The organism is Desulfotomaculum sp. (assembly GCF_982386235.1).
Map to the genome: position 1 here is coordinate 1 of NZ_CEVWQM010000004.1, position 57671 is coordinate 57671.

Genomic DNA, 57671 nt, shown 5'->3' on the forward strand with positions numbered 1-57671 from the left:
TCCTTGGATGGGCCAAGCTACAGACTGGAAAACAGAAAAACCATATTTGGGAATTAATGGGGATGGGTTTTGTCCTAAAATTTGACTTGGGTGGTACAAAAAATATTAGCGTTTTTGGTACATTTGCTATTGACGTTTACACCTTTCCATTATTAATAAGGAAAACAATATTAAAAATCAAATTGACCATATTGTTATTGGACCTAATGGTATATTCAATTTAGAAACAAAATGTTGGTCAGGCACTCTTATAATTGATAAAGCTGAAAACTGGACACGAATAAAGCACGGTGAAACAAAGCAGGAAGAAAACCCTGAGGCACAGATTCAAAGGCACAGAGAAGCAATAGAAAATGTGTTAGGTTCCAAGGAACTTCCAATAGTTGATGTTTTAGTTATTTCGTATAACGACAAAAGGAAAAACCGAAACCTTAGACAGAAAAAAACTAATATTACTATTCAGGGAGAAAAGAATAGTAAAGTTCATATTATTAAAGCTGAACAGATATCATATTTTATTGAAGATTATCAATCCTTAAAGAAGTTAAGTAATAAAGAAATAAATAATATTGCCAGGACATTAAATAGGAATAAAACAAGGGAAAATAAATTTAGTAAATTGACTTTAACTAAATAGATATTTAGTGGATTTGAACAAATCAAGTCACTTTTTCGTACATATTTGCTACTGCACAAAAGTTAGAGGCTTACTTGATAAAGTTGCCCCAGTCATAGCATGGTTAACATAATATCTAAACATTTGAAACAAGCAACGGGTGAGGCTGACTGTTACGGCATCCGTGAATCCTCGGTACTATTAAGCCCAACAAGACGGGTTAGTTTGGCCTTACGGCAATTTCATCTTACCATGACCAGCGAACATACATACATACATACATACATACCTTCCAAGATTCAGTCAATATCCTTTGTTAGCTAACAAACGTACCATAGATAAAATCTCTTTAAAGCTAAAACCAGCACAGCTTCTGGTCAGATGAGTGAAAAGGCCCCAGAGGAATACACTAATGTACTAAAACCCCAGCCCATGGGCCAAAATCTACTTATAGGTAAAAGTCCCAGATAAACCCAAAGCTAAGGGCACAAAAGCTACAGCCAATTTCAAACCTGAACCTCAACCCAACAGGGCCAGCGATAGCGTGTAATTGACCGATGCACGATGGATTAGCAGACACTGGCTAAGATAAACATCACCAAGAATGAAATCCAAGCTCCCATTAAATCCTGGCAGCAGGTCAATGAAGGCCCGTTCATCTATGTGTAGAGAGGCACCCCCATCGCGTTTTGATGGTCTAAGTTAACATAACATATATTATCGGAACCAATAAATTAAAAACTGTACCGTGCTTTTTCTGCAAGTTTTTGTTAGGTTTTGATCTAAAGCTGTAATCATACTTAGTTTTATTCCTGACCCATGATATACTATCATTATATATTTCACCTATCTATCTTAAATCAAGTAACACTAGGCCTACCAACACCTTTTGTCCAGGTGGTATATACTAATTTCTTGATTGGAGGGGTATAGATGAAAGTAACGGATAGTGGCAGTTATTCTCAAATTTCTCAAAATGACGATACTTCACCGCCCTCCCCCCCTCCCGAGTTCGGAGATGGTATGGCTTGGGTATCGGGTGGTAAAATATTTGTCAGAAATCCCGCCGAGGGAGCTAAAAAGGCGACGCTAACCCCGTGCAAGGAAATTCAAATCTATATTAATGGTCTTCCGATGACTAGTCGTATTGAAGTTTGTCAGGAAGATGTCATTGAGGTAAAGCCTCTATCGCACACCACTCAAGGACATATCAAAATTCTTATATCACCTGACAAAATGTCGGCCTTTTTAGATATTAAAAAAGCATGCATTAGTAGTTACCAACTAGTTGATTGCCCCCCTACTAATAATTTGTTACTGGTGGCTGAAGAAAAGAAGGATTTTGTTTTTAACGAAACCTATGAAACACTAATTGATATCCTGAAAAAGAATAACGTAACATATGGTATCAATTCAATAGCAATTAGATCAATAATCAAAAACCAGCCTGAGGGTATGTTATTAGTTGCTAAAGGCCTGCAACCAGGAGTTACACTGGATGATTCTATAGAGCCTATTTACGAGAAAAGAAAAATTACAGACAACCAAGATCTAGCTGAAACCATTGATTTTAAAGAACTATACAATATTCCTTCTGTGACTACAGGGGATGTTCTAGTTAGAAAGATGCCTGGCAAGGAAGGCTCACCTGGGATTACTGTAACCAATACTGCATGTAAGGCAAAGGCACCTAAAGTAATTTCCTTACTTAGTGGATTAGGCGTAAAAATCACCGATAATGGTCTAGAAGCTATTGCAACCTCGAATGGGCTGCCACATGTAAAATTAGCCAATACAAAATGTATCATCTCTATTGATCCTATTTTAAATTTACCTAGTGATGTTAATCTTGAAACAGGCAATATTCGATTTAATGGTCATGTAAGCATCAAAGGTTCAGTGGAAAATGAGATGAACGTAAGCGCCAGTGGTAACATTACTATTGCCAAAATAGTCACGGGATGCCAGATAACAGCTGGTGGCGATGTTACAATTAAAGGTAATATCGTAAACTCCGATATTACCGGTGGTGGCTTTATAGTTATATGTAATACCATTAAACCCCTTCTGTATGAATTATTAGAAGCCATGGAAGATCTTTTTATTTTAGCAAATTTAATGCTTGAGAAGCTAGAAACAAAAAAACTGATTATATTTGGTTGTATTTTAATGTCACTTATCGAAAAACGTTTTCCGAACTTTTATAATCTCATTGATAGGATAACTCATACGTTTAAAGAAGTAGATTTAAAACTTCTAGGAACATATGGGGAAATTTTGCAAAAAGCAGTGGCTAAACTAACCGGTATAAATATACTACAATTCCATACTGCCAGTGAATACCAATCTTTACTAACAAGCCTTACTAACTTCTCATATTATATTGAATCATTGTTAACGAGTCATAGTGTAGTAAATATCAATATTGCCCTTAATTCAGTAATTAAGAGTTCCGGCAATGTGATAGTTTCCAGTGGTTGTTTCAATACCCATATCATAGCCAAAGGCAGTGTAACAGTTAACGGGATTGTTCGAGGTGGAATAATCCAAGCCCAGGATAACGTATTCATTAAACAAATTGGTTCTGAGAGGGGTACAAAGTCGATCGTAATGGTAGCCGAAGGCAAGAGAATAAAAATTAATCAAGCCTTTGATGGTGTTACTGTACAAATAGGAAATTGTAGTCGAACCATTGATAGGCCCATGCAAAACCTTTTAATTGCGCCTGATGAAGATGGCTTTTTGCAGTTTTTTAATTTTTAGACTCGGTCCGATCACAAAAAAAACCACCTTTAGTAAGGTGGTTTGTCTGTTAATATGTTTATTATTCAAGAATCCCCAAAGAATTGATATAACACAAATATTCCTAATGTTATGGGAACTAAAACTAGTATACTATTATAACTCCAGCAATGTACAATACAATAAAATGACATAAACAGCAAAATACAGGGAAGAACACCTTTTAAATAGCCTAAAAAATCTTGCAAGACGGGATTGGTTAGTTTAATTGTACCCACCCCCTTGTTCCATGTTGTGAATATTTTAACATATTTTTGTATGGATACAAGGGTTTCTTCACTACATTATTAATTTTGACTTATAATTTTGTCACCATATTATTTGATGATAAAGACGGAACTAGCTATTTCTTTTAAAACTCTCTCCTTTACTTTACTTGATGTATTGCCTGGGGATTTTGGTTTAGTCCCTAGAATTAAAAGATCATACTTTCCTTTTTTAAATTCCTCGACAATTTCTAACTGTGGTTTCCCCTCCCTTAAACGCCACTGAAAAGTTAACCCTGTGGCTTCCGCCCGATCTTTAAATTCATTATAAATGTTATCTTGTCGTTCTTTAGCCATATTGTATATATAGTCGATAAACTGATCTTTCGTTATGGCACTGGCCAACTGATCAACATAACCATAATGGCTTAAACCTGTTTCTGCCACATGAAGTACAGTAATTTCCGCTTTAAAAAAATTACATAGTTCCAATACTCTTTCTAAAAACTCCCTATTTTCATCGCCATGAACCGCCAGAAGGATATTTTTAAACATTGTTTGTCCTCCTAAGTATCCTTAGTAAGATATTATGGCAGGATAGAAACCTAATTATGATTAGGTCCCTACCCTGCCATTCATTTGAAAACTTATGCCATTATCTTTGCCACGATTAACATTATTATCCCCAAACCAATTACCATATAGTCTTGCTTTCTAACTTTAAGGTCTGCAGCCCTTGATTCTTGCATAGCAGCAGCATTATCCTTATCAGCCACTCAGCAACACCTCCACTTATTTTAAATTATTATTTTTTTATAAAGGTAACAGATACATAACAACGATCAGGGCTACAATAGCTTTAATTGCACCAACGATAAAGCCTAAAATGATACCATCCTTACCAGCGGCCTTCATATCGGAAAATCTGGTTGTTAGACCAATGCTGGCAAAACCTAAAGCAAAGCACCAATTCATAATTTCGCCGGCCATTTTTACTTCTTCTTTGCTGAAAAGACCTGCTGTGTTAGCAAGTACAGCAATTATAAAAGCTAAGATAAAGACAGGGAATTTGTCTAAGACAAATTGAGTCTTATTGATATTGCTGGAAGCAGCTCTGTCGTTTTTCAGCACCATCATGACTATATAAAGTACTACGAAAGGAAGCAATACTACACGACCCATGTTATAGATACCAGCCATTAATCCTGCATCCGGACCATAGGCCATACCAGCAGCCAATACCTGTGCCGAGTTAACAATACCTACACCAACCCAAGCACCAAATTGGTTCTCAGTTAAACCAATTGCTTTACCTATTGCAGGGAAGGTAAACAAAGCAATCAAACCAAAAATCAAGATCGTTGCAATGGTATAGGCCATTTCCTGACCCTTTGCTTTTACCGCGGGACCGGTGGCCACTGTGGCAGAAACACCGCAAATGGAAAATCCAGCTGCCAAACATCCTGCCAAAGGATCTGTCATTTCAAACCGTTTACGCAGCCAAAAGCTTAAACCTACGGTTGCAAACAAGGTAACCGTAATAAAGATCATACTAATACTACCAACTTTTACCAATGATGCCAAAGTATATTTAGTACCCATAATTACAATACCTGTTTTAGTTAAAATAGTAGAGTATTTCAGACCTGGTTCTAGTACCGAAGGTACCCCTATGGTATTACGAATTAACATACCGAAAAGAATAGCTAATAGGATATGGTTTAAAAGTGTGGCTTCAAAAAAAGCCTTATGATTTGCTTTTAGGTAACCTTCTCCCCACATTGCGGCAACTGCAAGTAAAGCAACCAGTATTAAACCGGGAATTGCTTTCGCAAATTGAGCACCTAGACTTTTACTTTGCGCTTGGCTGATTTGAGTTTGTGCCAAGTCAATACACCTCCGTCACAATTTTTTTAATATTTTGAAGATGGCCTATAAATTTTTCTGGATTTATGCCTCCCTTCAATAAATGTAATGTAATTGAAAAACTAATTGGTTAATACACCGATACTTGAGGTTCCGATGTATATAGATGTTGATTCGTGAGATTACCCAAGTTTCTAATTAAAAAGATATTGTCCTGATAACTTCCATTTACTAATATTTGATCATATTTATTAATTTCAAATGTCCCATTGAATTTAGGACCAACATATTTTTTGAATTTACATTGTATTATAGATGCATCTTCACTTTCTATTTCAATGTCACCATCAATACAACCTATGTCCCCATCATTGTGTTTTTGCCATGCAATATTAATAACCTTGCCGTTAAGTGTTTTATTGTTTGGAACAATGGATTCTCTTAGTATTTTATTTATTCTTCCGACATTTAGCATTAATTTAGGTAACAACAATATAACCAAAGGTGTTATGCATATAATGAGTATTACTATCCAACCATACCACTTAACAAGTTTTTCTTTCTTTTGATATATGCTTTGGTTTATGTTTACCACAACATAACCTCCCCGTTTTTGTTTTGAAGATTACATTGTTACAAATATTACTTACTTATTTGATAATCTTTGGCTTTCTTTTTTGATTAACTAAATCATAATTTCTTTTTGCTTTTCGGTCAACGCATTCAATCTACATTGAAAAATAGAGATCACCCTCTTGACACTTTTGTGTCAAGAGGGTGATCATTTTTATGTCATTCCTATTTCAAATTTTATGTCATCAGCATGACAACCTTAATATGCGGATGGTTTAGCTGTTTCCTGCATAATATTTAAAAGGGTTTTAGAAATTACCTGTCGAATTTTAAGAAATGAAAAATGAAAAAGTGGTGTGGCTATGACAGTTAACAAATGGCTTTTGAAAATATTTATAACCCTATTGATATTAACCCTTGTAACCTCGATATTTTTATTTATAAAATTTATGAACACCTATGAACAGGTAGATAAAATGAGGTCTTTCCAAAAGCAGCTTGCAGATCTTGACGATTTATCATCAAATATAAATAATATGACCTCCAATTTACAGGATTATATTATCTTAGGAGAACAAGAGTTTTTAGAAAATTATTACTTGCAGAGCTCCGCCATTGTAAAAAAACAAACAGAATTATATAATTCTCCAACTTTATCACAAAACCAAGATGTCTTACAATTAATTGAATTAAGCAAGTCCTTTATGTCCTTTGCTTCTTTAGAGGTTATACCCATAATACAATCCAAAGATACTTCCCGGGAAAATATTGAATATTTATATAATAGGAATAAGGAATTAACCTACGAACTCATGTACAAGCTGAATATCATTAAAAATGAGAATGCTGCACAAATAACGAATTACTCTCAGATAACCATCTTAAATATTGATAATAAAATCAAATTGTTACTTTTTATCTTATTATCTACCCTTTTTTTACTTCCTTATATGGCGTATCTACTATTCAAACCACTATTAGCAAAATGCGTATACATCAGTGAATTAGCAGAGTACTCGGATGATGCTGTTATGTTTATTGATAGTAACGGGGATGTAAAGTATGTAAACAAATCCTGCCAAGATTTATTTGGCTTACTTCCCGAAAATGTAATAGGGAAAAATATACAACTTTTTCCAGAATTTTTCCCGCGTTTACAAAATGCTATCCAACCCTTGTTTCACTCCGTAATACACCAAAAAGAAATTTTAAAAAATAAAGTGACCTATAAAGATGATGGTAGGTCCATTGATTTAACTGTCGACTATATTCCGACAAAGCTATTTAATCGTTTTATCGGGTCAATAATGGTATCAAGGATTGCTAATAATCAAAAGGATAAGCCCTTGCTTCTGGATACACTAGAGAAAGAACGCAAGAGAATTTCCATCGAGATTCACGACTGGATAGCCCGTTATATGTCAACGATTATCCACTCTCTGGACTATAATCTTCGTTTGCATAAAAATGGGGATTTAAAGGGAGAACCATTGTTGCAAAGTCTGAGTGACCTAAGAAGCCATTGTCAAAATGCTGCCATTGAAATGCGTGGTATCATGAATGACATTCACCCCTATTTAATTGATAAGGTTGGCTTGATTTCTGCCTTGGAATCCTATATTACTACATTTGAAAAATTAAATAATATAAAGGTTTTTATTTTCTACCATGATAGATCCCTTAAACTAAAAAAGAAAGATGAAATAATCATCTATCGTATCATTCAGGAAGCACTAAGTAATATTGTTAAGCATGCTAGGGCCACTGAGGTTGATATTAATTTCACCAAAGAACATGATACCTTAAAAATTGAAATAATGGATAACGGCGGTAGTGAAGTTGACTTTGTAGCCGGCAAAGGACTATGGGGTATGAGGGAGCGAGCAAACCTTATGGGGGGTACGATTGTATTTGGTTATTGTGAAATAGGTTTTTGTGTTACCCTGAGTGTACCCATTATACCAGGAGGCCAGAACGATGAATAAAATTAAAGTCATGTTGGTAGAAGATCATAATGTATTCCGTGAAGGATTAAAAAAATTATTAGAACTGGAAGAAAATATTACTGTGGTGGCAGAAGCTGGTTCCTGCCAAGAAGCCATGTCCAAACTAGCTAGTGATATCGATGTAATTCTTATGGATATTGGCCTACCCGACGGGGATGGCTTAGACCTGGTTAATATCATCAAGAAACAGCATCCTAACATTAAGCATGTGGCTTTAACAACCTATGACGATCCAATTTTTATTAAAAAAGCGATGGAATGTGGTGTTCGGGGATTTGTACCAAAATACGCCTTCTTTGATGAGATAAAAGCAGCAATTTTAATGACCTATCGGGGTGGTTCCTATCTTTACCCTGGTCTGAATACGGATACCCTTCTAAATTTAGCCGATTCAGGTTTATCGGATAAAGATATTCAGCTTCTACAGCTGCTTACCAGTGGGAGAAGTCAAAAGGAAATTGCAACTGAACTTTTTATCAGCTTATCCACCTTTAGAAGAAGGCTAAGGGAAATTTTCTCTAAGCTAAATGTTCATTCAGTAGAGGAAGCCTTAACCGTTGCTGCTAGAAAAGGGATTATTAAGTAGCATTTAGGGAGAGCAATTATGAAAAATTCTTCTCAAAAGATTAAACCGATCTTCCCTACCCTGTTATCGGTCTTTTTAGTAGGCATTTTTATTATTTTTTCCCTGATGGAATTTCGCCACACCAACAAGATTTTAAATCAGTATGAGACAGGGATAAAAGAGGTTGCCATAAATAAAACAAATTTGTATTTTGATGACTTAAAGACAATAACGGTTAATGCTGCAAATAATTTTGAAAATAATAGCTCTATTCATAAACCTTTGGATTTAAAAACCCTTTTGACCCTTGACCGTCGCCTAACAAGCATATACCTTGTCCGAAATGATGGCAAAATAATAGATGCTACGGAGAAAGAATATAACCAAAAAATCATTAGGGAAATTGCTATCAAGACCTCCGAATTGCATTTGTTTGAGGTATTCGTTTCTGGCGTTTACAAAGGTACACGGGCAAACTATGACGCCATAAGTTTGGCCATCCCCTTAGGAAAAAAAGTAGCGTTTAAGGATCTTGTGATGGTTCTTGAATTTAGGATTGATCAATATAAAAATGATGTGACCCAAGAATTCTTAAATCCAAATTACAAAATAGCTATATTTGATCAATTCAACAAGACAGTTATCTGGCCCTTTGACCAAGTCTACCTGGAATCCCTTGACCTAAATGCAGAAACCTTCTTTGAAGGGAAAAATAAATATAATCTATCCTCAAATACTACCAAGGAAAATTGGCGAGTTATTGTTTTTTTTATGTCTACAAATTTTGAAATATATCGGGTTTTTACTATTTTATTTCTGGTGTTTGCTTTATATATTTGTCTTTATGAACTACTGGTGGAATTTTGGGGTGTTAATACGGCAAAAACATATTTTGAGAATATCGATTTCGCGATCCTGAATCAAATCAATGAAGGCGTTATTATTGCTAATAATACGGGTATTATTCTCTTTGCCAATGAAGCAGCGCATAATATCTTTGCCGATCGTAAAAATAGTTTAAGAAATGTTACACTTAAAGAAATTTTGGGTAATGCAGGAGATAATTTAGAAACCCAGGATAAACACTTTATTTCTACCGTGATGTTCAGAGACAATATATTAAAGGCTATTCACTCACCCATTATTAAAAACAACAAAATACTTGGATCCTTAACGGTTATTAGAAATAATAATGATAATAGCAACATTGACCATCGGGTATTGCATAAACTTATCGAATCACTACCTCAGGGAATCGTCTTTTTCAACAAACACCATGAGGTAGTTCTGTCAAACTTAATCGCAAAGTGTCTGTTAAGCAATTTAACAATCGGTGCAAATATAGAAGTGATAGACAAGGAGTTGGCTTCTATAATATATAACAATATTGACACCGGACTTTCCAAAAGAACTCAAACCTCAACCGGTCATAACTGTGAAATCACACCGATCTATGACGATGACGGAATCTATGTCGGTACGCTGGTTATTCTATTAACATAATAACAAAACCCTTCCCGCAGTCGGTAAGGGTTTTGTTATTTTATTGATGCATCATCAATACGATTATTAGTATTAAAAAAGCAATAGAGAGTGCTGTATAGTCCTCCATTCTTTCCGTGGCAAACAAAGAAAAAACTCTCGGTTCCTTTTCTTTGGGCTTCCTTACTCTGTTCTGCATTGTTTCACCTCTATTAGGGGTTCTCTGAAATCAGTAAAAGAACGACAATAAGTGCCAGCAAGGCCTTAAATACCGCAGCCACAGACCCCACAATTAATGGTTTTCCCCCCGCTTTTCGCAGTTCCGAAAAAGATATTTGCATACCCAACCCGGTTAAGCCTATGGCAAAAAACCAACTATATAATTTTCTGATGGTTATTAGCTCCGGCGATGGGGGGGAAACCGGCCCTAACAATCCAACAGAGGTGATAAAAACCATAATCAAAAAACCCAATACAAAAATCGGAAATTTACTCCATAATCCTGTGTGAATCGTTATATGTTCATCCAATAAATTAGCCGAACGACTGCTCAAAACTGCTAGGGCCAGTACCACGAAGGGCAAAAATATAACCCGGGCTAAATTGTATATTTCACCGGTTTTTAAGCTGACGGATGCATGGGTGGCTGTTCCTGGATCAAAGATTAGGCATACAGCCAAAACCTGCCCCGAGCTAAGAATCCCAGTCCCCGCCCAAACGCCAAATTGATGGGCACTTAAATTTAACATTTTACCAATTACAGGGAATAGAATGATTGATACTACTCCATAACTAAGAATTGTGGCAATCGAAAAGACAACGTCCGTGGTTTTTGCCCTTACTGCGGGTGCTGTAGCAACAATAGCGGATACACCACACACAGAAGTACCTGCGGCCAATACCGCCGTAGAAGCTGGGTCCATATTTGCTTTCTTGCCCAGCCACATTGTTAAGATCAGGGTCATAACTACAAAAGAAAGAATTAAAAATATTGCTGTTCCCCCTAATTTTACCACATCTCCAAAGCTATAAAGGGAACCCAACAAAATAACACCAACCTTGATAAAAATACGTGATGTTGTAACCCCTTGCATTAACCAATTTGGCAGCTTGATTAGGTTTGCAATTAGAATCCCAAATAAGATACACAAAAAGATATAGTTTAGAGGTAAAACCCGAATTATCATACTATTGCTATGGCTGGTGCTTTTAATGTATGCTTCTAAACCTGGCCACGGAATGCCAAGGTCCTCCCCACCCATGGTAAATATTGCAATTGTAAACATTAAGAGTATACCTGGGATTGTTTTTATTAACTCGGAGGCTTTGTTCGACATCGTGTGACCTCTCCTAGTGATGATTCATCTATTCCATATTGCGCCTATCGCTTAATTATAGCAGTTATTTCAGCTAATATGAATTACTTAATCGAATAACTTACCCTAATAAATTATACTGCAAAAAAGCTTGCAGCAAGTAAAAAACGTTAGTAATCCTAACGTTTTTTACTTATGGTCAAGTTATTTTAACTTGTTAATGTTATTTCTTACGGAATTAATCGATTTTTTAAGGGCTGTCCGTTCTCCCTCATTCAGATCCAATTCAATGACCTTCTCCACGCCGTTGCCGCCAATTATCGCCGGCACCCCAGAAAAGACATCACTCTCACCATATTCCCCTTGTAAATAAGCGGATACCGGTAAGATACGTTTTTTATCCTTTAAAATGCATTCCGCCATTTGTATAACTGAAGCACTGGGGGCATAATAGGCACTTCCTGTCTTTAAATAGTTAACGATTTCAGCCCCACCTGTTCTGGCACGTTGCACCATGGCCTCCAGGCGATCCGCTGGTATTAGTTTCTCAACGGGAATGCCACCTGCATAGGTGTAACGGACCATCGGAACCATATCGTCGCCGTGACCACCTAAAACAAAGGAAGTTACATCCTCAAAGGAAATATTTAACTCCCTGGCGATAAAGGTACGGAAACGTGCGGAATCAAGAACACCCGATAAACCAAAAACCCTGTTTGGCGTAAAACCACTGGCCTTATAAGCTATATAGGTGCTTACATCCACAGGATTTGTCACCACAATTATGTAGGCATTGGGAGAATACTTTACGATTTGCTCTGTAACATTACGTACGATACCAGCGTTAATATTTAATAGATCATCCCTGCTCATGCCGGGTTTACGAGCCATTCCTGCGGTAATAACGACCACATCAGAATCCGCTGTATCAGCATAATCGTTGGTTCCCAGAATGATGCTATCATATCCTTCTACTGGCGCTGCCTCCATCAGGTCTAGAGCCTTTCCCTGGGGTATCCCCTCGGCCACATCAATCAGAACAATGTCGCCAAGTTCCTTTGCAGCAGCCCAATGGGCACAGGTTGCTCCTACATTACCGGCACCCACAATCGTAATTTTCTTTCTTTTCATAATAATCCTCCTGTACTAAAATAATATCACCAAAATATCACCTGTGTTAAGTGATTATTAAAGTGGTCATCCGTGGTGAGTAGGCAGAATCCCCATCGTTTACCGACCTAACCATCTCTTTATACCATGAATCGAGGTATCTCTGTTTAACTGTGCAATATTTCTGGTTAAGGGGATTTGTTTGGGACATACTTTAACACAATTTTGAGAATTACCACAGTCAGTAATTCCACCCAGATCCATTATTGCATCCAATCTTTCTTCCTTGTTCATTGCTCCAGTTGGATGGGAATTAAATAATTTTACCTGGGCCAGTGGTGCAGGTCCCATAAACTTTGCTTTGGCATTGACATTGGGGCAGGCCTCCATACAGCAGCCACAGGTCATACAACGAGAGATAGGGTAAGACTCCTCCTGTATCTTCGGGGCAAGACGCGGTCCCGGCCCGAGGTCATGGGTTCCATCAATGGGGATCCAAGCCTTAACCCTCTTGAGATTTTCAAACATAACAGAACGATCAACCATGAGGTCCCGGACAACGGGAAATTTGCTTAGGGGCTCTAATACGATTGGTTGTCGAAGTTGATCAACAAGGGCTGAACAGGCCTGCCTTGCCTTTCCATTTATGACCATGGTACAGGCGCCACAAACCTCTTCTAGACAATTGCATTCCCATACCACCGGTGCGGTTAGTTCCCCTTTGGCATTGACAGGGTTTTTTTGAATCTCCATTAGAAGCGAGATAACATTCATTTTAGCCTTATAGGGAATGGAAAATTCCTCCCAGTAGCATGGCTGGGTTGCGTCAGGCTGGCGTTTAATTTTTAAAGACACCCTTTGCGTCATTTGTTCACTGCCCCCTTATCAACATCGTATCTCCTTGGTCTAGGGTTAATCAGTGAGGTATCAACTTCCTGATAGCTTAACTCTGGGCCAGCGGTTGTAAACTTTGCCATGGTGGTTTTTAGCCACTTTTCATCATCACGCTCAGGAAATTCCGGTTTGTAGTGGGCCCCTCTGCTTTCATTGCGGGCAAGGGCGCCGAGAGTAATCACCCGTGAAAGCTGCAGCATGTGCCAAAGATGCCGGGTAAAGACCAGTTCCTGATTGGCCCAGGTGCTTTTATCAGCAAGTCTTATTTTAGACCATCTCTGTATGAATTCTTGTATTTTATCATCTGTCTCTTGGAGCCTTTTGTTATAACGTACCACCGTAACATTCTCGGTCATCCATTGCCCCAATTCAGCATGAAGCTGATATACATTCTCTGGACCATCGCTTTTATAGATATTCTCCATGAAGGACTGCTGCTTTTTTACTGCCTGCTCAAATATCTTTGGCGCAATAGCCTGAACAGACCTCGTTAAAGAATGAATATATTTTACTGCCTTTGGCCCCGCAACCATCCCCCCGTAGATAGCAGATAATAGTGAGTTCGCACCTAGTCGATTGGCACCATGATATTGGTATTCACATTCGCCACAGGCAAATAAACCAGAAATATTTGTCATTTGGTGGTTGTCCACCCAGAGACCACCCATCGAGTAATGCACTGCGGGAAATATCCTCATGGGAAGCTTGCGGGGGTCATCCCCCACAAAGCGTTCATATATCTCCAAGATACCTGCCAATTTTTTATCCAGTATATTCCGGTCAAGGTGGGAAACATCAAGATACACCATATTTTGGCCGTCAATACCAAGCTTTAATTCGTAACATACTTTGTATATAGCCCTTGTTGCGATATCCCTGGGAACCAAATTGCCATAGGCCGGGTACCATTCTTCTAAAAAATACCATGGTTTTCCATCTTTTATTGTCCAAACCCGGCCACCTTCACCACGGGCTGACTCACTCATTAATCTAAGTTTATCATCACCCGGAATAGCCGTGGGATGTATCTGAATCATTTCCCCATTGGCGTAATATGCCCCCTGTTGATATACGGCACCGGCGGCTGAACCTGTGTTAATCGTGGAGTTGGTACTTTTACCATAGATCATGCCGCACCCACCGGTGGCAAGTATCACGGCATCACTGGAAAAAGATTGCATCCTCATGGTTTTCAAATCTTGGGCAACAATACCCCGACAGAGGTTATCAGCATCGGTTACGATGGACAAAAAATCCCAGCCTTCATATTTTTCAACAAAGCCAGCCACTTCAAAGCGACGCACCTGTTCATCGAGGGCATACAATAGCTGCTGGCCGGTGGTTGCCCCGGCAAAGGCCGTTCGATGATGCTTACTGCCGCCAAAACGACGGAAATCCAGTAAGCCTTCGGAGGTTCGATTGAACATTACGCCCATACGATCCATCAGGTTGATGATGGCTGGGGCCGCCTCACACATGTTTTTGACGGGGGGTTGGTTAGCAAGAAAATCCCCTCCATATATCGTATCGTCGAAATGTATCCAAGGGGAATCACCCTCCCCCTTGGTATTTACGGCCCCATTAATGCCACCCTGGGCACATACCGAGTGGGATCTTTTAACTGGCACCAAAGAAAATAATTGTACCTTAACCCCCATCTCTACTGCCTTAATGGCTGCCATTAAGCCGGCCAAGCCACCGCCAACGATAATAATATTATTTTGCATCGCTATCCCTCCGGGTTATTGGATAAAGGCCCAGATTGCTGTTAGTCCAATCAAAGAAGAGAAAATAAATAACAGCATACATAATCTCCAAATAAAGGTCTGAACCTGCTCCCCCACAGCAATACCCCAACTGACAGTAAAATTCCATAGTCCATTGGCAAAATGAAAGCAAGCAGCCAGCAGGCCAATAATGTAAAAGGTTAGCCAAAGGGGGTCTGACAACAAATTATGCATGGTAATAAAATTTATTGACAAGCCAGTCAAGGAATGAACCAGCTTAAGTTGCCATACATGAATAATTACAAATACTAATGTTATCACAGCAGACAAACGCTGCAGATAAAACATCCAATTTCTTGCATAGGAATAGCTAAATAGATTATTCTTGGCCAAGTATACGATATAAAGCCCGTACAGCCCATGTATTGTAAGAGGTAAAGCAATAAAAATTATTTCCAAGGCAATTAAATAAGGAATGTTTTGCAGGAAAACCACTGCGCGATCAAATCTTTCTGGACTTAATATGGCAAATGAATTGGTTATTAGATGTTCCAAAAGAAAAAAACCAATGGGGAATAACCCCAATAAAGAATGAAGTTTCCGATAAAAAAAATGGTTATTGGTACTCACCGAGGACATCAACATCCTTCATCATAAAATTGAACTACATCCCCGCAAGCAAAGCATTGCATGAGAGCTAAGTTTACTCTAATGCATATCGTTTTTTCCCTTCCTGATATAAGTCTCCACCCAAGGAATCATTAACAACAATGGCCGGGAAATCTTTAACCACCAGCCGATAGATGGCCTCTGGTCCTAGCTCCGGGTAGGCCACAATGGTGGCTTCTTGAATACTTCTTGCTATCAATGCGGCTGCTCCACCAATGGCTCCAAAGTAAACAGCACCGTGTTTTTGCATGGCCTGGAGTACCTTTTCTGATCTGGCTCCCTTGCCAATCATGCCTTTAAGGCCTTGTTCAATTAAAAGAGGGGCATAGGCATCCATGCGTCCGGCGGTGGTAGGACCGGCAGAGCCAATTACTTTACCGGGACGCGCCGGAGCCGGGCCAACATAGTAGATAATCTGACCCTTGAGATCAATCGGCAGTTCCTTTCCTTGGTCCAGTAGTTCCACTAATCTTTTATGGGCTGCATCCCTTCCGGTATAAATGACGCCATTAATAAAAACCTGCTGCCCGATGCGAAGGCTCTTTACAATTTCATCCGATAGTGGTGTTGTTATGTTAACCCTTGTCACTCTGTGCACCTCCTATATGCTTACGGATTTATGTCTAGCGGCATGGCAATTAATGTTTACTGCCACGGGCAGGCTCGCAATATGACAACCAAAAATTTCGATATGTACTGCCAATGCCGTTGTTCTACCTCCCAACCCCGCAGGGCCAATGCCTAATTTATTAATGGCTTCCAGCAGTTCCTTCTCCAACTGAGCAATATCAGACAGCGGATGCGGTTCACCAACGGTTCTTAATAGTGCTTCCTTGGCCAACAGGGCACACTTTTCCATGGTCCCACCAATCCCCACTCCGATAATCAGTGGCGGGCAAGGATTTGGTCCCGCAGCCTGAACGGTATCTAAGATGAATTTCTTGACACCTTCTACTCCTTCGGCTGGCTTTAACATCTTTAATGAACTCATATTTTCACTGCCCCCACCCTTAGGGGCCACCGTTATCCTAATTTTATCACCTGCTACTATGCTGGTGTGGATTACAGCCGGGGTATTATCACCGGTATTGACTCTTGCCAGTGGGTGTTTAACCATGGATTTTCTTAAATAACCTTCAAGGTAACCCTTACGTACTCCTTCATTTATGGCATCAACTAAATTGCCATGGATAACTTGTACTTCCTGTCCTAATTCAACAAACACCACTGCTACTCCGGTATCCTGACACATTGGTATCGATTCTGCTGCAGCTATCCCCGCATTCTCCACCAACATATTTAAAATTTCCTTACCACTTTGGGAAACCTCTGTCTCATTGGAACGTTTAAAGGAATTTACAACATCATCTGCCAGCTTATAATTTGCCTCCTGACACAAGCGGGCTACTTCAGATATGATTACAGCACAATCTACGGTTCTAATGGTTGTTTCCTCCCTAATCTTTGTAATAACCGAATTTAGCCTTATTATCGGGTTAACCGCAAAAGGGCAAAAGACTGCCGCACCGTTACCGGCACCATCAAAGAATGAAAATTTTATGTCATCCTGAACCACAGCGAAGGATCTTGGGTCTAACCTCTCAATGAAAGAAAAGATCCCTCGCCACTGCTCAGGCTAACAACTACTATTAATATACCATTTTTTACAATAAACATATATTCATTCTACTGTTTATTCTACCCGATTGATTTAAAATAACATCGAACAAATGTTTTTATCTTGATCCAGAGTATGATATAATATACCAAATCATGATTAACCTTATTTTTCTTTGTGAAAGGTTGTGAACCCCGATGTTAAATCCTAGGGAATCAGAAGTTTTAAGGGTTATTATAGAAAATGTCAAGCAAAAGGGTTATCCCCCGTCAGTTAGGGAAATTGGGGAAATAGTTGGTCTTTCATCCAGTTCTACCGTTCACTCTTACTTAAAAAGATTAGAACAAAAGGGTTATCTGCGACGGGATCCTACCAAACCAAGAGCCATTGAAATTATTAACACGGATTCGGCCGATACCAGCCCTGCTTCATTCCCTGAGCAGCCGGATAACCAATACGAAGAGATGATCAATATTCCTATGCTGGGAGAAGTGGCTGCCGGGGTCCCCCTTTTAGCCGTTGAAAATTTTGATGAAAAGGTTACTTTACCCAGGAGTTTTACTGGTTATGGTGATTTCTTCATGCTTACCGTGCGGGGCAACAGTATGATCGAAGCTGGTATTTTACCCGGCGACCTTGTTTTAGTGAGAAGGCAGGAATCCGCCAATAATGGTGAAATAGTCGTCGCATTATTAGAAGACGAGGCCACCGTGAAAAGATTTTTCAAAGAAAAAGATGGCATTCGGCTTCAACCCGAAAACAGCCTCCTATCTCCCATTTTTGTAAGAGACATTAAAATACTTGGCAAAGTGGTTGGACTAATGAGAAAAATATAAAAAGGTCGCATAGCGACCTTTTTTTGTTGGATCTTTGCTAGTTTGAGTTTGATTGGCAATCTTTATTGTAGTGTGGACACATGCTGCAGTGTTCTGCCTTATCCTCTATGACATAACAATATGCACCTTGTTCCTTCCAACAGGGCTTGTTTAAGTTTACATTTTCACCCTTTTGTTGACTACCACCGTCACAATACTTGATATCCCAGCAGGGATACATACTAATAATCTGTAGCACACCTGCGATATTCAGTCCTTTTTCATTAATGAGATAATGAATAAACTGAAGTCTTTTAACATCGTTATTACTATATAACCTCTGTTTATTGCGACGGGCAGGTTCAACTAGCTTGTGCTTTTCCCAAATACGAAGGGTCTCTGGATGTACCTTTAAAAGTTCGGCAATAACGCCTATGTTAAACATAGGCTGATCATCGTTGCAAAACAAGGATTTATCTCCTCCTGTTATAAAATCTAATATCCTTTATTTATTATATAGTCTATAAACCCAATTTGTAAATTAGCTAAATTACTGCAAAAGATAAAATTATTACTATTTATCTTACGGTTTTGGGACAAACCTCGAATTTTTGTATTTTTTGCCGAAACTGGTATGGCCCTTTTAGACTTCTATCTCTAGGTCCAATAAAGGGGCATGCTGTTGAGCACCATAGACATCGGTTTCACCAAGGGCACCGGATGGGTAGGGCCGTACAATGGTAGCCTTGATGGCGTAGGCAGGAGAAAATTCGACAATTCCTATGACATCCGTCTCAGGAATGCCATAGAGTTTTGCAACGGTAGTTTTATTGATTACCTTCGCTGTACAGGCAGCTTCATATGATTTTTGATCCTTAAAAATAACATCTAAGGTTAGTTCATAGGGTCCAGAATTTTTACTTCGAATAACCGAAGCCAACTCAGTTAATTTAGCCTTTGACATTATTTTTCCTCCCCTGCATGAATGATTTCAAATGGAAACAATGCCACGGGATCATCAACCTGTAATAAGTGATAAATATTAAAGTTGTAAACAGCTCCGGCCTTAAAGTCCGAAGGGGAATAGGGAAAGGCCAGGTTGCCAGCTGTAGCTACCCGCCCAGGATAGCCATAGTGAAGCATGGTGGATCGGGCAAAGCTGCAAATGGTATTCGCTATTTCTTGGGTTTCTGCCACAGCCTCAATAATAATGCCCAACTCATGTGTCGTTATTGCCGGTTGAGGTTCAAGCTTACCCATTACCCCATCCTTGCCATAGATGTTAAAATGCAGGAAATACGCATAGCCGTACCGCTTAAAATTGTCTTTAACCCGTTCCCGCACAGCCTCTACGATATGATCTATTTGTCCGATCATAATGGGGTCACGGCAACCTGCTATGGATACAGTACGAAATCCTACTCTTTTAGCCCCTTCTAATTTGACGGTATATTTTTCACTGGGGATAAATTTACTGCCTGCTACCCGAACAGCCCTTTCGTTCTCTTGGCTAAAGGTTGTTGCACTGAGATCCAATATACCGCCAGGACCAGGTAAAATATAGGGATTTGTTTTCTCATAAAGGGTATGGGCAGCCACCGAAGTAGTTGTGCAGGAGCGGCTGGGATTTAAGGGTTCCACTATAAAACAATCTTCCCTTAGGGTGCCCAATAAACAATCACTGCCGCTGCCAGGGGAGGCTGCTATGGCACCGCACTCTAAAATTTTACCCATATGGATGGCCAAACCCTTATCAAAGCCTGCCATTAGTGCAGCGGCACTAAAGACTGCTGGGTCGTAAGACCTGCCGGCAAGCACAACCTTCGCACCCTTTGCCAGGACTTCTATTACCGCTTCTGGTCCCATCTGCCCGACAATTCTTTCAGTGGCAGTTATTTCAGTTTCAGTGAGTTCCGGGGCAGGATGCAGGGGAGAAATCTTGTTGGCCCGAAAGGCATCCAAAATATACTCCTTACTAAGTTCGGCATGGATAATACCCAAAGGAAACTGCCATTTTTTCTCTCTGGCTAACTCAAGAATTATCTCCAAGTTCCACTGCAGATGTGCCTCTGCTCCACAGCCACCGGCTGTACCAATGACAACAGGAATATCCCTTGCCAACCCTGCCTCAATCATTAATTCTAAGTCCCGTTTGACCGCTGTTCGGTCAGTAAATGATACGCCGGCACCCAAATAGTACGGTCCTGGGTCCGTAGAACCAGCATCAACAGCAATTAAATGAGGGTTACGATCCAAGCCAGCCCGAAACGATTCTTCAGGAAAACCGTAGCCAAGAATGGCTGTCGGTGATAAAACGCGATACTCTCTCAAAGGGAATCCCTCCAGAAAAATAATAAGATAAGACCTCTGTCTTATCTTATTATATACCCAACTGCCAGTTATTTCATTAATACCCTTGGAACATAAAGGTAAGTTTCGAAAAAACAACCTGCCGTGGGCCATAAGCAAGAACCCAAAGGCAAAATAATCACGAAGCCCAAGGACTATGGCCTTTTCCAAACTGAAAGCGGATGGCTATTTTCTATTTCACTTGCAATACATTTTTTGCCGCGTTTATGACACCAATGCGAACATATTCCTTGGATAACCCACCTTGCAGATACACAGCATAGGGTTGCCGCAAAGGAGCATCTGCGGTTAATTCCAAAGAGGCTCCTTGGACAAAGGTTCCCGCAGCCATGATTACATCATCTTCATAACCAGGCATATAGTCTGGTTCTGGCAAGGCATGGGCATCCACAGGGGAAGCCTCTTGAATCCCCCGGCAAAAGGCCACTAACCTTGCCGGTGTTTCCAAGGCAATGGCCTGAATAATATCGGACCTTGGTTCGTCAAAGGCAGGCGATACGTTAAAGCCTAATCGCTCAAATAACCTGGCAGCAAACACGGCCCCCTTGAGAGCCTCTGCCACAACATGGGGTGCCAGAAAAATACCCTGCATTAAAAGTCTTTGCACATCCAGGGACGGACCCACTTCTGCCCCAATTCCCGGTGCTGTCCATCGATGGGAAGCAGCTTCAACCAGATCCTTTCTCCCCACAACATAGCCGCCGGTGGGGGCTAACCCGCCGCCAGGATTTTTCATCAGAGAGCCGGCGGCTAGGTCCGCTCCCACAGCCGTTGGCTCCAGGTTTTCTACTAACTCGCCATAGCAATTGTCCACAAATACATATACCTGAGGGGCATGTTCCCTGATAAATCCTACTAATTTTTGCAGTTCCTGCATGGTTAACGGTGGTCGCCAGGCATAGCCCCGGGACCTTTGAATAAGAACAACTTTCGTACGGGGATTTAATGCTTCCTTTATGTTATCCCAAGCAAGGGTTCCCCCGGAAGTCAATTCCACCTGGTTATAAGAAACGCCAAAATCCTTGAGGGAACCAGAGGCATTGCCCCTTTTGCCAATGATTTCTTCCAAGGTATCATAGGGGGAACCCTGGACCGCCAGTAATTCATCCCCAGGCCTTAGGAGACCAAACAAAGCAATGGCTATGGCATGGGTTCCAGACACAATTTGTCCCCTAACCAAAGCTGCTTCGGCACCAAAAACATGGGCATATATTTTTTCCAGGGCATCCCGGCCAGCATCATTATAGCCATAGCCAGTTGTACCCCGCAAATGATAATCGGCTGTCCTCGCCAGATGAAAACCCTCCAGCACCCTTTGATGGTTTTTCATGGCCATTGCCTCGATGTCTCGGTAAACCGCTTGTACTTCGGTTTCCACTTCGTTGGCCAGACTTTCTAAAATATTTGCTTGCATAGTTCCTCCGTTTATGTAAAAAAATTTTGACCCTGAAGGTATTATATTTCCTCCAGGGCCTCTGTCAAGTCTTCTTTGTTGATCGTCATCAGATCCTGTCGTGAAATGTCCTTTTTGCTAACTAGACGAACGGCCTGCAGGCGCATGGCCCGTTCAATCAAATTGCGTACCAGTCTAGCGTTGCCACTATGTTCATGCCTTCTGGTCTGTTGCTCTATTATTTTTGCTAATTCCGCCGCCGCTGGCGATGCCAGTTGATATTGACGTTGTTTGAGCATAAGACCGGCAATTTTCATTAAATCATCAATGGAGTAATCCGGGAAAGTAATATGGATGGGAAAACGAGAGCGCAGGCCGGGGTTGGTTTCCAAAAAATAGTCCATTTCATCCTGATAACCAGCTAGGATGATGATTAGATTGTCCTTATTGTTTTCCATGCTGGTAACCATGGCATCAATGGCTTCCTTACCGAAATCCTTCTCGCCGCCCCTGGCTAAAGAATAGGCTTCATCAATAAATAGGATGCCGCCAACGGCCTTTTTTATTTGATCGCGGGTTTTGGCTGCCGTATGTCCAATGTACTCACCTACTAAATCAGCCCGCTCCACCTCAATGAGATGTCCCTTCGGTAAAACCCCCATCTCTTTAAACAGCCGGCCAATAATTCTAGCCACAGTGGTTTTACCGGTACCAGGGTTCCCTTTAAAAATCATATGTAAAACCATGGGTTCAAAAATTAATTTTTCCTTTTGTCTAAGTTTCTGGATTTCTACAAAGGCTTGAATTTCCTTAACTAGTTTTTTTACACTGTCAAGGCCAATTAAAAGATCCAGTTCACCTAGTATTTCCTGAGCAGCCTTACGGTTTATTTCACCAGGGGACGGGGCTTTATCCTGTTGGGCTGGTTGTTTAGCAGGTAAAGAAGGTCTTTTGATCAATCCCCCCTGCCTTGGCGGTTCTGGTCTGGGCGGGTTCTGCCACATTCTTATTCTAACCATAGGAGCCACCTCCGGGTAAATTTTGCGCTTTTTAAACATTATACGCTCGGAGGATCGAATAGTGACCAAGGAAAACAAAAACCCCTCCATCAGGAGGGGCATTGAAGGGGCCTGATTTTATGCTTTATTTTCCGAAAAGGAAGTATTAACCGCACGCAGTGGGCTAATGGTGGAAATAGCATGTTTGTATACCATTAACTGCTTGCCATCACTTTCCAAAATCACTGTAAAATTATCAAAACCCCTAACCATCCCTTTTAATTGAAAACCATTAATAAGAAAAATGGTTACAGGTATATTTTCCTTGCGTACCTGATTTAAAAAAGCATCTTGTAAATTTATTTGGGGTTTAGTCATGAGGGTTCCCTCCATTGGTAAAAATTTTCTATTTATGTATTTTCTATATTATGTATCTTAACTCATTCTACGTAGTTAATAAATCTCCTGCCATCTGTCTCTTAATTTCCTTCGCAATGGCTTTTTTATTTTCAAAGTGCTCCATATTAAGCCAATGAATCCTTTGGTCAGCCCGAAACCAGGTAAGTTGACGCTTGGCAAAACGCCTAGTGTTGCGTTTTAGAATTTCCGCGGCTTCCTCTAAAGAACATTCTCCCTTTAGATAACGAACAATCTCCTTGTAACCTAAGCCTTGCAGTGCAGTACCCCATGTTTCATACTGCTTTAGCAAATTTTTCACTTCATCGACCAGACCTTTTTCCAACATCAAATCTACCCGTTGTTCAATCCTTTTATATAGTAATTGCCGATCCATCGTTAGACCAAACATTTTTAGGTTATATTTGGGTGGATCTTCTTTACGGATGTACTGGTACTCTGAAATTGTTTTGCCCGTTTGGTAATATACTTCCAAAGCCCGGATAACCCTTCTTAAATCATTGGGGTGTAAGCGTTCGGCAGATTCCGGGTCTACCTCAGAAAGTTTCCTGTGCATTGCCTCGGCCCCTACCCTTGCCGCTTCACTTTTAAGTTCTTCCCTGAGACGATTTTCTTTCGCAGGAGGGGTAAAGTCATAATGATCGATTACCGACCGTACATACAAACCTGTTCCGCCCACCAGTATGGGTAAATGCCCATCCCTCGTAATATCGTCAATGAGCTGCTCTGCCTTATTCTGATACATGGCCACACTAAATTCCTCATCTGGTTCTACGAGATCAATCAGATGATGGGGAATTCCTTGCATCTCTTCAAATGTGGGTTTAGCGGTGCCAATATTCATATGCCGATAAACTAACATGGAATCAGCCGATATGATTTCCCCATTGATTATTTTAGCTAACTCTATGGCAACATCCGTTTTGCCCGCAGCCGTAGGACCAACAATAGCGATTAACGACTTTAATGGCACTTAAAACACATCCTTTTGAATAACGCCATAGGCCACCGGGGAATAGCGTCCCCCCTGTACCTTGTGAAAGTTCAAGCGTTGGAATTCTTGACTCTCACGGCTTTCTTTCATGACCACCTTCTTTCTAGCCACACGAACCGCCTCAACAATGGCTTCATTGGATAAAGGGTTGCTATTGGCAAAAAACCTTAATGGGGCCATCGAACTTGATTTTGTTTTGGGCACTCGAAACATGGGGTCAAAATAAACCACATCAAAGGCGTTGCTGGGCAGCTTACAAAGGTATTGGAGATGATGCTCATTCATCACTTTAATGCGTCGCATGGCATTGATTAGCTCCGGCTTTTCGCCAGTATAAGTACAAAGACCCCGACTGACTATTTCCGCCACAGGCTTGGCGTCTTCCAACCCCACGATGGTTCCCCGAGGACCCACCACATAACTGGCCACCAAGGCATCAGCAGCCAGTCCCAGGGTACAATCTAACAATGAATTACCTTCCTGTAAATCCATTGCTTTGATCATTTGGTCAGTTTTCCCAGCCTGTATTTCCTTTATACGCAATTTGGCTAATCCTGGATGAAAAAAAAGTTCTTGATCATCAATAACCAGGGACAATCGCTTTGGACTTACCATTAGAATAGCTGCTGCACCAGTCATTTCTCTTAGGGCTTGGAGAGAATATTTTTTTCTTTGATAGTAGGGTAGATTGATCTCCTGACTTAACTCCAGGGCCCTTTCTTCTAGCTGATTACTGCTTTTTATGCCGGTGGTAATAATAATAGAACTATTCATCGTTTGAACCTTTTTTTCAGCTCCTCTTGACTAATCTGGATTAAGGTTGGTCTGCCGTGAGGACAAGTATAGGGTTTTTGACACTGGGTCAACCCATCGAGCAGTGCCTTGGTCTCTAAGGCATTAAAACTTTGGCCGGCTTTTACCGCATCCCGGCAGGCCATCGCTGCTGCCAATTGATCAATAACCTTGTTTTTATCTATTTTCTGGACAAAATCCCCTTGGAGCCTTGCCAGCAGATCCAGAAAGACTTCCTTTGCTTCGGCTATGGCATTGATCGGTGCACCCCGCAGCAAAAAGGTATCCCCACCAAAATGTTCCAATATAAATCCTATTTCATTTAGCTCCACAATATGTTGCACAATTAATTGTGCTTCGTGGTGAGGCAGTTCCAGTGCCAGGGGTTCCAGCAGCATTTGGGCTTCTACATTTGAGCTAAGTGAATCAAGGTATTTCTCATATAAAACACGTTCGTGAGCAGCGTGTTGATCAATAATATATAAACCACCGATGCCATGGGCCAGTAAATAAGTGGGAGGTAGCTGTCCCAGTGGTGTCAGGTCAGGAAATTCCACCGCGGTCTCTGTTTGGTAAGGGCTTTTGTTTTCTTCCAGACGCGGTTGAGAAATCTTTGTTAGGGTCTCTTTCTGTTCCCTGGGGAAAAAGCTCTGTTTGGCCAAAGGGGCAGAAATATTACGGTGGTTATTAAACCGAAGCTGTCCCTGGTCGTATTTAGGAGCCTCTGTTTTAATTGGCTGCTCCAGGTTGGTGACCTTGGGATCAACAGATTCCTTATTGGCTACAGCTTCTTCCTTTGCAGCAGTGGCTGCCTCCGTTTGCGGAGGACTATTTCTACCGGGCATCATTTCCCATAGGCCTGTGATAGCCTCTGGGGCATTTAGGGAAAGACGAAGGGCTTCCATTAATTCTTCTTCAATTTCCTTTTCTCTGGCTAGACGCACTTCCATTTTTGTTGGGTGAACATTGACATCGACCTGGTTGGGGTCAATATCTATTCGTAAAACTGCAATGGGAAAGCGGCCCGGTGGAATTAACGTTTCAAAGGACCTTTGGATGATCGATGATAAAAAAACACTCCGAATATATCGTCCGTTCAAAAAGAAATTTTGATAATGCCTGGAAGCCCTGGTTAATACTGGCTTAGATATTAAGCCAGCTACTCTAACCAGGTTGCCCTGATAGTTAACCTCCAACATACTCCTAACATTATCTAATCCATAAATGACAGCCACGGCATCTTTTAGAGAATCCTTGCCAGGACTGGCGAAAAGCTGCTTTTTTCCACTATATAATTCAAACCGAACATCTGGACGGGCCATGGCAAGTCTCGTTAGCAGATCACTTACCTGACTGGTCTCAGCATTAGCAGATTTGAGAAATTTTCTTCTGGCAGGTGTATTATAAAATAGGTCCTTTACATCAATGGTTGTTCCAATGGGACAACCAACAGGGGTAACACTTTGGATGAGGCCCCCTTCAATTTGAACCGTTGTACCTGCAAGGTCATTCGCTGTTCTGGTGGTTAGGGTTACCTTGGCCACCGCAGCGATACTGGGTAAGGCCTCGCCCCGAAAGCCCAGGGTTAAGATGCTGCTTAGGTCCTCTGGGGCTTTAATTTTACTGGTGGCGTGACGTTGAAAGCAGAGCTCTGCATCTGCACCGGACATGCCTGACCCATTATCGACTACCTTGATGGAGGTTAAGCCTCCTTGGATTAGTTCCACAATAATTCTGGTTGCCCCGGCATCCAGACCATTCTCAACTAATTCCTTGACCACAGAAACCGGGCGCTCTACTACTTCACCCGCAGCAATTTTGTTTGCCGTGAATTCATCCAAAAGGATAATGCTTGCCAAGTTGTCACGTCACCCCTAACCCTTAGAACGAACTTCTTTATCTTGCGCCCGCTCATAAATCAAAAAGGTATCACTTAGCTTATCCTGCAAGTAGCTAAAATCAAACTTCCGTTGCTTAGACGCTTCATAATGATCCCTGGCTTCCCTTTGACAATCTGCACAGGCCTGGAAGGGTATGGTCACGGCATAAACATGATAATGTTTGCCGTCGGGATGATAGGCCTGGGACTCAAAACTTAGAAAACCAGGACACTGTTCACAGAGATGAACCCTTTCGATTTGCTGTTCCTCTATATGGTGTGTATCATAATAAATCGGTTTTGAGGTTTGCAAAACTTTTTTCCCCTTAGCTAGGGAATACTTATCAAATTGATGCCGGTTGGCCCAGAGGTTCTGTAATTCCTCGACAATCCGCTTAACCTCAGAGGTTACCTGAGGACTTTCTTTAAAGCTAGCCGGGTCATATTCCGGTTCAACCACTGATGTATAATCCTTCCCGGCCAAAGCCAACAGGATGGCCAGGTTGACATAGGGTAAAGCCGTCTCAATGGCATAGCCACCTTCCAGCACCGCCAGATCCGGTTTTAATTTCTCTGTTAATCTGGCATAGCCCTGGGCTGTAATTTTCATTCGACCCAGGGGATCGGTAAAGTGGTTGTCCTGGCCAGCCGAGTTAACAATAAAATCCGGTTGAAAATCTTTTAATATAGGTAGGATCAGGTTATCCACCACATAATGCAGACTAGCGTCCGTAACACCCGGTGGTAAGGGAATGTTAATGGTGGCACAATAAGCCCCAGGTCCCCCTAACTCATTGGTAAAGCCTGTGCCGGGATAAATGGTTCTGCCATCCTGGTGGAAAGAAATAAACAGTACATCTGGATCATGATAAAAAATATCCTGGGTACCGTCCCCATGGTGCACATCGGTATCCACGATGGCAATTTTTTTAATCCCGTAGGTCCTTCTCAGATAATCTACCAGAATTGCTTCGTTGTTGATATTACAAAAGCCTCGATTCCCATGCACCACCCGCATAGCATGGTGTCCCGGCGGGCGAACCAAGGCAAAGCCATTTTTAATTTCCCCACCCATTATTTTGTCACCCAGCAGCAAGGCAGACCCGGCGGCAATGCGATGAGAATCCAACACTTGCTCCTCAACCCCCGGCACGCAAAAATGAACCCGGGCAATATCATGGGCTGAAGCCAGGCGGGGAGAATATTCTGCAATTTCTGGGAGGTCCAAAATACCTTCTTCAAACATTTGATCCCTGGTATAAAGAAGCCTCTCTTCCCGCTCGGGGTGAGTTGGCGAAATTGCCCAGTCAAAGGCGGGAAAAAAAATGATACCTGTTTTTTTACTCATTTAACAACACCCCCTCAGAATCGATATAGGCTAAGATTCCCCCGGGTGTTTGGGCAGATATATGATAAAGCCTCCCTGCGGTTTGCCAGCCCCGTACCACATTAAATACTTCTTGATTGGTAATTTCTACTTCCGTGGCATACTCTTGCAACTGCATTTTTTCAGCCCGTTTGGCAATCCATGTTTTGGCCAGTTCCACTGCGGAAACTTGATCAAGCTTGCCTGCTAATTTCCCCTGGTAACCCTCTTCTTCTACAATAAAGATGCGTCTTTCTGTGTCGGCCATTAGATTGACTTGTACGGTGGGCTTAGAAACTGCTGCCCCAATGGCATTTGCCACCGGTGCATAGGGCGGTAGGACAGGCAGGCAACCCATTCTTGCAGCAATATGTGGTACAAAGCCAGCTGCTCCACCACCAACTCCCACCACATTGCGGGGGCGTACTTTTCTTTTTTGCAGCACTTCCCAGACCCGATAGGCAGGTTCCTGTTCCCATTCCAAGAACATACGTTCAATGACTTCAACGATATTGTGCACCACTAAATCCACGATCTTCTGGGCCACTGTCTGGTCATCCAGGCCAATGGGTGAGCCTAACTTGTGCATGGCCTCATGGGCCTTGGCCTGGTCTCCGATTTCTGTAATACCCAATACCCGTAAAGCATCCGTTGGTGTAGGCAGTGGACCACCCAAACAATAGGCTGAACCTACCCTCTCGGAATAGATGACAAAGTTATTCCCCAGGCGTTCCACGACACTATCCCCGCCAACGGGAACAGAACGAACTGCCAAGGCCCTTACCTGGGTAAATTGATTACCAATTTTGACCCCCTTCGAAGCCAACAAAGGCGTCCCCGATAAAATTAGTGCTAAATCGGTGGTGGTTCCGCCAATATCCACCACCAGGGAGGTTTCACCGGGGGGTGTCAGGGCCTGCACACCAAGGGTACTGGCAGCCGGACCCGAAAAAATAGTTTCCATCGGCACCTCCTCGGAGGCGGTAAGGGGTAAGGTCCCCCCATCTGCCTTGAGGATAAAGACAGGTGCCTTGATATCTCTCCGGATCATAGCATCTCTGACAGCATTGGCAAAGTAGCGGTATTTATCACGGGTGGCACAAGAAAAAACCGTATTGGCTATCCGACGGGGAAAATTTAATTTGCCGCCGGCCCGATGCCCCATTTCTACCTGCCAATCGGGATGACGTTTGATTAAATAGTCAGTTATCCTTAGCTCATGGCTATTATTTCTGGTGGAGAATTTTCCCACCACAGCAACCTTGTTATATCCTTTGGTTTCCAGCCACTTTAGCGCTTCCTCTATTTCAGATTCCGTCAGTGCTGTGATTTCACGCCCCCGGTAGTCCATCGCACCCTTTAAACAAAATACATCATCTTGTCCCCGCAGCTCTGAGTAAGTCCGCCCGGGACCTGGCAAGACCACTAAGCCAACAGGATCATATTTATTTTCTACAATCAAATTAGTCACCAGGGTAGTACTAAAAACAACCCTTTTAATGAGATGCCCAGATACCCCCTTGAGTAAGTTATCCAGGGCATCCCCTAAGGAAAGTAACAAATCGTCCTGGGTTTCTACCTTGGCGGTTGCACGTACAGTACCGCCATCCAGTAGAACAGCATCCGTACATGTGCCGCCTACATCGATTCCTATTAACATGACGGCCCTCCTAACATTATATATCTATGTTATTTCTGCAGTATACAATTGACCTCCCTAAATAGACCATGATTCAGTTTAACATAATTTATCCAATTTTTGCAAAGAGTCACAGGAAGTAACCCTATTTATTACTAAGCTTTTTTTGCAAGTTAGCTAAAAAGTTTAGGCTTTCCAGCGGTGTCATGTTATTGAGATTGAGGGCTAAAATTTCTGTCTCCAGTTCGCTTGGGGTTGTAGCGAATATGGCTAACTGCTCACCTGCTGCGGCAGTTTGGGTCTTACCGGACACCACTTCCTGGGCTGCCCTTTGATGAAATTCCAACTGCTGTACCAGTTCCCCTGCCCGCTGGATGATCTCGGTAGGTACTCCGGCCAATCTGGCACAGTGTACCCCATAACTTTTACTGGCTTTGGCACGCACTACCTTGCGCAGAAAGGCAACCTCCGCCCCCTGTTCCTTTACGGCTGTGGCATAGTTGTTAAGTCCCGGCAAGAGGCCTTCTAATTCAGCAAGTTCATGGTAGTGTGTGGAAAATAATGTTCGACAGCCAACTTTAGTATGCAAATACTCAATAACCGATTGGGCAATGGCCATCCCCTCTAAGTTGGAGGTGCCCCTGCCCAGTTCATCTATAATGACTAAGCTCTTTGACGTGGCATGGTCAATGATTTGCTTTGTTTCATACATTTCCACCATAAAGGTACTTTGACCGGAGCTAAGATCATCGGAGGCACCCACTCTGGCAAATATCCTATCCACCAGGCCAATATTAGCCTGGGCAGCGGGGACAAAACTACCCACCTGGGCCATGAGGACAATTAAAGCTACCTGTCTTTGATAGGTGCTTTTACCACCCATATTCGGGCCGGTAATTAAACACAACCGATCCCCCTGGTTGTCCAAATAGGTGTCATTGGGTACAAAACCACCCGGACCCAGGGTGTTTTCCACCACTGGATGTCGCCCGTCCTTGATCTTTATGATACCCTTATCGGATATTTCCGGGCGAACATAACCATACCTGGTTGCCGCCTCCGCCAGAGCTATCAGGGCGTCCATTTCAGATAGCAGGGATGCAGTCTGTTGGATACGGTTGACCTCCTGAGCGATTCTGTTTCTAATGTCAACAAACAAGTTATATTCAAGATCCACCAGCCTGTCTTCGGCGCCTAGGATTAAACTTTCGTATTCCTTCAACTCAGGCGTAATAAAACGTTCCGCATTGGCCAGGGTCTGTCTTCTTTGGTAATACTCCGGTACCATTCCTAGATTAGCCCGGGTAACTTCCAGATAATAACCAAAGACCTTGTTAAAACCCACCTTTAGACTCTTAACTCCGGTCTTTTCCTTTTCCCTTGCCTCCAGCCCAGCCAGCCACCTTTTACCATCCCTGGCTGCTGTCCTAAGCTGGTCAACCTCTTGATGATACCCGTCTTTAATTAAGCCGCCATCGCGCAAAGATATTGGCGGATTTTCCGCCAGGGCAGTGCCTAGAAGTTGGCGTAAATCATCCAGGGTATCGAAATGCTCATAAATGTTTTTTAGCAATTGACTGTTGCATTTTGCCAAGGCATCATAGATTAGGGGAAGCTTTTCCAGGGAGCCCAGCAGGGCCATCAGATCACGTCCATTGGCACTGCCATAGGAAGCTCTGGCTACTAAACGCTCCAGGTCATAGATATTTTTTAATGCTCCGGCCAATTCATCCCGCAGCAGTAGGGAGTTAACCAGTTCTTCCACTGCATCGAGACGATCCTCAATTTTATTGCTATGAATCAGGGGTTGTTCCAACCAATTTTTAAGTTTTCTCCCCCCCATGGCAGTTTTGGTGGCATCAAGCACCCCCAACAAGCTCCCCTTTTTATCGCCATCCCTGAGGGATTTAGATATTTCCAGGTTGCGACGGGCGATACTATCCAGCACCATAAAGGTCTTGGGGGAATATGCTTTGATTTCAGTTAAGTGGGGAAGCTTTCGTTTCTGTGTCGTGATTAAATACTTCAGCAACATCCCCGCAGCAATACAAATACCCGGCCTATCCTGATAAGCCGAGCCAATGCCAGCCCCAAATTGATCCTTTAGTATTTCTATGTAATCAGCAGCCAGTTGATCTTCTTCTATGGTTGTCATGGTAGTGGCGTTAAGAGCATGAATAACCTGCGCTAATTTCTCATATTGATTAATCTCCGGTGTTAGCAGCAATTCCCTGGGAGCTAATCGCCCCAGTTCATCCAGCAAGTCTTCTAAGGCCCAAGGGCCAACCAATTCGGTTACTTGAAATAACCCGGTGGATAAATCTGCTATGGCCATACCAAAGGCCGAAGTTCCCGTCTCACACAGAGCCACCAGATAATTGTTGTCCTTCTCACTGAGGGTACTTCCCTCAACCACCGTCCCAGGGGTAACCACCCTGATTACTTCCCTTTTAACAATACCCTTGGTTGCCTTGGGATCTTCCATCTGCTCACAAATGGCTACTTTATAACCCTTATCGATTAGTTTGCTAAGATAGCTATCAACGGCGTGGTAGGGTACCCCACACATGGGAACCCGCTCCGGTTCCCCAGCCTCCCGTCCAGTGAGGGTTATTTCCAGTTCCCGGGAAGCCAAGATGGCATCCTCAAAAAACATTTCATAAAAGTCCCCCAGACGAAAAAATAACAGGGCATCCGGATTCTGTTTTTTAATGTCTAAATACTGTTGCATCATTGGTGTTAGGGCCACAAAACATCTCCTCCCGCAACCAATTATATCATAGCTAACAACCGGCTATTAGAAAAACTTGGCTCGTTTATGCCCTTAAGGGTACGCCAAATATAGCGCACCCTTAAGGGCACAAGCGAGCCTTAGCTTTTCTATCCTGATAATCGCTTTCTATTATCATTGTTCGGATGGTGCCGACCAGCGGCATGAAAGTCTTATACTATCATCCTTAAAATCTTATATTTTTGATAGTAAAAGAAAAACCCCCTTGGCCAAATAGCCAAGGAGGTCACTCTTATGTAATATCTAAACGTAATATCGAATGTCGTAGACCTACGACCGTTCTTTAGCCTCAACTGAAGGAGCCTGTACCGCAATTGCAACCCTGGGGTTGCCTTGGTCCCTCAATGCCCTCACTGATTTGATCATTAACCTGGTTAAGGAATTTTTGGAATTTCTCTTGAATTTCTGCAAACTCCCGAATTAAGTTATTGCCCATCATTTTGTCTTCCACTGCATACACTTCATTTAATTGCTCATCGGACAACTCTTTCCCCTGCATACGCAACATATGATGGGACTGCTGAAGTTGTTGAAATCCTTCAATTAAGGCCAGCGCATCAACATCAGCCATCATCCTAGACTCTTTTTCCCGCATGGTTTTATATTCTTCAGACTGGGCGATTAGCTTGCCTAATTCCAAGGCCTTTTCTAGGATAACATTACTCATAAATTTCACCTCCCAAAGAAATATACAGAGAATCTATACTATGGCACCCTTCGGTACCAGTTCTCCCTCTAATAGGTTTGGCCGACCCTTGGTTATTTTAACCTGAACAAGTTTTCCAATGAGTTTTATGTCCCCTCGAAAAACCACCAGCTTGTTGGTTCTGGTCCTGCCTGCCAGCAAATCTGGATTCGTCTTGGTTTCCCCTTCAACCAAAACCTCCAGCATCCTGCCTTCCTCCTGCTGATTATTCTCCAAAGAAATTTGCCCCTGCAGCTCTATGAGCCTTTGAATTCTTTCACTCTTCACTTCCTCTGGAACTTGCTCCATCTTAGCCGCCGGAGTACCTGTGCGCATGTTATAAACAAAGGTAAAGGCACTGTCATAACGCACTAGCTTTACCAGGTCTAGGGTATCCTCAAAGTCTGCTTCGGTTTCACCCGGAAACCCTACCATTAAATCCGCAGTGATACTGGCATTAGGAACGGCTTCTTTAATCTTTCTGATTAATTCTAAATAGTGTTCCCTGGTATAGCCACGATTCATTAATTTTAATATCCGATTACTGCCGGCCTGGGCAGGCAGGTGGTAATGCTCACAGACCTTTTTGGTGGAAGCAATCACATCAATCAGCCTCTGATCAAAATCCCTGGGGTGGGAGGTCATGAATCGGATTCTTTCTAAGCCTGCAATTTTATCTAAGGCCAAGAGAAGATCTGCAAAGCGGTAATGATCAGCAAACTCCTTACCATAGGAATTCACATTTTGCCCCAAAAGGGTTACCTCTTTAAAACCTTCCTGAACCAGTGCCTTTATCTCATTAATAATTTCCTCCGGCTGCCGGCTGCGTTCCCTGCCCCTTACATAGGGGACAATGCAATAGGTACAAAAGTTATTGCAGCCGTACATAATGGTCACCCAAGCCTTCAGCTTGTCTTTGCGTTTAACCGGTATGTTCTCTTCAATTCCTTTTTCCGTGGCCCATACCTCTAAAATTGCCTCGTGGTTTTCCTGGACCTGGTGAATCATACGGGGTAATTCATGAATATTGTGGGTACCAAAAATCAAATCCACAAAGGGAAAACTATGTCTGATTCGTTTGGCAGCATCCTCCTGCTGGGGCATACAACCACATACAGCCAATATTAAATCCGGCTTGGCCACCTTCCGTTTTCTCAGTCGTCCCAGCAGCCCAAACACCTTGCTCTCTGCGGTCTCCCGCACGCAACAGGTATTTAAAATAATAATATCTGCTTTCTCCTGGGTATCCGTCGGACTGTACCCTAAATCTTCTAACATGCCGGCTAAGGACTCCGAATCTCTTTCATTCATTTGACAACCAAAGGATTGGATATATGCAAACTTTCCTTCGCCTATTTTCTTATTGAATGATTCATAGGTTGTTCTTTCTGTCATTTATGTTAACCTCCGCCTAGGGTGGAAAATAATCTTAAGCATTAACATTTTCCCATATTTACCCCTGGATTGCAAACTATTACTATTCGTTTTAGGCTTTGCAAGGTAAAAATACTGTTTTTCATACCATAACAACCAAAAGGACCATGGATAACGCCAAATGGTTTTTAATCTTGCGCGTTAAAATCTTAAAGGGGGCGATCAATCGCCCCCAGCCTATACCCTTTTCATAAAGTTTGAATCGCTTTCATTCATATACACAAGGTCATTCATCCTTTTTTCACTTACCTGGAGGTTCTGGCATCGGCGGCTTCATATGGGCATACATCTTATCCTGTCTTTTCCTTTCTTCCTCTACCCTTTTATTACTGAGCAAAAATACCAACGGTAATACCAAGGCAATGATGATCGCACTAATTATAAATGTATCGTCCAAGGCATTCATAAAGGATTGTCTGGCTACCATGCCAGAAATCACCCCTAAACTGGCTTGCTCCGCAGCACCTCCGGATAAACCAGCGGCGGCCAATGGCCCTTTTAGCTGAGACAAAGCCTGTTGCACGCCTAGAGAATCCACACCCATTGATTCTGTATAGAGGGCTGTGTGAAAGGTTTGGCGCTGCGTCATCGTATAGGTTAAATAGGCGATCCCCATTGAAGAAGAAATCTGTCTCACCGTGTTATTGAGCGCCGAGGCCCGGCTAACTAAAAACCTAGGAATGGTATTCATCCCTGCATTTGTTAAAGGCATGCTTGCTAAACCAAAACCAACTGCTCGGACAGCCAGAATTAACTGAATATCCCTGTAAGCAGTATCCAGGCTTAAAGTATGTAGATAATAAGTCATCACGACAACAATGGACATACCCATTATACCAAGCCAAAAGGCCCCAAATTTATCAAACAACTTGCCCCCTATTGGTTGCATCAATCCTGTTATCAAAGCCATTGGCATTAACATCAGGCCGGTCTCCATGGGTGTATAACCCAGCAGATTCTGAGCATAGATCGGGATTAAAAAAACAACTGAAAATAAGGCAACGGTTGAAATACTGGTTGCCACCAGACTGGCTGCAAAGACTGAATTATTGAGCAGTCTAAGATTGATCAGGGGTTGTGGTGTTTCTAGTTCCCACAGAACAAATAAAAGGAGTGAAAAACCAGATATCAAGAACAGTGTGACGATGTATTGGGAGGTCCAGCCCTTATCCTGACCTTCACTAAGTGCCAACAGCAATGCAAAACAACCAATGGTACTCAATATCATACCTGGTATGTCTGGTTTAATATTTTTCTGGATTGGTGTTTCCTTTAAAAACGTTATTGAAAGAAAAATTGCTGCAATACCGATGGGAACATTGACGGTAAAAATCAAACTCCAACTAAAGTTATCCACCAGGTATCCTCCAAGGGTTGGCCCGATGGCCGGTGCGGTAATTGCCGAAACACCCCAAATTCCCATGGCGGCCCCAATCTTTTCACGGGGAAAAATTCTGAAAATCATGGACATGCTAATGGGGATAATCATGCCCCCGCCAATGGCCTGAATCACCCTAAAGATGGTTAAGGAGGTAGTATCCCAGGCCATGCCGCATAATAATGAGCCAAGGGTAAAGGCAGCCACGGACCAAATATACATAAATTTATTACCAAACCTGTCCCCTAGATAACCGGTAATGGGTACCACCACGCCTGTGGTAAGCATATACCCCGTCAAAATCCATTGGACTTCCTCTGCTGAGGAGCCAAACAGCGTCATAAATTTGGGTAATGCTACATTCACAATACTACCGTCTAGGATGGCCATAAAGCAACCAATGACCAGTATCATGAGAGATCCCCACGGAAGCCTTTGATCTTCTTGTTTCTCCCGGGGCGGCAAATTACCGTTAGAGGGACTATGATCCTTTTTCAGGGAAATCACCCTTTACTTGAGATGTATTTTAACAATGGCGTTCATACCAGGAAGTAAACGTTTGTTCTGATCGTCATCAATATTAATTTTAACGGGCACTCTTTGTGTCACCTTGGTAAAGGAATTGCTGCTGCTCTGCTGGGGTAGTAAAGAGAAAACAGAATTAGCTGCTTCACCAATCGATACAACGTTACCTTTAAAACGCATACCGGGAAAAGAGTCTATGGTATATTCAACAGCTTGACCAATGTTTATCTTATACAAATCATTTTCCTCAAGGTTTGCGGTGATATACAGATTATTGGGGTCTACCATCATGGCCACGGGTGAACCCGGTGCCGCTATCTCCCCAACATGGGCAATCTTTTTAACTACCGTTCCAGAGATGGGTGCCTTGATCACCGTTAGATCTAGATTGGTCCCCGGAGCCAATGTAACATCCGACAACCTTCCCATGACTTCACCTTGTTGTAAATTCATACTTTCTTCCACTGGTAACTCAATAATTTGGCCGGATACTTGCGGGCTAACTTTTACAATATTGCCGTCAACTTTTGCATCTTCTGTTGCAACATAGTGGGTATCTTGATACCAGTAGTAATAAGTCACGGAGGCAAGGGTAATTACCATTGCCACTAAAAGCACTACGATTTTCTTTTTCTTCATATGTACCTCCCACTGAGTAGCTTTCGGGTTAGTATGCATGTGTTTAATTAGTTGCCGGATATTAAAACTTCTGCAAACATCCCAGGTTTTAAAAGATATTCAGGGTTGTCGATCCGAACATTGATTCGATAACCCTTTGTTTGAGGATCTGCAGCAAAAGCAATGTTACTTATTTTGCCGATAAAGATCTGGTCAGACACAGCACCTACTTTCACCTGTACTTCCTGACCCTGCTTCAATTTATTGATCTGGTTTTCATTAACAAAACCCTTTACGACAACCCGATTCAGGTTAACCAGTGTCAGTAATACATTTTGTGTTCCGGCCATTTCACCGGGGTTAATATTTTTAGCAGTGATAACACCGGCAAAGGGTGCTTTGATAAACATATCGTCATAGGTAACCTGTCTTTTCTTTAAAGTGGCCTGGGTTGTTTTTAGACTGGCTTCTGATCTTTGAAAGGGTCCTTCATACGTTTTTTCATAATCAGCCTGCGAAATGGCCTGAGAGATTAGTAATTCCTTACCCCTCTGGTAATTCTTCTGATCCAGATCAAATTGTACTTGGGCACTGTTTACAAGGGCTGCTGCCTCTTCAATTTCAGCCGCTTTATCTGCCGCTTCCAGGCTGATCAATAGCTGTCCCGCCTTAACCTCCGTGCCAATATCCACGTTAACTTGAGCTACTTTACCAGCAACTTTGCTGACGATATTTGCTATTTCCACCGCTTCTATTTTGCCGCTCACTGTAATTTTGTTATCTTTGGCTTCAGCAGCACGACCTGTTGAAGTGGTGCTTGTACTTGCTTGTTTCTTAGTCTGTGGCGTCTGAGACATTATATTATTCTGGCTACAACCAATTTGAAAGATACAGAGCAAAGCCAGTGTACCGATAAGCGCTATTTTTTTTGTCACTTCCGTTCCCTCCGTTCCGTCCTTACCTCAATGAACAATAAATCACGCACAAAAATAATCCTCCTTCTGTTCGCAACTCTCGGATTGTATTTTTTTCATCCCTTCCCCCTATTCCTCAAATGTCGTGACAATCAATCCAATTACCGTACCTAGCTAAAATTTTAAAAAATACCCACCTTAACCTGCTTGAAAAATATTTGTAAGAAGGGTATTTGTTTTGGGTTCTATTTTTCCGAAATTGGATTACAAGGTAATGATACGAACTTTTATAATCTTGATCGTTCGGACCAATAATAGGTTGAAATGTGCTGTCCCAGTTCAACGATTTGCGAATTTCTAATGACATATGTTCTTTTGCGACCGATTGGGTAATACCGATACCCATCTACAAACTTTTTAAGTTTATACCCACTTCTTTGAAGGCATTTAGGGTCAAAACAAGCAGCCATATGGGCATCATAAGAGTTTTTAAAAACCATTTCATTTCTCATCATAACTCCCCCTTACTGCTTAAAAAATCTTTTTGAGATTAGGTACGCAATAGAACCAGCCGTTAAAAACAATAGCAATGCTAACTCGATTTTCAGCATTTTTTTACCCCCTGAAAAACCGCACATAAGTTGTTGTATTGGCGTCCGCTAGTTGGTTGTCAAAACAATCATTTGTCTAAAAAAATTATCCAGCCAGATTCCCATACTCAATCAATTGCTTTAGCCATCCGATCCAGCCTGGCTTCCGTTACAATCCGTGCAAGAAAAGACACACGACAAAGACGATTCGAAGTGTTTTTCTAAGCTTTAAAGCATCCTATATGTTACAATATAGCTAGGTAATATCTATTCGGCAAGTAGGCACTTTTTTGTGCTAAAGTACCCAAAAAGATACTTAAAACATTGGGAGTGAAGAAATGATCTATACTGGGAAAAAGCATGAGAATTGCCACATGAAAGAAAACTGTTTAAAGTATGAAATATGCCCAATGATGTTGGTACAAAAAATACTTTCCGGCAAATGGAAAATATTAATCCTGTGGTATTTAAGTTACAGCATACTCCGATTTAATGACATAAAAAAAAGATTACCCTTTGTAACTCAAAAAATGCTCACGCAGCAATTAAGAAGTTTAGAAAAGGATAATCTTATATTCCGAAAGGTATATCCCATTGTTCCCCCAAGAGTGGAATACGGGTTAACACAAACTGGCAAAAGAATAATTCCGATACTGGAGATGATGCATGGTTTCGGGGCAGAGTATTTAGCAGAAGGATATGTTGGTGCGTCCTTGTTGTCCGATTTTGTTACCGATGGAGAGAAGGAAAAGGAAGGACTGTGTCCTCCTGGGCTGTCGAAGGAAGATATTGGGCAGTAATGGATCTAGTGGATTTATCATCACTCTTCATTTCCTCAACGCGATTCAAAAAACACCCCAAAGGGTGCTTTAACGTTGAAATTTAAGAGTCATGTCGGGCATATATTCACGTATTGTGGTAAAAGGTTCGTCTATAAATCTCTGTTCATCTGCTAGCATTTTTTCTAATACACTTCTCTCAACAATTCCATAAGGTTTTACAACTCCCATTGGATGGTGAATTTCCGATGAGAGGACACCACCTTGAACTTCACCAATATCGAGTCCATCAAGGATAAATGTGTATTCGCCAATTACTGCTCCATTTTCGGTTACCTGCATGCCAACCCGGTTGTTTTTACCGCTGAAATAATGACTTAACATACCAAAAATGTGTGGGTGTTTTTGAGTAAGGGAATTTACAACCCTTCTACGCATGGGAACCAACTTTTCTTTCATCAATAAATCAAGCTCAGTCATAACAATTCCTCCTTAAATTATTGGTTGAAAATTATAATTCCCTCTTATGCTGGCTAAATACATTATCTTACGAATTGTTACTTGCAAAACAAGGTATTTCAGGAATATGGAAAGAAACTATTATGGTAAAGATAAAATCTTTGGCCAGATGTACGAAGGCATTATTTTTGGGGGTGATTTTGTGTCTCGGCCCATCACTTTTAGTAAATCAACCAATTTTCTACCTAGAAATAAATTTTTACGCTTTGGTCTATTGATCTTTATCATGTGGCTTCTGGTATCCATCTACTTTTATTTTCAGCACCATCGAACAGACAAGGTATTTCACTTAGATAAAGAGGTGCAGTCTGGTGATAACTTAATAAAATTTAAAGAACTCAGGCTTGTTAATTATACATCAAAGGATCAATCACATTTTTGGATACCTTGGTATTTTACCTTTTCAAGCAATCTCCCCGCACCTCTTAGGGAGCCGTTTATTAATATCTGCATGTTCTATACGCCCAGCCGTTATGAGTTTAGTGATGAGGTAGGTACACTCTCTTTATCCGGGTATATTATTTCCCCAAAGGGGAATTTCTCACATGAGGATTTTAGGAATCGGTTGGATATTTGGCTTTGCGGCCCCAATGAAGTTGGATATGTTGGGGGCAGCAGCACCCAAGCAAGTTCGCAATATCATGATTTCCTATTTTTTACTATTCATGGAAATCATGCCCCACTCAATACTCAGGAAATATCGCTCATCATTGACGATAAAATAAATAAGCACAGGGATAAAATCGCTCTTGATCCGGTTTGGGACACAGAAATTCACACATTTTTTAACAGAAAGAAAAATTTTAATTATATTGATCCGGATGTTACGGTAAAAAGTTTAATTGATTTAGCCAAGGATAACCGTATTTCTGAAGCAAAGGATCATGTTCTGCCGGAAAAACAAAATGATTTTAAATGGGAACTTCTAAAGCACCCCCATTGGCAAACCCCTGCAGAACCCAATATCAACTATCTAGGAGAGTATCTGGACTATCAAAATGTTTTCACTTATTCCTTTGTTTTTGGTGAATTCAAGGAAGATGATTTTAGGGGTATTGCCAAACAGGAATTCTTCCTCATCGACACCAAGGATGGCTGGAAAGTAATCGATGTATCCCCTGTCCAAAAATTATAAGCGAACCGATTTATCCAATTGTCTCAACCCTCGTAAAGCATAGAACCCTCATTTTCATGGGGGTTCCATTCTTTACCGTTAAGAACCCCTTTTTTTGGCTTAACCATTGTATTATAATTTCTTAGGTGAATGTAATATATTAAATCGTAGCCCATGTAAGCACCTTTTCTGTGATATTCTATTTAGTAATCATAAAATACTTGCATAGGAGAAAGCATAAATGATTAATTTCAAAAAAGTAGCATTAGACGATAAACAATGGATGGAGAATATTCTTAGCATTGCCCAGTTGGGTGTTAGCCATCAAAATTTCACGAATATATTTGCCTGGTCCGAAATCTATCATTATCGTGTGGCCCAAATGAATGACTTCCTCGTTGTTAAAGGCAGAATATCCACCGGTGATTATTACTTCTATCCCGTAGGTCTAGGTGACCCCAAAACCATATTAGAGGCAATGAAACAAGATGCCGCTGACTGTGGCCATGAATTTATACTATTAGGCCTAACGCCGGAGAATGTAAACGAGCTTACTAAATTGTACCCCAATGGCTTTGTATATAAAGAGATGCGGGACAGCTTCGATTATGTTTATCTCCTTGATAAGCTAGTCACATTAGCGGGCAATAAACTCCATTCCAAGCGCAATCATATCAACCGCTTTAAAGCAACAAACAATTGGAGTTTTGAACCGATATCCCCTGATAATCTCCTCGAGTGCTGGAAGATGAATTTAATCTGGTGTAAAAAACACGGCTGTGCCGAAGATAAACAGCTTGCCAATGAGGACTGTGCCGTGCGCCGCTCCTTTAAAAACTTTGCGCCCCTTGGTTTAGAGGGGGGACTCATTCGTTTGGATAATAAGGTTATTGCCTACACCATGGGGGAAAAATTGAATGCCAACACCTATATCATTCACATCGAAAAGGCCTTTGGCGAGATCCGGGGTGCCTATCAAATGATCAACCGTGAATTTGCAGCCTTTATCCAAGAAAAATACCCGGAAATAATTTATGTCAACCGCGAGGAAGACATGGGCTATGAGGGCCTGAGAAAGGCTAAGTTATCTTACTACCCAGACAAAATGGAGGAAAAATATGAGGCTAAAATTATTCTGGCTTAAGATATTTAAGGGAATTTAATCATGCTCGAATTTAGACAGGCAAAAAAAGGTGAGATAAACCGCCAAAAGGAAATATGGAAAATTTGCTTTGGGGATCCTGACAAGTATATTGATTTTTACTTTGCCAATCGATACAAAGAGCAGGAAACCCTCCTCCTACTGCACAATGAGGCAATTGCCGCCATGCTGACCATGCTGCCGGTGGAAACAGTGACCCCGAAAAAACGTATGTTTAATACAGCGATGCTCTATGCCATTGCAACACACCCAAGGAAACAAAATAAAGGCTTTAGCACCCGTTTAATGGACTACAGCGACCAGCGTCTTATGGCAAGTGATTGCGTCCTCTCCATTCTTGTTCCTGCAGAGGAGCAGCTTTTTGCCTTTTATCGCCAACGGGGCTATCAGAATGGATTCTATATTAGGGAGATCCCATTGAACCAGGCTATCATCGCTGGTTTATCCATTAACAAACCCTGCCAATGCACCATCTCCCCCATTAGTCCTGAAGAATATAACCAGCGCAGAAATAAACAGCTTTGCAATAGACTTTACGTTGCCTATGCGGATGAGGATATTGCCTATCAGAAAAAGCTCTCCCAACTGTCCGGGGCAGACCTCTATGGCATCGATGGTGAAAACATTCAGGGTTGTGCAGCTGTCGAAAGGGTAAATTCTGATAAGGTACTGATCAAGGAAATGCTAGTACCAGATGAGGTTCTTAACGAAGCTATCAAACGTATAGCACAGCATTTGAAAGCACCGGAATTTATCCTCCGCACACCTGCCCATCTAGCGGAACATTTAGGTGGCACGATCCGACCCTTTGGCATGGTAAGAATCCTTAAAGATATTGATTTGAAGATAACAGCGGAACATTTAGGCTACCTTGGTTTTGCCTTTGACTAGACAGGTAAGGGGACCTTTTGTTTGCCACCGTGGCAAACAAGAGGTCCCCTGCATCTGACAAATCATAGTTTTAAACATGCCGAAGCCTTGACTGTTTTTACCCCCAAGACCCGCTTCAAAGGCAATCTTCAGCATTTGCCAATCACCACAAATCACAAGATCCCCTAACCAACCTTTAATAATAAAACCTATCAATGTAGAAAATTTCCTTTTACCGGGTGCATAGAAATAAATAGTTACGGATGCAAGCATTCTTCTTATAAAAGGTTTCACTCTTAAAATCCGGTGTAGGTTCATATCTATCTGAAGTCCTTTAAAGCACCTTATCGATTTTTTCCTTTTTAGCCTTTTTTGAAAGGAATAGTGGCTAGAATAGAGAAGTAGTCTTTAGAATAATTTGGCTTCCGCCATACCATAAAGGCCTAGGGGGGATTAAGTATGGCCAATGAGGATATTTTAAGACAATTACTCGAAACACAAAATAAAATATTAGAAACCCTTAAGAACCATGATAGTAAACTGGATGCCTTATCAGAAAACGTTAAGGGTTTAGAAAAAAGCCAACTAAAAATGGATCATCGACTCAGTTCACTTGAGAATGGTCAACAAAAAATGACTGACCGACTTAACTCTCTCGAAAAAGGTCTGCAAAGAGTAGAGACCAGAATTGAAAACGAGCTAACAGAAAAAATCCGCGGACTCTATGATTCAAGGGAAGTTACTAACGATAAATTTGATCAAATACTTAATAAACTAACTGACCTGGAAAATACAAGTGACTATGTTTTACTTAAACTAGCCCAGCACGAGGTAAAGCAATTTACCAGTCAAAGGAAAATGATTAAGTAATCGCCACACAATTATCTCTCATCCATCTTTCAGCATCTATGGTGGCAAACGAAAAGTCCCGCCGCCACCCTTATCACTATTGTCTAAACCTTATAAAGAAGGTGGTTCCGGTGGGGGTTGTTTCTACATCTACCCTTGCATTATGCCTTTCCGCAATGCTGTAGCAGGTTGCTAAACCCAGTCCCGTACCTTCGGCTTTGGTCGTAAGAAAGGGTGTTCCAAGTTTTGGCAAAATATCCTTATTGATGCCCGGTCCTTCGTCTTTTATTTCCAAAACTACATCTTGATCCTTTGAGTAGGTTTGAATGGTTAAAAATCCACCTAAAGGGGTTACTTCTAATCCGTTATGGACGAAATTAAGGATTAGTTGTTTAATTTCGTCTTTACTTAATAAAAGCTCCGGAACCGGTTCTAGTTTAATACTAATATTCTTACTAGAATTAAGGGCATCGGAAGATATTAAGGGGTACATGTTTGCTATCAAATCATTTAGGTTCGTTCGTTCTAATTCCTTGGGCTTATTTCTGGCAATTGATAAAAAGTCTGTAATTATACTATTGGCTCTGTCTAGTTCTTTGATCATTAGATTAAAGTATTCTTGATGCTTGGCAAACTCTTGATTTCCAGAAAGCAATTGCAAAAAACCACGCACGGTGGTCATAGGATTTCTTACTTCATGGCCTATGCCAGCAGCCAATTGACCAATAAGGTTTAAACGATCCAGTCGGCCAATTTCCCTCGTTAAGTTTTTATAGTCGGTTAAATCATTAAAAACCAGTAAATAACATTTCTCATTGTTAAAATTGATGATATCGACAGAAAGCAATCCTTCCATTAATTTTCCTGATTTGGTCTTTACACAAATTTCTAGGTTACGCAGACAACTGTTCTTGTGCATGGTTTTTTTGATTTCGCAAACTTTTCGTTTATTAAGGCACAAAAAATCATAGAGATCTTCTATTTTAGATCCTACTACTTCATCATGACTTAATTCACAATTTATAAGAAAAGCCTCATTAATATCGATGCATTCATGAGATTTTGTACTAATAATAGCCATCGGATTCGGGCCTGCAAAAAAAACCTTGGCAAACTGTTCCTTGGATTGTCGAAGTTGTTCTTCAGCCAACTTTCGTTTTGTAATATTATGATTAATACTTACCCATGCTTCTGATAAACCATCGCCATTTAATATAGCAAAAACTTCAAAGTCCCCAACAAAGGTACTACCGTCCTTACATTTTTGAAGTATTTCGCCCCTCCACCTTCTATTATTCTTTAATGCATTGAGTATATCTGACTGGATTTCACCTGAATTAGCTTCTGCATTGAACATACCTGGTTCCTGACCAACTAATTCACAAAATAAATAACCATAACACATTTCAAATCTTTTGTTAACAAAAATTATTTTACCTTCTAAGTTTGTCACAAGGATGGAGTTTGGTGAATAGTTGATAATAAAAGAAAATATCTTGTTAAGGTCAATATCTTTCTGCGTGTTGCCAATTGATGTGATTTGATTCATAATATAGCATCACATCCTACAATTCGTTTCTATTTTATTCAATTTTTTACCATTATGTTTCTTTTTGACAGCTCATAATTCCTTCTGTTTTTTTAAACCAGTTAAAAACTTTAGGGTAAGTTATTGTACTATAAAAAGTAAAACACAGGCGAAATGCCTGTGTTTTACTTTTTATTAAAAACCTTTGTGCCTTAACAGGGTTTCTATTAAAACGTTTGTATCCAATGTGACATTAGGAACAACCCAGAGGGCCAAAGCAACGATAGCCATCGATAAGATTGCAATGATTACTTTCCTCAAATACGGACCACCCCTTTCATAACGTTAATCGGATAAAAATAATAAGTTCATTTTATGCCCACTAGTATAATCTATATTTTTTTTAATTGCTAGCTTTCCCGTGACTTTCTTAAAATTTTTTATAAATATGGGGAAGCTATTTTAGTAAAAATAAATTCTTAGGAGGACAAAATGTTAAAATTAGGGACGATCTTATATTTCCTAATTATAGGCACGGTTATCCTTTTTTTATTAACCCTAATAGCAAGCAAAATAAAAATTCGTTGACCCCTAACCAATTTTTGCGCCAGGAATCAGAGTGTCGCTACGGATATCATCAATATTGTTGGCAGCTTGTCCCACTATACCATAGATTGCTACTGCACCCACATTCGTGGCAAGGGCAGTCTTTGACATTCGTCAACCTCCCACGTTTTACCTTACTATTGCCATAATTACCTTGATCATTCAAAACTTAACAATTAGGGATCACTTCACGTTGGTAATAATCTTTCCATATATTAAAGCATGAACAAAGAAGGAGGTTGGGTCTTATGTCCAATAAAGTAATTTATATTGGCGTTGGTTTTGTAATTTTTATTTTTTTTATTGTTTTATTATTGATTTTGTTGGGTGTTTTCTAGTCAATTCGTGTAATCGAGTCGGCTATGAGCCGTGGGCTTTAAAGGCCCATGGCTCACGGGCATCCGGCTTGTGACCTTTTAAACCATTGAATGGTCTCTTTAAGGCCTTGCATTAGCGATACCTTAGGCTGCCATTGTAATACCTGTCGAGCCAGGTTGGTGTCGACACAATAGGCAAATTGTTCCCCCTTTTTATAGGTCATTTTACCAATCTCTAATCGCTCAGAACAATCTAGCATGGTGGCAATTAGTATCGCCACATCCTTGATTGGTTGGGAAAAACCCTGCCCAATATTAAATATACCCCCGGCCGCCCGGGGGTTATTTGCTGCCAACCATAAGGCCTCCACTACATCACTTACATAGATGAAGTCGCGATATTGTTCCCCACCAGTCATGGGAAAGGGCTGATCTGCCAATAAAGTTTTGATTAATTGACTGATAAAAAAACTCTCATCCTGGCCCGGCCCATAAATCAAGGTGAACCTTAGGGTAACCACTGGCAGCTTAAAATACTCATAACAAAGCTTTCCGAGGGAGGTTGCAGCAGCCTTGGCAGATCCATAGGCAGAAACCGCCTGCAATCCCTGATGCTCCTGATAAGGAGCAGGTCCCCTGCCATATTCAGCTGCACTACCAGCTAAAATCACCGATTCACATTTTAAACCATCTAATGCATGAAAAAGATTCATGGTTCCTAAAAAGTTTATTTCATAGGCCTCCTGAATAGCCTGCCAGTTATAGCCCTGAGGCCTGACACCAGCCAAATGATACACGATATCTGGTCTAAAACATTGTATTTGCCTCTGTAGATTAGCAAAATCATTCAGGTCACTTTGAATGATCTCTATATCGTTGTCTTCCTTTATACAGCTTTGATTGGACCTGATAACAGCACCAACCTTTACATTTTCCTGTCCGAGACGCTTTATTAGATGAGTGCCAATAAACCCACTGGCTCCGGTTACCAAAACCCGTTTTTTTGCTAACAAGCCCTTCACCTCCTTAAAGACCTCTCTATCCTATCCTGGAAACTAGCCCATCATTCAGCGGTGTCAGGCACTTTCAACCAACGACGATACCACTCCAGCGTACGGACTAACCCCTTGGCTAAATCCCAGCTTGGCTGCCAATCTAACAATTCCCTTGCTTTACTACTGTCACTATATTGGTTAAAGATTTCCCCACCTAGGGAATTCCCACCCAGGATCGTAGGCACGATATCCTTTCCTGTCAGGCGTATAATTTGCTCAACAATTTCAATGACTGAGTAGGGTCTGTTTGGTGCAAAATTAAAGGCCTCACCCATAACATCTGGACGATGTAGGTTTTCTGCCAGGGAGAGGTAAGCAGCAACAGCATCTTCGACATATAGATATTCCCTTAAAGGACTACCATCGCTTCTTATTACCGGCGGTCGATCTCCCAGCACGGCTTTAATGCTTCCAGGGACGATACGGTTAAAATTAAGGTCTCCTCCCCCATATACATTGGCCAATCTGGAAATAACCACAGGCAACTTGTAGGTGTGATAATAACTTTGGGCTAGCAAATCGGTACATGACTTGGATACATCATAGGGGTGTTTACCCCTTAGGGGTTGATTCTCACGGTAGGGCAATTGATCCGAGTCGCCATAGGCTTTATCGCTGGAAGCAACCACAACCCTTTCCACCGTAGGGGAGAGCCGACAGGCCTCCAGTACAGTCCAGGTACCCTTTATATTTGATTCAAAGGTTGACAGTGGTGAGCGGTTGGCTATGGTTACGATGGTTTGGGCAGCCAAGTGAAAAACCGTATCGATTTCATACTCGGCAATAACTCTGTTAACAAATAAAAAATCTCCAATATCTCCATAGGCTACATAAATACCATTTAATAAATCCTTCTGAATAATACTCTTATTACCCACATGATCTCGCATAATGCCAACTACATTGGCACCTTCTTCAACCAACTTTTTCGTTAACCAACTGCCGATAATTCCTGAGCAGCCTGTAATAAGCACATTTTTATCAATCCATGGCTTCAATTTTCTACCACACCTCCCAAGGGGCTTGCCCCTGCTGCCAAAGCTTATTTAATTGTTCCATATCCCGGAATGTGTCCATACACTGCCAAAAACCCCTATGTTTGAATATCTTCAGTTGCCCATTCTTAGCCAAATTTTCGAGGGGCTCCCTTTCCAGGACACACGAATCTTCATTGGTTAAATAGTTAAAAAATTCCCGACGAAAGATAAAGTAACCGCCGTTTATCCAGCCCCGGGTAACTTGATTTTTTTCGCTGAAATTACATACCCGATCCCCTTGAACATCGAGTTCCCCAAAACGCGACAGGGGACGCACACCCGTTACGGTAGCTAAACAGCCATGGGAACGGTGAAAATCATACAAATCCCTTAAATTGACATTACAAAGACCATCACCATAGGTGACCATAAAATCCGTATCCTTTCCTATGTGGCTTTCGATTCTTTTCAACCTACAGCCGGTCATGGCTTGAATTCCTGTATCAGCCAAGGTCACTTGCCAATCCAGGCTCTGTTTACGATGTATTTCTATAACAGGACCATTCGTAAAATCAATTGTTAAATCACTATTCATTAGATCATATTGAATAAAATAGTTTTTAATCATTTCTCCCAGATAACCAAGGCAAAGTATAAAATCCTTGTAGCCATAAAAAGAATAATACTTCATGATGTGCCAGAGAATAGGCTTTTCTCCCACGTTTACCAGGGGTTTTGGTCTAAAGACTGTTTCTTCCTTAAGCCGGGTCCCTTTGCCCCCACATAGTATCACTATCTTCAAAAAAGACACCTCTTTTTCGGTAAAGAGCTATATTTTTTATAAATTCCCAAACTGTACTCAGCCGCACACTGGAATTGCCACCCATACGGCGGTGAAATGCCACGGGAACTTCACCCACAGAAAAATTAAGATATTGTGATTTTAAGACAATTTCTGCATCCAAAAACCAGTCCTTTGCCCCAAGGTTCAATTGTTCGTAGCAGTCACGACTCATAATTTTAGGTGATCCATTGATATCCCCAACATTTACCTTAAATGTATATACAAAAATGGTATTGAATATGTGAGATATATATTTTCTGATTAAGCCATCTCCCCGATACTGCCGCTTAACCTTACAAAGTTGATAATTTCCTTCTAGCATTGACGCATAAACCTTAATAACATCAGAAGGATCAATTTGACCGTCTCCTCCCATAAAACCAAGATAATCTCCACTGGCCCAGCGTAAGCCATTGATAATCCCCCATCCGTACCCCTGGTTGTGACTTACCTTAACGACTTTAAATTGAGGATTGTTGTTGGCTAACTCTGCTAGTATTAAACCCGTTTTATCCGTGGAACCATTGTCAACCAGAACCAATTCATAATCAATTTGTTCCTTTGTTAGTTGTTGTTGAAGTTCGGAGGCTACCCTTGCTACATTTTCCTCTTCGTTGTACAAAGGTATTACCATGGATAGTTTTGGATAGTTGGCAGCCATATCTCTTCCCCTTGTCTCAATATTTACCAATGAGAGTTTGACCAACATTTTTAACTTCTATACAGGTTATACTAAGAGAAATAATGGAAATTAACAAAAAAGGGGATTTCGATTGCGCCATCCAATATCAACCATCGGGTTTAAATTAAGCTTTTTATGGATTCTCCTGTTATTACCTGGTATTTTAGGCATTTTTAAAGGAGCGGGCTTACCCGACTTACAAAATAACTATTGGACACATTTGCTGCCCTGGGGAAAATCACAAACCATTGAGGCCATTGTCTTAGCCCTTATCTTTACTGCCGTGTTTTTTCTGTATTGGAAGGCAATTAAAGCCAGCCATCGGTCCAGCTTGTTTGAAATTGCCGCATGGACCCTTCTATTTACTGTAATCCTTATTTTTTTATTTCCCTTTGCCTGTGAAGATATCTACTACTACACTGCCAGTGGACAATTGCAGCATAGCTATCATGAAAACCCTTATCTAAAAACACCTCACCAAATTACCGGCTGGCAAGGTGACCCCTTTCTTAGTACCACCGGATGGGGTTTTTTGCTTAATCCCTATGGACCTTTATGGAACATGGTTACATCATGGCTTGTATCCCTAGCCTCTGATAAGTTTTGGCTGGCTATATTTTTATTTAAAGCCTTTGCCGGATTTATCCATATGATAAACCTTTTTCTGATTGGCTTTACTGCTAATAAACTAAATATAGAGCCTGCCCGGGCCATGGTTGTCTACGGTTGGAATCCCCTTTTACTATTCGAACTACCCGGTCATGCTCATAATGATGCATTGCTGCTAACTTTCCTAATCCTTACATTTACCTGCATAGCTACAAAAAAGCTGACCTTGACTTTACCACTCCTAACCCTTTCTGCCCTCGTTAAATATACAACCGTTCTATTGGGACCTCTGATCGGACTTTGGTTACTATGCAGAAAAAAATACCTTATTATGGTTTTGTCTGTTTTGCTATCCGCCCTTGCATTGCTGCTGATCTGGTCTCCCTACTGGGTTGGTTTTGAAACACTAGCTGGCTTAGGCCGGCAAATGAATTTCTATTCCATCAAGTCCTTACACTATTTATTATTTAAAGGTTTGTCCCAATGGTTTGCCACCATCCCCAGCCCCCAAGCCTTTAAAATGAGCTCTCAGTTTTTTTTAATTATTTTTGGGGTTATGTATAGCTTCATCCTATATCGCCTCTGGTATAACAAAAGTACTGCAAACATTGGAGAGTTAATTAAGTTATCTATCGTGATCTTTATTTTATACTTATTGGTTATGAACAAATGGTTTCAACCCTGGTATTTCTGTTGGCTAATAGCCCTAATAGCCCTTTATAGGCCGAGTCCAATCTTTGCAGTGGCTCTGCTGCTCTCTTATACTGCTGAATTATCACGGCTACCTCAGTTATTATGCCAAAATACCGGGCCAATGGTTCAGATTCTAACAGTTATCATTACCTGGCTACCGTTATTGACCTATGTTTTTATTCGAAAAACTTGGCTAACGACAAGGCCTTAGTTTGCCCTGATGCATGTCGGAAAGTTCATGCCTTTCGATATGCTAAGAAACCTATTCCCTGTCAATTCAGGAAAATAAGACAATAAAATATAATCGGTAAAATTTCTCAAGAGTTTAGGAAGGAATCAGTCACCTTCAGTCGAATTGTTTAAGAACATGTAAAAATTGGCAGGTGACTTTTATGAATGAAGTGGTCAATATTAAAGGAACAAGACATGGACTGTTGATTTTAGTAAACCCCAACAGTGATTTTGAAGAAATTAAACATACTTTATATAAGAAGATGGAAGCAGCCAGGGGTTTTTTTAAAGGGGCTAAATTTGCCTTTTCCCAGGAGGATAATGATCAAACCAGGATACTAGGGGAAATCTGTCAACAATATGGTCTAATCCATCAACCGGATATTAAAGCTAAAATAAATAGTACTCCTGCAAGCCTACAAGAAAAAGCCATTGATCCGTCCCAAGTTAGTCAAGTGAAAGCTTCCGATACCGTAAGTGGCGATACACTGTTGGTAAAAAGAAGTCTACGCTCAGGCCAGCAAATAAATTATCCCGGCAATGTGGTTGTTTTAGGTGATGTACATGCCGGGGCAGAGATTGTGGCCTATGGCAATGTATTAGTAATTGGTGCTTGCCGTGGGGTTGTCCATGCCGGAGCCAACGGCAACAACTCTGCGCGGGTTATTGCTCATCGGTTATGTCCTGCTCAACTAAGGATTAGCACTTCCATTGCCTGTTCCCCCTCGGATGCCCGATCTGCTGATTACCCAGAAATTGCTTACCTGGCACAGGATAACCAAATCATCGTAGAATGCTATAATAGTAGCCGGCCGGCTGGTAGAATTGCATAATAAACAAGGGAGTGTTGCCAAACTGCTTTTTTAGCAGCTAAGCAACCACTCCCTTTTTATTTTTACTTCTTAACTAAAGTTTTAGAAACAATCCCTTGATCACTTTCTAAAACCAGTCATGTCGCCCTGAGCGAAAGGGTATGTATTGATCCTTTGCTACCGCTCAGAATGACAGGGGATTGATGGTAATGGCAGTTCGTGTAGTCACACTTTGCCGTTTACAGCTAGAAGACCAGCGATCGTTTTACCATCCCTTAATTTACCATCATGGATCATCTTAACCGCTTCGGCATAGGGAACTTCTGATACCTTGACAAACTCATCCTCATCTGGACTCTGTTCTCCCTCTGTCAGCCCAGTGGCAAAAAATATATGCATGAGCTCGTTCGAAAAACCCGGCGTGGTATAAAACTCACAAATCTTTTCCATATGTCTAGCGGTATAACCAGTTTCCTCCTGTAATTCCCGCCGAGCACATTGTTCTGGGCTTTCTTCCCGATCTAATTTACCTGCTGGTATTTCAATAAGCACTTCCCCCACCGGGTAGCGATATTGGGATACAAATAAAACATCCTTATTATCCTTTAAAGCAACCACAGCCACCGCCTGGGAAAATTCCACCACTTCCCTAGCTCCTTCTTTACCATTTGGCAACGTTATTTGATCCACTCGCAGGTTAAGTATTTTCCCCTGGTAAACAAGCTTTGTGGAAAGTGTCTTCTCCTCTAACTCTTTCAAATGATTCTCCCCCTCGTGTTAGCATCATACCTAACATTATTCCCTGCGAGGGGCTTTTTACCTCCCTAAATTAGCCTTTAGCTTTACGGTTTTGGGCTGAGGGCTACTAACTACAAACCAAATATACTGCTAATTTTCTTGGCTATACGTACTAAGGGCCGATTTAAGGATTCCTCTAACTTTGTTTTTTCAGATTTAATTCTACTGAGTTCCTGTTGCGTTAATCTTAGGGATTTTTGTAAATCTTCCCCTCCTTCCAAGGCATCCTTTAAATCGTTGCTTAAGGTGTTAATATCCTGTAATAGCTTACGTTCTTCAACATCCGATGAATGTTGATATTTTTCCATCTTTTGTTTGAGATCAACAATTTCCGTCTGTAATTCGGCTACTCTCGTGCTATAGCGTTCCTTTAGCTCAGCAAGGCGGGCTTTGTTTTCCCGATCCCTCTCCTTATACTGTTGCAGTTTAGCAAATAAACCCTCCAGGCTGGATTGAGTCTTTTCAGATATTTCCTTTAGCTTTATATTTTCCTGCTCTTTTTCTTGACATTTGCGGACCCATAACCTACATTGGTAAAGAATACTATTGGCCTTATTATCTGTCCTCTCCAGTTCATGGCGATACCTTAATATTTCTTTTTTACGTATGTTTAGTAATAGATCCTTTTCGGATAATTGACTGGATAAGTGGTTGTACTGTTCCACCATTGAAGACCTTTGGGCCAAAGCTGCGGCTGCCTCCCTTTGGGCAGCACCTATTTCATTTAATTGGAACTGAAATCTTTCATTTTTCATTAATAGTTTTGCCCGATCCTTTTGCCATTGTTCCTTTTGTTTTTCTAGAATATTAATGTATCTCTTTACTAAATGATCATATAAGGAATGAATTTGTTGATTATAACTCCACACATCATAGCTTCGTTCAAAATAGGGGAACTTTTTTAAGACTTGCTGGACAGCCGATTTACTTGTGGGGCGCCATTCATTTACACATTCAAATAGTTGTTGCGCCGATAAACCACCTTCATGCATTTTTAGAGCCTTAATTACCAGGTGTTTCAATGAGTATTGCTCCGCTTCAACATTCCACTCGGTTAAACCCCAACTACCATTTTCCAGCTGAACAAAACGTCCATCCGGCATTAGAGCGGCTTCTTCGGCTAATTTCCTCATACGCTTTTTCCGTGCCACTGTGTTGGTAACAACCTGACGTAAGCCAATGGGCTGCTGTCTTTTGATCAAAAAGGCATAAAAATGATCGTTTTCAGAGTAACCCTGAAGCAGTAATCGCCATTTGCCATTTTCACCTTGACTAAAGCAAGCATGTTGTTTTAAGCATAAACCAATCCTCTCAACAACCTTATCCATTGAATAGTCCTGAAGCATTTTTTTCTGTACGTAAGGTGCTATTTCTTCTACGGATAAACCATCAAAAAAGAAAAGAGTCTTTTTTAATACATCCGTCAGAGAGTTAAGCTTTGTTGTCACAGGTCTCCTCACCTTCCTGTACTATTTTATTAATGGTAAAATTGGTATTATATTCCTTTTATTACTTTATTATTCACTTTCCACTCCAAGTTCCCTGCTATTAATTGTAAAATTTTTCCTACATATTCCGGTGGTTAACTACATGATTTAAGAAATTTTGCCAACAAAAAAAGAGTGCCGCCTGCTACTAGAAAGTAGCTTTGCGACACTCTTGTCTTTTTTTATAGACTATAGTTCGGTGATTCCTTGGTTATATTAACTCCATGGGGATGGCTTTCCTTTAAACCAGCCGGTGTTATGCGGATAAATTTAGCATTTGTTTTAAGCTCCTCTATGGTATGACAGCCTGTGTAACCCATACCAGCCTTTAAGCCGCCGACCAATTGGAATACCGTGTCAGAAAGAACCCCCTTGTAGGGCACCCGGCCTTCAACACCTTCAGGCACCATTTTCTTAGCTTGCTCTTGAAAATATCGGTCACCACTGCCTTGTTTCATGGCTCCCAATGATCCCATGCCACGATACACTTTGTAGCTGCGGCCCTGGTAGATCTCTTTCTCACCGGGGCTTTCCTCTGTGCCAGCTAAGATACTTCCTAACATGACTACACTGCCCCCGGCAGCAAGAGCCTTAACAATGTCACCGGAGTATTTAATACCACCATCTGCGATGACAGGGACCCCATGCTTACTGGCTTCTTGGGCACAATCGTAAACTGCCGTTATCTGTGGCACGCCAACCCCTGCAACCACCCGAGTGGTGCAAATGGAACCAGGACCAATGCCAACCTTGATGGCATTGGCACCGGCGGCAATCAGATCTCTGGTTGCTTCTGCCGTGGCCACATTGCCGGCAATGATATTTAGATTAGGATATTCTAAACGTATCTTTTCAACGGTCTTAACAACCAAATGTGAATGGCCATGGGCAGTATCCACCACAATAACATCTGCTTTAGCCTTAACCAGGGCTTGTATCCTTTCCATGGTGTCAGAGGCAACTCCCACTGCCGCTGCTACCCTTAGGCGACCACGGTGATCCTTTGCGGAATTTGGGTATTCCTTTGCCTTTTGGATATCCTTAATGGTTATTAAGCCCCTTAGATTATTGTGTTCATCCACAATCGGCAGCTTTTCTACCTTATGTTTCATTAATATTTGTTTTGCTTCTTCAAGACTTGTCCCTTCACAGGCAGTAATGAGTCTATCCTTTGTCATTACCTCGCCACATTTTCGATCATGATTGGTTTCAAAACGCAGGTCTCGGTTGGTGAGGATTCCTACTAATTTACCTTCCACAGTAATGGGTACACCTGAAATATGATATCTTTCCATTAATTCATGGGCTTCACTAATCGGGCTGTCTGGGGATAAAAAGATAGGGTCCGTAATAATACCATGCTCTGATCTCTTAACCCGGTCAACCTCTAAGGCCTGGCGTGCGATGGACATATTTTTGTGTATTACACCAATGCCACCCTCACGGGCCATAGCAATTGCCATTCTTGATTCCGTTACAGTATCCATACCTGCACTCATAATAGGTACATTAAGTTTTATATCTTGGGTCAGGTAAGTAGATGTATTCACTTCCCTGGGTAATACTTCCGAGGAACCAGGAATTAATAGTACATCGTCAAAGGTTAATCCTACTTTTGCAAACTTATCTGGATACAAAATGTGTCGCTCCCTTCTTCGCAAAACTTCAAAAAAATTGTATTCGTATATTATATCACAGGAAGAATTATGCTTCTAGCATATATTTATGAACAATGGAAAACCTTCCGTTATATGCAACTGGTTAGGCATAAAAAAAATTAGCTTTTGCCATTAGCTGTTAGCAATCGTGCTAATGGCTAATAGCTAATGGCTAATCAGTCTTGCCCCATAATAGAGCCTATTCCATGGGTCCAAAAATGATCCTTTAAATGACCGATACATTTTGGAGTTACGCCAAATTCTTCTGCCATTTCTTCATCGCTTCTATTGTTCTTAATTCCTTCAATAAGAGTATCAAAATTTACACCGACTTCATTGGCCTTCGTCTCCAGGCTTGGTTCAGTACTCCAAGGAACCCTTGATCTGATCGATTCTTCCATATCTATTCCCTCCCTACCGATACTACAGGTAGTCTTTCTCGGTAGGAAGTCGATTATCCCAAGAAATCAGAAAAACAAAAACGGGATTAAGGGAGTGCTTATTTTAAATGACAGGTGTCATTGAATAACTCCAAAATTGCCTTTTGTTGGCCATAATATTCAAGAACGGTCAAAGACACATTATCCAAACGTAATTTCCAGAAATGGTTCAAGTCAAAACCCAGGGCATTGGCTACAATGACCCTTATGACCCCACCATGGGACGCCACCAGAACATTTTCTCCGGCATGTTGATTTATTATTCCATTTATCGCCCTTTGGCATCGCTCAGCTAAATCCTGTAATTTTTCGCCATGGGGGATCTGAGTATCAAGTGGGTTGGATCGCCATTGAACACTTAGATTTCCATAGTTCTGTGAAATTTGATCATAGGTAAGACCTTCCCAGACACCAAAGTTTATTTCACGTAAGTCTGGTAGGTAATTTACCTGAGTACCGTGTTCTTTGACGATTATTTGAGCGGTCTCCATGGCTCTGGATAGATCACTACTATAAAAGGCATCAATTTTTGTCTGTTTTAAACTCAAAGCCAGTCTTTCTGCCTGTTGCCTGCCAAAATTTGATAAAGGTAC

58 protein-coding genes (1 of these 58 running past the window's edge) are annotated in these 57671 nt (G+C 41.3%); 14 read left to right on the forward strand and 44 right to left on the reverse strand.

Features of this window, described 5'->3' with window-relative positions; genetic code table 11:
• From AC1U9Z_RS03065 to AC1U9Z_RS03075, 3 genes are all read left to right on the forward strand, one after another.
• Positions 1-224, forward strand: a 224-nt coding sequence (locus AC1U9Z_RS03065; RefSeq protein WP_479955661.1) for a hypothetical protein, incomplete at its 5' end; no start/stop codon positions are given.
• A complete protein-coding gene (locus tag AC1U9Z_RS03070; protein ID WP_479955799.1) occupies positions 212-637 on the forward strand; it encodes a nuclease-related domain-containing protein in 426 nt (141 codons plus the stop codon). The genes AC1U9Z_RS03065 and AC1U9Z_RS03070, both read left to right, overlap by 13 nt.
• Positions 638-1549: 912 nt before the next feature.
• On the forward strand, positions 1550-3379 hold the full coding sequence (locus AC1U9Z_RS03075) for a DUF342 domain-containing protein (protein WP_333531177.1): 1830 nt from the start codon (positions 1550-1552) through the stop codon (positions 3377-3379).
• A 356-nt stretch (positions 3380-3735) separates the two neighbouring features.
• Here AC1U9Z_RS03075 and AC1U9Z_RS03080 read toward each other — a convergent pair whose 3' ends face one another.
• The 4 genes from AC1U9Z_RS03080 to AC1U9Z_RS03095 form a co-directional block, all read right to left on the reverse strand.
• Entirely contained in the window at positions 3736-4179 is a 444-nt protein-coding gene (locus tag AC1U9Z_RS03080) for a universal stress protein (protein WP_333531176.1), read from the reverse strand.
• A gap of 92 nt (positions 4180-4271) precedes the next feature.
• Entirely contained in the window at positions 4272-4400 is a 129-nt protein-coding gene (locus tag AC1U9Z_RS03085) for a hypothetical protein (RefSeq protein WP_333531175.1), read from the reverse strand.
• 37 nt (positions 4401-4437) lie between these two features.
• Complete coding sequence (locus AC1U9Z_RS03090; RefSeq protein WP_479955662.1) at positions 4438-5511, reverse strand: YeiH family protein; 1074 nt, start codon at positions 5509-5511, stop codon at positions 4438-4440.
• Between the two features lie 109 nt (positions 5512-5620).
• Positions 5621-6085 carry a hypothetical protein gene (locus AC1U9Z_RS03095; protein ID WP_479955663.1) on the reverse strand — a complete coding sequence of 155 codons (465 nt, stop codon included), beginning with the start codon at positions 6083-6085 and terminating at the stop codon, positions 5621-5623.
• 340 nt (positions 6086-6425) lie between these two features.
• Between AC1U9Z_RS03095 and AC1U9Z_RS03100 the strand changes: the two genes are divergently transcribed.
• Genes AC1U9Z_RS03100 through AC1U9Z_RS03110 form a run of 3 tightly spaced genes read left to right on the forward strand, consistent with a single transcriptional unit; the run spans position 6426 to position 10137 of the window.
• Positions 6426-8048: a sensor histidine kinase gene (locus tag AC1U9Z_RS03100; protein WP_479955664.1), complete on the forward strand. Its 1623-nt coding sequence runs from the start codon at positions 6426-6428 to the stop codon at positions 8046-8048.
• Positions 8041-8655, forward strand: coding sequence for a response regulator (locus AC1U9Z_RS03105; protein WP_479955665.1), 615 nt, complete (start codon positions 8041-8043; stop codon positions 8653-8655). Before AC1U9Z_RS03100 ends, AC1U9Z_RS03105 begins: the two co-directional genes overlap by 8 nt.
• A gap of 18 nt (positions 8656-8673) precedes the next feature.
• Positions 8674-10137: a PAS domain-containing protein gene (locus AC1U9Z_RS03110; protein ID WP_479955666.1), complete on the forward strand. Its 1464-nt coding sequence runs from the start codon at positions 8674-8676 to the stop codon at positions 10135-10137.
• 40 nt (positions 10138-10177) lie between these two features.
• Here AC1U9Z_RS03110 and AC1U9Z_RS03115 read toward each other — a convergent pair whose 3' ends face one another.
• The 8 genes from AC1U9Z_RS03115 to AC1U9Z_RS03150 all read right to left on the reverse strand — a co-directional run bounded on the left by AC1U9Z_RS03115 (position 10178) and on the right by AC1U9Z_RS03150 (position 17276).
• Positions 10178-10315 (reverse strand): hypothetical protein, encoded by a 138-nt coding sequence (locus AC1U9Z_RS03115; protein WP_333531169.1) that lies wholly within the window; start codon positions 10313-10315, stop codon positions 10178-10180.
• A 13-nt stretch (positions 10316-10328) separates the two neighbouring features.
• Entirely contained in the window at positions 10329-11453 is a 1125-nt protein-coding gene (locus AC1U9Z_RS03120; RefSeq protein WP_333531168.1) for a YeiH family protein, read from the reverse strand.
• Between the two features lie 183 nt (positions 11454-11636).
• Positions 11637-12563 (reverse strand): malate dehydrogenase, encoded by a 927-nt coding sequence (gene mdh / locus AC1U9Z_RS03125; protein WP_479955667.1) that lies wholly within the window; start codon positions 12561-12563, stop codon positions 11637-11639.
• A 99-nt stretch (positions 12564-12662) separates the two neighbouring features.
• Entirely contained in the window at positions 12663-13409 is a 747-nt protein-coding gene (sdhB, locus tag AC1U9Z_RS03130; protein WP_479955668.1) for a succinate dehydrogenase iron-sulfur subunit, read from the reverse strand.
• On the reverse strand, positions 13406-15163 hold the full coding sequence (gene sdhA, locus AC1U9Z_RS03135; protein WP_479955669.1) for a succinate dehydrogenase flavoprotein subunit: 1758 nt from the start codon (positions 15161-15163) through the stop codon (positions 13406-13408). The genes sdhB and sdhA overlap by 4 nt, the downstream gene beginning before the upstream one ends.
• 15 nt (positions 15164-15178) lie before the next feature.
• A complete protein-coding gene (locus AC1U9Z_RS03140) occupies positions 15179-15802 on the reverse strand; it encodes a succinate dehydrogenase cytochrome b558 subunit (protein WP_479955670.1) in 624 nt (207 codons plus the stop codon).
• 64 nt (positions 15803-15866) lie between these two features.
• Complete coding sequence (locus AC1U9Z_RS03145) at positions 15867-16421, reverse strand: Fe-S-containing hydro-lyase (protein ID WP_479955671.1); 555 nt, start codon at positions 16419-16421, stop codon at positions 15867-15869.
• 12 nt (positions 16422-16433) lie between these two features.
• Positions 16434-17276, reverse strand: coding sequence for a fumarate hydratase (locus AC1U9Z_RS03150; RefSeq protein ID WP_479955801.1), 843 nt, complete (start codon positions 17274-17276; stop codon positions 16434-16436).
• A 371-nt stretch (positions 17277-17647) separates the two neighbouring features.
• On the opposite strand from AC1U9Z_RS03150, the gene lexA reads away from it, so the two are divergent.
• Positions 17648-18286 carry a transcriptional repressor LexA gene (lexA, locus tag AC1U9Z_RS03155; protein ID WP_479955672.1) on the forward strand — a complete coding sequence of 213 codons (639 nt, stop codon included), beginning with the start codon at positions 17648-17650 and terminating at the stop codon, positions 18284-18286.
• Between the two features lie 37 nt (positions 18287-18323).
• Here the strand turns inward: lexA and AC1U9Z_RS03160 are convergent, their stop codons facing one another.
• The 18 genes from AC1U9Z_RS03160 to AC1U9Z_RS03245 form a co-directional block, all read right to left on the reverse strand.
• Entirely contained in the window at positions 18324-18734 is a 411-nt protein-coding gene (locus tag AC1U9Z_RS03160; RefSeq protein ID WP_479955673.1) for a MerR family transcriptional regulator, read from the reverse strand.
• Between the two features lie 174 nt (positions 18735-18908).
• Positions 18909-19229 (reverse strand): DUF4387 domain-containing protein, encoded by a 321-nt coding sequence (locus tag AC1U9Z_RS03165; protein WP_333531160.1) that lies wholly within the window; start codon positions 19227-19229, stop codon positions 18909-18911.
• Positions 19229-20596, reverse strand: coding sequence for an acyclic terpene utilization AtuA family protein (locus AC1U9Z_RS03170; RefSeq protein ID WP_333531159.1), 1368 nt, complete (start codon positions 20594-20596; stop codon positions 19229-19231). Before AC1U9Z_RS03170 ends, AC1U9Z_RS03165 begins: the two co-directional genes overlap by 1 nt.
• Before the next feature lie 211 nt (positions 20597-20807).
• A complete protein-coding gene (locus tag AC1U9Z_RS03175) occupies positions 20808-22049 on the reverse strand; it encodes a methionine gamma-lyase family protein (protein WP_479955674.1) in 1242 nt (413 codons plus the stop codon).
• 41 nt (positions 22050-22090) lie between these two features.
• Positions 22091-23047 (reverse strand): AAA family ATPase, encoded by a 957-nt coding sequence (locus AC1U9Z_RS03180; protein WP_479955675.1) that lies wholly within the window; start codon positions 23045-23047, stop codon positions 22091-22093.
• A gap of 117 nt (positions 23048-23164) precedes the next feature.
• On the reverse strand, positions 23165-23404 hold the full coding sequence (gene hfq / locus AC1U9Z_RS03185) for an RNA chaperone Hfq (protein ID WP_333531156.1): 240 nt from the start codon (positions 23402-23404) through the stop codon (positions 23165-23167).
• 67 nt (positions 23405-23471) lie between these two features.
• Positions 23472-24416: a tRNA (adenosine(37)-N6)-dimethylallyltransferase MiaA gene (gene miaA / locus AC1U9Z_RS03190; protein WP_479955676.1), complete on the reverse strand. Its 945-nt coding sequence runs from the start codon at positions 24414-24416 to the stop codon at positions 23472-23474.
• A complete protein-coding gene (locus tag AC1U9Z_RS03195; RefSeq protein WP_479955677.1) occupies positions 24417-25211 on the reverse strand; it encodes a class I SAM-dependent methyltransferase in 795 nt (264 codons plus the stop codon).
• On the reverse strand, positions 25208-27088 hold the full coding sequence (mutL, locus tag AC1U9Z_RS03200; RefSeq protein WP_479955678.1) for a DNA mismatch repair endonuclease MutL: 1881 nt from the start codon (positions 27086-27088) through the stop codon (positions 25208-25210). The genes AC1U9Z_RS03195 and mutL overlap by 4 nt, the downstream gene beginning before the upstream one ends.
• 15 nt (positions 27089-27103) lie before the next feature.
• Positions 27104-28456 (reverse strand): histone deacetylase family protein, encoded by a 1353-nt coding sequence (locus tag AC1U9Z_RS03205; protein WP_479955679.1) that lies wholly within the window; start codon positions 28454-28456, stop codon positions 27104-27106.
• On the reverse strand, positions 28449-30134 hold the full coding sequence (locus tag AC1U9Z_RS03210; RefSeq protein ID WP_479955680.1) for a hydantoinase/oxoprolinase family protein: 1686 nt from the start codon (positions 30132-30134) through the stop codon (positions 28449-28451). The genes AC1U9Z_RS03205 and AC1U9Z_RS03210 overlap by 8 nt, the downstream gene beginning before the upstream one ends.
• Before the next feature lie 124 nt (positions 30135-30258).
• A complete protein-coding gene (gene mutS / locus AC1U9Z_RS03215) occupies positions 30259-32847 on the reverse strand; it encodes a DNA mismatch repair protein MutS (protein WP_479955803.1) in 2589 nt (862 codons plus the stop codon).
• Between the two features lie 346 nt (positions 32848-33193).
• Complete coding sequence (locus tag AC1U9Z_RS03220) at positions 33194-33571, reverse strand: YlbF/YmcA family competence regulator (RefSeq protein WP_479955681.1); 378 nt, start codon at positions 33569-33571, stop codon at positions 33194-33196.
• A gap of 33 nt (positions 33572-33604) precedes the next feature.
• The gene (miaB, locus tag AC1U9Z_RS03225; RefSeq protein ID WP_479955682.1) at positions 33605-34984 is read right to left on the reverse strand and encodes a tRNA (N6-isopentenyl adenosine(37)-C2)-methylthiotransferase MiaB; all 1380 of its coding nucleotides are present in this window, start codon (positions 34982-34984) and stop codon (positions 33605-33607) included.
• Between the two features lie 280 nt (positions 34985-35264).
• Positions 35265-36815, reverse strand: coding sequence for a DHA2 family efflux MFS transporter permease subunit (locus tag AC1U9Z_RS03230; RefSeq protein WP_479955683.1), 1551 nt, complete (start codon positions 36813-36815; stop codon positions 35265-35267).
• Between the two features lie 96 nt (positions 36816-36911).
• Entirely contained in the window at positions 36912-37565 is a 654-nt protein-coding gene (locus tag AC1U9Z_RS03235; RefSeq protein WP_479955684.1) for an HlyD family secretion protein, read from the reverse strand.
• 47 nt (positions 37566-37612) lie between these two features.
• Entirely contained in the window at positions 37613-38479 is an 867-nt protein-coding gene (locus tag AC1U9Z_RS03240; protein ID WP_479955685.1) for an efflux RND transporter periplasmic adaptor subunit, read from the reverse strand.
• Positions 38480-38745: 266 nt separating this feature from the next.
• On the reverse strand, positions 38746-38970 hold the full coding sequence (locus tag AC1U9Z_RS03245; protein ID WP_479955686.1) for a hypothetical protein: 225 nt from the start codon (positions 38968-38970) through the stop codon (positions 38746-38748).
• A 416-nt stretch (positions 38971-39386) separates the two neighbouring features.
• Here AC1U9Z_RS03245 and AC1U9Z_RS03250 point away from each other — a divergent pair, with 416 nt between their 5' ends.
• Positions 39387-39848, forward strand: coding sequence for a winged helix-turn-helix transcriptional regulator (locus AC1U9Z_RS03250; protein ID WP_479955687.1), 462 nt, complete (start codon positions 39387-39389; stop codon positions 39846-39848).
• A 69-nt stretch (positions 39849-39917) separates the two neighbouring features.
• On the opposite strand, the gene AC1U9Z_RS03255 is transcribed toward AC1U9Z_RS03250, so the two are convergent.
• Positions 39918-40307 (reverse strand): hypothetical protein, encoded by a 390-nt coding sequence (locus tag AC1U9Z_RS03255; protein ID WP_479955688.1) that lies wholly within the window; start codon positions 40305-40307, stop codon positions 39918-39920.
• A gap of 181 nt (positions 40308-40488) precedes the next feature.
• Here AC1U9Z_RS03255 and AC1U9Z_RS03260 point away from each other — a divergent pair, with 181 nt between their 5' ends.
• The 3 genes from AC1U9Z_RS03260 to AC1U9Z_RS03270 all read left to right on the forward strand — a co-directional run bounded on the left by AC1U9Z_RS03260 (position 40489) and on the right by AC1U9Z_RS03270 (position 43513).
• Positions 40489-41481 carry a hypothetical protein gene (locus tag AC1U9Z_RS03260; RefSeq protein WP_479955689.1) on the forward strand — a complete coding sequence of 331 codons (993 nt, stop codon included), beginning with the start codon at positions 40489-40491 and terminating at the stop codon, positions 41479-41481.
• A 220-nt stretch (positions 41482-41701) separates the two neighbouring features.
• On the forward strand, positions 41702-42604 hold the full coding sequence (locus AC1U9Z_RS03265) for a DUF2156 domain-containing protein (protein ID WP_479955690.1): 903 nt from the start codon (positions 41702-41704) through the stop codon (positions 42602-42604).
• A gap of 21 nt (positions 42605-42625) precedes the next feature.
• Positions 42626-43513: a GNAT family N-acetyltransferase gene (locus AC1U9Z_RS03270; protein ID WP_479955691.1), complete on the forward strand. Its 888-nt coding sequence runs from the start codon at positions 42626-42628 to the stop codon at positions 43511-43513.
• On the opposite strand, the gene AC1U9Z_RS03275 is transcribed toward AC1U9Z_RS03270, so the two are convergent.
• Complete coding sequence (locus tag AC1U9Z_RS03275; protein ID WP_479955692.1) at positions 43484-43810, reverse strand: CRISPR-associated endoribonuclease Cas6; 327 nt, start codon at positions 43808-43810, stop codon at positions 43484-43486. The genes AC1U9Z_RS03270 and AC1U9Z_RS03275 overlap by 30 nt on opposite strands.
• A 141-nt stretch (positions 43811-43951) precedes the next feature.
• Here AC1U9Z_RS03275 and AC1U9Z_RS03280 point away from each other — a divergent pair, with 141 nt between their 5' ends.
• Positions 43952-44362: a hypothetical protein gene (locus AC1U9Z_RS03280; RefSeq protein WP_479955693.1), complete on the forward strand. Its 411-nt coding sequence runs from the start codon at positions 43952-43954 to the stop codon at positions 44360-44362.
• Between the two features lie 76 nt (positions 44363-44438).
• On the opposite strand, the gene AC1U9Z_RS03285 is transcribed toward AC1U9Z_RS03280, so the two are convergent.
• From AC1U9Z_RS03285 to AC1U9Z_RS03315, 7 genes are all read right to left on the reverse strand, one after another.
• On the reverse strand, positions 44439-45890 hold the full coding sequence (locus AC1U9Z_RS03285) for a PAS domain S-box protein (protein WP_479955694.1): 1452 nt from the start codon (positions 45888-45890) through the stop codon (positions 44439-44441).
• A 174-nt stretch (positions 45891-46064) separates the two neighbouring features.
• The gene (locus tag AC1U9Z_RS03290; protein ID WP_479955695.1) at positions 46065-46190 is read right to left on the reverse strand and encodes a hypothetical protein; all 126 of its coding nucleotides are present in this window, start codon (positions 46188-46190) and stop codon (positions 46065-46067) included.
• A 270-nt stretch (positions 46191-46460) separates the two neighbouring features.
• Complete coding sequence (locus tag AC1U9Z_RS03295) at positions 46461-46586, reverse strand: hypothetical protein (protein ID WP_479955696.1); 126 nt, start codon at positions 46584-46586, stop codon at positions 46461-46463.
• A gap of 280 nt (positions 46587-46866) precedes the next feature.
• The gene (locus AC1U9Z_RS03300) at positions 46867-47814 is read right to left on the reverse strand and encodes an NAD-dependent epimerase/dehydratase family protein (protein ID WP_479955697.1); all 948 of its coding nucleotides are present in this window, start codon (positions 47812-47814) and stop codon (positions 46867-46869) included.
• Positions 47815-47855: 41 nt separating this feature from the next.
• Positions 47856-48845 (reverse strand): GDP-mannose 4,6-dehydratase, encoded by a 990-nt coding sequence (locus AC1U9Z_RS03305; protein ID WP_479955698.1) that lies wholly within the window; start codon positions 48843-48845, stop codon positions 47856-47858.
• Between the two features lie 4 nt (positions 48846-48849).
• Complete coding sequence (gene rfbF / locus AC1U9Z_RS03310) at positions 48850-49626, reverse strand: glucose-1-phosphate cytidylyltransferase (protein ID WP_479955699.1); 777 nt, start codon at positions 49624-49626, stop codon at positions 48850-48852.
• Positions 49583-50329 (reverse strand): glycosyltransferase family 2 protein, encoded by a 747-nt coding sequence (locus tag AC1U9Z_RS03315; protein WP_479955700.1) that lies wholly within the window; start codon positions 50327-50329, stop codon positions 49583-49585. Before AC1U9Z_RS03315 ends, rfbF begins: the two co-directional genes overlap by 44 nt.
• Before the next feature lie 112 nt (positions 50330-50441).
• Here AC1U9Z_RS03315 and AC1U9Z_RS03320 point away from each other — a divergent pair, with 112 nt between their 5' ends.
• Together AC1U9Z_RS03320 and minC are read left to right on the forward strand one after the other, a co-directional pair.
• Positions 50442-51863, forward strand: coding sequence for an MptA/MptB family glycosyltransferase (locus tag AC1U9Z_RS03320; RefSeq protein WP_479955701.1), 1422 nt, complete (start codon positions 50442-50444; stop codon positions 51861-51863).
• 181 nt (positions 51864-52044) lie between these two features.
• Positions 52045-52716 (forward strand): septum site-determining protein MinC, encoded by a 672-nt coding sequence (minC, locus tag AC1U9Z_RS03325; protein ID WP_479955702.1) that lies wholly within the window; start codon positions 52045-52047, stop codon positions 52714-52716.
• Positions 52717-52920: 204 nt separating this feature from the next.
• Here the strand turns inward: minC and AC1U9Z_RS03330 are convergent, their stop codons facing one another.
• The 5 genes from AC1U9Z_RS03330 to cobC form a co-directional block, all read right to left on the reverse strand.
• Positions 52921-53454 (reverse strand): NUDIX domain-containing protein, encoded by a 534-nt coding sequence (locus AC1U9Z_RS03330; protein WP_479955703.1) that lies wholly within the window; start codon positions 53452-53454, stop codon positions 52921-52923.
• Positions 53455-53564: 110 nt separating this feature from the next.
• On the reverse strand, positions 53565-54941 hold the full coding sequence (locus tag AC1U9Z_RS03335; protein WP_479955704.1) for a phage-shock protein: 1377 nt from the start codon (positions 54939-54941) through the stop codon (positions 53565-53567).
• A 221-nt stretch (positions 54942-55162) separates the two neighbouring features.
• Complete coding sequence (guaB, locus tag AC1U9Z_RS03340) at positions 55163-56617, reverse strand: IMP dehydrogenase (RefSeq protein WP_479955705.1); 1455 nt, start codon at positions 56615-56617, stop codon at positions 55163-55165.
• A gap of 197 nt (positions 56618-56814) precedes the next feature.
• Positions 56815-57039: a helix-turn-helix domain-containing protein gene (locus AC1U9Z_RS03345; RefSeq protein ID WP_333531127.1), complete on the reverse strand. Its 225-nt coding sequence runs from the start codon at positions 57037-57039 to the stop codon at positions 56815-56817.
• Positions 57040-57137: 98 nt separating this feature from the next.
• A protein-coding gene (gene cobC, locus AC1U9Z_RS03350; protein ID WP_479955706.1) for an alpha-ribazole phosphatase crosses the window boundary here: on the reverse strand, positions 57138-57671 show its 3' portion. Its footprint extends 81 nt past the window's final position; the window shows 534 of its 615 coding nt (coding positions 82-615); the start codon falls outside the window, past its right edge; the stop codon is at positions 57138-57140.

Coding starts and splice junctions, on each gene's coding strand:
- AC1U9Z_RS03180 (WP_479955675.1), bottom strand. CDS start 23,047: ATGGTTAGAATAAGAATGTGGCAGAACCCGCCCAGACCAGAACCGCCA.
- AC1U9Z_RS03105 (WP_479955665.1), top strand. CDS start 8,041: ATGAATAAAATTAAAGTCATGTTGGTAGAAGATCATAATGTATTCCGT.
- AC1U9Z_RS03075 (WP_333531177.1), top strand. CDS start 1,550: ATGAAAGTAACGGATAGTGGCAGTTATTCTCAAATTTCTCAAAATGAC.
- AC1U9Z_RS03250 (WP_479955687.1), top strand. CDS start 39,387: ATGATCTATACTGGGAAAAAGCATGAGAATTGCCACATGAAAGAAAAC.
- AC1U9Z_RS03080 (WP_333531176.1), bottom strand. CDS start 4,179: ATGTTTAAAAATATCCTTCTGGCGGTTCATGGCGATGAAAATAGGGAG.
- AC1U9Z_RS03265 (WP_479955690.1), top strand. CDS start 41,702: ATGATTAATTTCAAAAAAGTAGCATTAGACGATAAACAATGGATGGAG.
- miaB (WP_479955682.1), bottom strand. CDS start 34,984: ATGACAGAAAGAACAACCTATGAATCATTCAATAAGAAAATAGGCGAA.
- AC1U9Z_RS03205 (WP_479955679.1), bottom strand. CDS start 28,456: ATGAGTAAAAAAACAGGTATCATTTTTTTTCCCGCCTTTGACTGGGCA.
- mutS (WP_479955803.1), bottom strand. CDS start 32,847: ATGATGCAACAGTATTTAGACATTAAAAAACAGAATCCGGATGCCCTG.
- AC1U9Z_RS03140 (WP_479955670.1), bottom strand. CDS start 15,802: ATGTCCTCGGTGAGTACCAATAACCATTTTTTTTATCGGAAACTTCAT.
- AC1U9Z_RS03270 (WP_479955691.1), top strand. CDS start 42,626: ATGCTCGAATTTAGACAGGCAAAAAAAGGTGAGATAAACCGCCAAAAG.
- AC1U9Z_RS03120 (WP_333531168.1), bottom strand. CDS start 11,453: ATGTCGAACAAAGCCTCCGAGTTAATAAAAACAATCCCAGGTATACTC.
- sdhB (WP_479955668.1), bottom strand. CDS start 13,409: ATGACGCAAAGGGTGTCTTTAAAAATTAAACGCCAGCCTGACGCAACC.
- AC1U9Z_RS03285 (WP_479955694.1), bottom strand. CDS start 45,890: ATGAATCAAATCACATCAATTGGCAACACGCAGAAAGATATTGACCTT.
- lexA (WP_479955672.1), top strand. CDS start 17,648: ATGTTAAATCCTAGGGAATCAGAAGTTTTAAGGGTTATTATAGAAAAT.
- AC1U9Z_RS03100 (WP_479955664.1), top strand. CDS start 6,426: ATGACAGTTAACAAATGGCTTTTGAAAATATTTATAACCCTATTGATA.
- AC1U9Z_RS03275 (WP_479955692.1), bottom strand. CDS start 43,810: ATGAACCTACACCGGATTTTAAGAGTGAAACCTTTTATAAGAAGAATG.
- AC1U9Z_RS03165 (WP_333531160.1), bottom strand. CDS start 19,229: ATGTCAAAGGCTAAATTAACTGAGTTGGCTTCGGTTATTCGAAGTAAA.
- AC1U9Z_RS03255 (WP_479955688.1), bottom strand. CDS start 40,307: ATGACTGAGCTTGATTTATTGATGAAAGAAAAGTTGGTTCCCATGCGT.
- AC1U9Z_RS03210 (WP_479955680.1), bottom strand. CDS start 30,134: ATGTTAATAGGAATCGATGTAGGCGGCACATGTACGGATGCTGTTCTA.
- AC1U9Z_RS03195 (WP_479955677.1), bottom strand. CDS start 25,211: ATGAATAGTTCTATTATTATTACCACCGGCATAAAAAGCAGTAATCAG.
- AC1U9Z_RS03230 (WP_479955683.1), bottom strand. CDS start 36,815: ATGATACTGGTCATTGGTTGCTTTATGGCCATCCTAGACGGTAGTATT.
- AC1U9Z_RS03175 (WP_479955674.1), bottom strand. CDS start 22,049: ATGCAAGCAAATATTTTAGAAAGTCTGGCCAACGAAGTGGAAACCGAA.
- hfq (WP_333531156.1), bottom strand. CDS start 23,404: ATGACTAAACCCCAAATAAATTTACAAGATGCTTTTTTAAATCAGGTA.
- AC1U9Z_RS03110 (WP_479955666.1), top strand. CDS start 8,674: ATGAAAAATTCTTCTCAAAAGATTAAACCGATCTTCCCTACCCTGTTA.
- AC1U9Z_RS03220 (WP_479955681.1), bottom strand. CDS start 33,571: ATGAGTAATGTTATCCTAGAAAAGGCCTTGGAATTAGGCAAGCTAATC.
- AC1U9Z_RS03345 (WP_333531127.1), bottom strand. CDS start 57,039: ATGGAAGAATCGATCAGATCAAGGGTTCCTTGGAGTACTGAACCAAGC.
- mdh (WP_479955667.1), bottom strand. CDS start 12,563: ATGAAAAGAAAGAAAATTACGATTGTGGGTGCCGGTAATGTAGGAGCA.
- minC (WP_479955702.1), top strand. CDS start 52,045: ATGAATGAAGTGGTCAATATTAAAGGAACAAGACATGGACTGTTGATT.
- sdhA (WP_479955669.1), bottom strand. CDS start 15,163: ATGCAAAATAATATTATTATCGTTGGCGGTGGCTTGGCCGGCTTAATG.
- AC1U9Z_RS03315 (WP_479955700.1), bottom strand. CDS start 50,329: ATGGCTGCCAACTATCCAAAACTATCCATGGTAATACCTTTGTACAAC.
- AC1U9Z_RS03245 (WP_479955686.1), bottom strand. CDS start 38,970: ATGAGAAATGAAATGGTTTTTAAAAACTCTTATGATGCCCATATGGCT.
- AC1U9Z_RS03235 (WP_479955684.1), bottom strand. CDS start 37,565: ATGAAGAAAAAGAAAATCGTAGTGCTTTTAGTGGCAATGGTAATTACC.
- AC1U9Z_RS03295 (WP_479955696.1), bottom strand. CDS start 46,586: ATGTCAAAGACTGCCCTTGCCACGAATGTGGGTGCAGTAGCAATCTAT.
- AC1U9Z_RS03280 (WP_479955693.1), top strand. CDS start 43,952: ATGGCCAATGAGGATATTTTAAGACAATTACTCGAAACACAAAATAAA.
- AC1U9Z_RS03115 (WP_333531169.1), bottom strand. CDS start 10,315: ATGCAGAACAGAGTAAGGAAGCCCAAAGAAAAGGAACCGAGAGTTTTT.